The 55362-nt window shown below is 65.6% G+C and carries 53 protein-coding genes and 1 tRNA gene (2 of these 54 cut by a window edge); 28 read left to right on the top strand and 26 right to left on the bottom strand.

Features of this window, described 5'->3' with window-relative positions:
• Together HZR81_RS09075 and HZR81_RS09070 are read right to left on the bottom strand one after the other, a co-directional pair.
• On the bottom strand, positions 1-103 hold the 5' portion of the coding sequence (locus HZR81_RS09075) for a DUF1127 domain-containing protein (protein WP_200596662.1). Its footprint begins 98 nt before the window's first position; only the first 103 of its 201 coding nucleotides appear in the window; its start codon is at positions 101-103; the stop codon falls past the left edge of the window.
• A 164-nt stretch (positions 104-267) separates the two neighbouring features.
• Positions 268-1068 carry an AraC family transcriptional regulator gene (locus tag HZR81_RS09070; RefSeq protein WP_458991932.1) on the bottom strand — a complete coding sequence of 267 codons (801 nt, stop codon included), beginning with the start codon at positions 1066-1068 and terminating at the stop codon, positions 268-270.
• Between the two features lie 87 nt (positions 1069-1155).
• On the opposite strand from HZR81_RS09070, the gene HZR81_RS09065 reads away from it, so the two are divergent.
• Positions 1156-2145, top strand: a complete 990-nt coding sequence (locus HZR81_RS09065; protein WP_399774196.1) for a bile acid:sodium symporter family protein — start codon at positions 1156-1158, stop codon at positions 2143-2145.
• Between the two features lie 120 nt (positions 2146-2265).
• On the top strand, positions 2266-2856 hold the full coding sequence (gene mdaB, locus HZR81_RS09060; RefSeq protein ID WP_500127894.1) for an NADPH:quinone oxidoreductase MdaB: 591 nt from the start codon (positions 2266-2268) through the stop codon (positions 2854-2856).
• Positions 2857-2926: 70 nt separating this feature from the next.
• On the opposite strand, the gene HZR81_RS09055 is transcribed toward mdaB, so the two are convergent.
• Genes HZR81_RS09055 through HZR81_RS09045 form a run of 3 tightly spaced genes read right to left on the bottom strand, consistent with a single transcriptional unit; the run spans position 2927 to position 5819 of the window.
• Positions 2927-4363, bottom strand: a complete 1437-nt coding sequence (locus HZR81_RS09055; protein WP_500127892.1) for an NAD(P)(+) transhydrogenase (Re/Si-specific) subunit beta — start codon at positions 4361-4363, stop codon at positions 2927-2929.
• 3 nt (positions 4364-4366) lie between these two features.
• On the bottom strand, positions 4367-4684 hold the full coding sequence (locus tag HZR81_RS09050; RefSeq protein ID WP_003284152.1) for an NAD(P) transhydrogenase subunit alpha part 2: 318 nt from the start codon (positions 4682-4684) through the stop codon (positions 4367-4369).
• 13 nt (positions 4685-4697) lie between these two features.
• Complete coding sequence (locus tag HZR81_RS09045; RefSeq protein WP_500127891.1) at positions 4698-5819, bottom strand: Re/Si-specific NAD(P)(+) transhydrogenase subunit alpha; 1122 nt, start codon at positions 5817-5819, stop codon at positions 4698-4700.
• A 521-nt stretch (positions 5820-6340) separates the two neighbouring features.
• On the opposite strand from HZR81_RS09045, the gene gspE reads away from it, so the two are divergent.
• From gspE to HZR81_RS09000, 9 genes are all read left to right on the top strand, one after another.
• Positions 6341-7855, top strand: coding sequence for a type II secretion system ATPase GspE (gene gspE / locus HZR81_RS09040; protein WP_500127890.1), 1515 nt, complete (start codon positions 6341-6343; stop codon positions 7853-7855).
• A gap of 150 nt (positions 7856-8005) precedes the next feature.
• Positions 8006-9220: a GspF family T2SS innner membrane protein variant XcpS gene (xcpS, locus tag HZR81_RS09035; RefSeq protein WP_125860848.1), complete on the top strand. Its 1215-nt coding sequence runs from the start codon at positions 8006-8008 to the stop codon at positions 9218-9220.
• A 5-nt stretch (positions 9221-9225) separates the two neighbouring features.
• The gene (gene gspG / locus HZR81_RS09030) at positions 9226-9660 is read left to right on the top strand and encodes a type II secretion system major pseudopilin GspG (RefSeq protein WP_482739210.1); all 435 of its coding nucleotides are present in this window, start codon (positions 9226-9228) and stop codon (positions 9658-9660) included.
• Positions 9661-9663: 3 nt separating this feature from the next.
• Positions 9664-10233 carry a type II secretion system minor pseudopilin GspH gene (gene gspH, locus HZR81_RS09025; protein WP_371104048.1) on the top strand — a complete coding sequence of 190 codons (570 nt, stop codon included), beginning with the start codon at positions 9664-9666 and terminating at the stop codon, positions 10231-10233.
• Positions 10230-10649, top strand: coding sequence for a type II secretion system minor pseudopilin GspI (gene gspI / locus HZR81_RS09020; RefSeq protein WP_102833377.1), 420 nt, complete (start codon positions 10230-10232; stop codon positions 10647-10649). Before gspH ends, gspI begins: the two co-directional genes overlap by 4 nt.
• Entirely contained in the window at positions 10646-11359 is a 714-nt protein-coding gene (gspJ, locus tag HZR81_RS09015; RefSeq protein WP_041015431.1) for a type II secretion system minor pseudopilin GspJ, read from the top strand. The genes gspI and gspJ overlap by 4 nt, the downstream gene beginning before the upstream one ends.
• Positions 11356-12345 carry a type II secretion system minor pseudopilin GspK gene (gspK, locus tag HZR81_RS09010; protein WP_500127889.1) on the top strand — a complete coding sequence of 330 codons (990 nt, stop codon included), beginning with the start codon at positions 11356-11358 and terminating at the stop codon, positions 12343-12345. The genes gspJ and gspK overlap by 4 nt, the downstream gene beginning before the upstream one ends.
• 3 nt (positions 12346-12348) lie before the next feature.
• Positions 12349-13482: a type II secretion system protein GspL gene (gene gspL, locus HZR81_RS09005; protein ID WP_234174151.1), complete on the top strand. Its 1134-nt coding sequence runs from the start codon at positions 12349-12351 to the stop codon at positions 13480-13482.
• Positions 13482-13997 carry a type II secretion system protein M gene (locus tag HZR81_RS09000; RefSeq protein WP_278414001.1) on the top strand — a complete coding sequence of 172 codons (516 nt, stop codon included), beginning with the start codon at positions 13482-13484 and terminating at the stop codon, positions 13995-13997. The genes gspL and HZR81_RS09000 overlap by 1 nt, the downstream gene beginning before the upstream one ends.
• Positions 13998-14054: 57 nt before the next feature.
• Here HZR81_RS09000 and HZR81_RS08995 read toward each other — a convergent pair whose 3' ends face one another.
• From HZR81_RS08995 to HZR81_RS08985, 3 genes are all read right to left on the bottom strand, one after another.
• Entirely contained in the window at positions 14055-15458 is a 1404-nt protein-coding gene (locus HZR81_RS08995; protein WP_500127888.1) for an aminoacyl-tRNA deacylase and HDOD domain-containing protein, read from the bottom strand.
• A 75-nt stretch (positions 15459-15533) separates the two neighbouring features.
• Positions 15534-17606, bottom strand: coding sequence for an ATP-dependent DNA helicase RecG (gene recG / locus HZR81_RS08990; protein ID WP_023445568.1), 2073 nt, complete (start codon positions 17604-17606; stop codon positions 15534-15536).
• A 4-nt stretch (positions 17607-17610) separates the two neighbouring features.
• Positions 17611-18531: a hydrogen peroxide-inducible genes activator gene (locus tag HZR81_RS08985; protein ID WP_014822082.1), complete on the bottom strand. Its 921-nt coding sequence runs from the start codon at positions 18529-18531 to the stop codon at positions 17611-17613.
• 136 nt (positions 18532-18667) lie between these two features.
• Here HZR81_RS08985 and HZR81_RS08980 point away from each other — a divergent pair, with 136 nt between their 5' ends.
• From HZR81_RS08980 to HZR81_RS08965, 4 genes are all read left to right on the top strand, one after another.
• Positions 18668-19528 (top strand): SDR family oxidoreductase, encoded by an 861-nt coding sequence (locus HZR81_RS08980; protein ID WP_014822081.1) that lies wholly within the window; start codon positions 18668-18670, stop codon positions 19526-19528.
• A gap of 148 nt (positions 19529-19676) precedes the next feature.
• Positions 19677-20849, top strand: a complete 1173-nt coding sequence (locus HZR81_RS08975; RefSeq protein WP_500127887.1) for a zinc-dependent alcohol dehydrogenase — start codon at positions 19677-19679, stop codon at positions 20847-20849.
• 66 nt (positions 20850-20915) lie between these two features.
• Positions 20916-21434, top strand: a complete 519-nt coding sequence (locus HZR81_RS08970) for a hypothetical protein (protein ID WP_014822079.1) — start codon at positions 20916-20918, stop codon at positions 21432-21434.
• A gap of 129 nt (positions 21435-21563) precedes the next feature.
• The gene (locus HZR81_RS08965; protein ID WP_500127886.1) at positions 21564-22496 is read left to right on the top strand and encodes an AEC family transporter; all 933 of its coding nucleotides are present in this window, start codon (positions 21564-21566) and stop codon (positions 22494-22496) included.
• A 70-nt stretch (positions 22497-22566) separates the two neighbouring features.
• Here HZR81_RS08965 and HZR81_RS08960 read toward each other — a convergent pair whose 3' ends face one another.
• Positions 22567-23514 carry a methyltransferase gene (locus HZR81_RS08960; RefSeq protein ID WP_500127885.1) on the bottom strand — a complete coding sequence of 316 codons (948 nt, stop codon included), beginning with the start codon at positions 23512-23514 and terminating at the stop codon, positions 22567-22569.
• Positions 23515-23537: 23 nt separating this feature from the next.
• Positions 23538-24959 (bottom strand): iron-containing redox enzyme family protein, encoded by a 1422-nt coding sequence (locus HZR81_RS08955; protein WP_500127884.1) that lies wholly within the window; start codon positions 24957-24959, stop codon positions 23538-23540.
• A 188-nt stretch (positions 24960-25147) separates the two neighbouring features.
• On the opposite strand from HZR81_RS08955, the gene HZR81_RS08950 reads away from it, so the two are divergent.
• Positions 25148-25363, top strand: a complete 216-nt coding sequence (locus tag HZR81_RS08950; RefSeq protein WP_084902900.1) for a hypothetical protein — start codon at positions 25148-25150, stop codon at positions 25361-25363.
• Between the two features lie 115 nt (positions 25364-25478).
• Here HZR81_RS08950 and HZR81_RS08945 read toward each other — a convergent pair whose 3' ends face one another.
• The gene (locus tag HZR81_RS08945) at positions 25479-26642 is read right to left on the bottom strand and encodes a lactonase family protein (protein WP_500127883.1); all 1164 of its coding nucleotides are present in this window, start codon (positions 26640-26642) and stop codon (positions 25479-25481) included.
• Positions 26643-26794: 152 nt separating this feature from the next.
• On the opposite strand from HZR81_RS08945, the gene HZR81_RS08940 reads away from it, so the two are divergent.
• Positions 26795-27952 carry an acyl-CoA dehydrogenase family protein gene (locus tag HZR81_RS08940; RefSeq protein ID WP_500127882.1) on the top strand — a complete coding sequence of 386 codons (1158 nt, stop codon included), beginning with the start codon at positions 26795-26797 and terminating at the stop codon, positions 27950-27952.
• A complete protein-coding gene (locus HZR81_RS08935; protein WP_500127881.1) occupies positions 27949-30738 on the top strand; it encodes a response regulator in 2790 nt (929 codons plus the stop codon). The genes HZR81_RS08940 and HZR81_RS08935 overlap by 4 nt, the downstream gene beginning before the upstream one ends.
• Here the strand turns inward: HZR81_RS08935 and HZR81_RS08930 are convergent.
• The 3 genes from HZR81_RS08930 to HZR81_RS08920 are packed head-to-tail and all read right to left on the bottom strand — an operon-like array spanning position 30701 to position 34256.
• On the bottom strand, positions 30701-30916 hold the full coding sequence (locus HZR81_RS08930; RefSeq protein WP_073865917.1) for a hypothetical protein: 216 nt from the start codon (positions 30914-30916) through the stop codon (positions 30701-30703). The two genes, HZR81_RS08935 and HZR81_RS08930, sit on opposite strands and share 38 nt — an antisense overlap.
• Positions 30913-32043 carry a PepSY-associated TM helix domain-containing protein gene (locus HZR81_RS08925; RefSeq protein WP_500127880.1) on the bottom strand — a complete coding sequence of 377 codons (1131 nt, stop codon included), beginning with the start codon at positions 32041-32043 and terminating at the stop codon, positions 30913-30915. Before HZR81_RS08925 ends, HZR81_RS08930 begins: the two co-directional genes overlap by 4 nt.
• Positions 32043-34256 carry a TonB-dependent receptor gene (locus HZR81_RS08920; protein ID WP_500127879.1) on the bottom strand — a complete coding sequence of 738 codons (2214 nt, stop codon included), beginning with the start codon at positions 34254-34256 and terminating at the stop codon, positions 32043-32045. Before HZR81_RS08920 ends, HZR81_RS08925 begins: the two co-directional genes overlap by 1 nt.
• 294 nt (positions 34257-34550) lie before the next feature.
• Between HZR81_RS08920 and HZR81_RS08915 the strand changes: the two genes are divergently transcribed.
• The 3 genes from HZR81_RS08915 (at position 34551) to HZR81_RS08905 (ending at position 36698) form a co-directional block, all read left to right on the top strand.
• Positions 34551-35012, top strand: coding sequence for a YybH family protein (locus HZR81_RS08915; protein WP_161612109.1), 462 nt, complete (start codon positions 34551-34553; stop codon positions 35010-35012).
• Positions 35013-35097: 85 nt separating this feature from the next.
• A complete protein-coding gene (locus tag HZR81_RS08910; protein ID WP_474769207.1) occupies positions 35098-35454 on the top strand; it encodes a YciI family protein in 357 nt (118 codons plus the stop codon).
• A gap of 2 nt (positions 35455-35456) precedes the next feature.
• On the top strand, positions 35457-36698 hold the full coding sequence (locus HZR81_RS08905) for an RNA polymerase sigma factor (protein ID WP_500127878.1): 1242 nt from the start codon (positions 35457-35459) through the stop codon (positions 36696-36698).
• Positions 36699-36926: 228 nt separating this feature from the next.
• On the opposite strand, the gene HZR81_RS08900 is transcribed toward HZR81_RS08905, so the two are convergent.
• Positions 36927-38270 carry a sigma-54-dependent transcriptional regulator gene (locus tag HZR81_RS08900; RefSeq protein WP_161612111.1) on the bottom strand — a complete coding sequence of 448 codons (1344 nt, stop codon included), beginning with the start codon at positions 38268-38270 and terminating at the stop codon, positions 36927-36929.
• A 31-nt stretch (positions 38271-38301) separates the two neighbouring features.
• Entirely contained in the window at positions 38302-40065 is a 1764-nt protein-coding gene (locus HZR81_RS08895; protein WP_500127877.1) for a sensor histidine kinase, read from the bottom strand.
• A 203-nt stretch (positions 40066-40268) separates the two neighbouring features.
• Here HZR81_RS08895 and HZR81_RS08890 point away from each other — a divergent pair, with 203 nt between their 5' ends.
• The 3 genes from HZR81_RS08890 (at position 40269) to HZR81_RS08880 (ending at position 44140) form a co-directional block, all read left to right on the top strand.
• Positions 40269-41492, top strand: coding sequence for a cyclic di-GMP phosphodiesterase (locus HZR81_RS08890; protein WP_500127876.1), 1224 nt, complete (start codon positions 40269-40271; stop codon positions 41490-41492).
• 294 nt (positions 41493-41786) lie between these two features.
• Complete coding sequence (locus tag HZR81_RS08885) at positions 41787-43274, top strand: SulP family inorganic anion transporter (RefSeq protein ID WP_500127875.1); 1488 nt, start codon at positions 41787-41789, stop codon at positions 43272-43274.
• A gap of 14 nt (positions 43275-43288) precedes the next feature.
• Positions 43289-44140, top strand: a complete 852-nt coding sequence (locus HZR81_RS08880) for a universal stress protein (RefSeq protein WP_270054446.1) — start codon at positions 43289-43291, stop codon at positions 44138-44140.
• Between the two features lie 31 nt (positions 44141-44171).
• Here HZR81_RS08880 and cfaB read toward each other — a convergent pair whose 3' ends face one another.
• Positions 44172-45353 (bottom strand): C17 cyclopropane fatty acid synthase CfaB, encoded by a 1182-nt coding sequence (gene cfaB, locus HZR81_RS08875; RefSeq protein ID WP_011911402.1) that lies wholly within the window; start codon positions 45351-45353, stop codon positions 44172-44174.
• 154 nt (positions 45354-45507) lie between these two features.
• Between cfaB and HZR81_RS08870 the strand changes: the two genes are divergently transcribed.
• Both HZR81_RS08870 and HZR81_RS08865 read left to right on the top strand, forming a co-directional pair.
• Complete coding sequence (locus HZR81_RS08870) at positions 45508-45882, top strand: DsrE family protein (protein ID WP_500127874.1); 375 nt, start codon at positions 45508-45510, stop codon at positions 45880-45882.
• Positions 45879-46343, top strand: coding sequence for a glycine cleavage system protein H (locus tag HZR81_RS08865; protein ID WP_063540998.1), 465 nt, complete (start codon positions 45879-45881; stop codon positions 46341-46343). The genes HZR81_RS08870 and HZR81_RS08865 overlap by 4 nt, the downstream gene beginning before the upstream one ends.
• An 84-nt stretch (positions 46344-46427) precedes the next feature.
• On the opposite strand, the gene HZR81_RS08860 is transcribed toward HZR81_RS08865, so the two are convergent.
• Positions 46428-46745 carry a hypothetical protein gene (locus HZR81_RS08860; protein WP_063540999.1) on the bottom strand — a complete coding sequence of 106 codons (318 nt, stop codon included), beginning with the start codon at positions 46743-46745 and terminating at the stop codon, positions 46428-46430.
• Between the two features lie 311 nt (positions 46746-47056).
• On the opposite strand from HZR81_RS08860, the gene hdhA reads away from it, so the two are divergent.
• Positions 47057-47824: a 7-alpha-hydroxysteroid dehydrogenase gene (gene hdhA / locus HZR81_RS08855; RefSeq protein ID WP_063541000.1), complete on the top strand. Its 768-nt coding sequence runs from the start codon at positions 47057-47059 to the stop codon at positions 47822-47824.
• A 148-nt stretch (positions 47825-47972) separates the two neighbouring features.
• On the opposite strand, the gene HZR81_RS08850 is transcribed toward hdhA, so the two are convergent.
• A tRNA-Sec gene (locus HZR81_RS08850) sits at positions 47973-48068 on the bottom strand.
• 194 nt (positions 48069-48262) lie between these two features.
• Here HZR81_RS08850 and HZR81_RS08845 point away from each other — a divergent pair.
• Positions 48263-48814 carry a hypothetical protein gene (locus HZR81_RS08845; protein WP_063541001.1) on the top strand — a complete coding sequence of 184 codons (552 nt, stop codon included), beginning with the start codon at positions 48263-48265 and terminating at the stop codon, positions 48812-48814.
• Positions 48815-48837: 23 nt separating this feature from the next.
• Here HZR81_RS08845 and HZR81_RS08840 read toward each other — a convergent pair whose 3' ends face one another.
• The 7 genes from HZR81_RS08840 to HZR81_RS08810 form a co-directional block, all read right to left on the bottom strand.
• Positions 48838-49464 carry a hypothetical protein gene (locus HZR81_RS08840; protein WP_063541002.1) on the bottom strand — a complete coding sequence of 209 codons (627 nt, stop codon included), beginning with the start codon at positions 49462-49464 and terminating at the stop codon, positions 48838-48840.
• A gap of 3 nt (positions 49465-49467) precedes the next feature.
• Positions 49468-50448 carry a GmrSD restriction endonuclease domain-containing protein gene (locus tag HZR81_RS08835; RefSeq protein ID WP_500127873.1) on the bottom strand — a complete coding sequence of 327 codons (981 nt, stop codon included), beginning with the start codon at positions 50446-50448 and terminating at the stop codon, positions 49468-49470.
• On the bottom strand, positions 50388-50597 hold the full coding sequence (locus HZR81_RS08830; RefSeq protein ID WP_063541243.1) for a hypothetical protein: 210 nt from the start codon (positions 50595-50597) through the stop codon (positions 50388-50390). The genes HZR81_RS08835 and HZR81_RS08830 overlap by 61 nt, the downstream gene beginning before the upstream one ends.
• Positions 50598-50893: 296 nt before the next feature.
• The gene (gene selB / locus HZR81_RS08825; RefSeq protein WP_500127872.1) at positions 50894-52810 is read right to left on the bottom strand and encodes a selenocysteine-specific translation elongation factor; all 1917 of its coding nucleotides are present in this window, start codon (positions 52808-52810) and stop codon (positions 50894-50896) included.
• Positions 52807-54216, bottom strand: coding sequence for an L-seryl-tRNA(Sec) selenium transferase (selA, locus tag HZR81_RS08820; protein ID WP_500127871.1), 1410 nt, complete (start codon positions 54214-54216; stop codon positions 52807-52809). Before selA ends, selB begins: the two co-directional genes overlap by 4 nt.
• Positions 54213-55130 carry a formate dehydrogenase accessory protein FdhE gene (gene fdhE, locus HZR81_RS08815; RefSeq protein WP_500127870.1) on the bottom strand — a complete coding sequence of 306 codons (918 nt, stop codon included), beginning with the start codon at positions 55128-55130 and terminating at the stop codon, positions 54213-54215. Before fdhE ends, selA begins: the two co-directional genes overlap by 4 nt.
• Positions 55131-55257: 127 nt before the next feature.
• A protein-coding gene (locus tag HZR81_RS08810; RefSeq protein WP_102839300.1) for a formate dehydrogenase subunit gamma crosses the window boundary here: on the bottom strand, positions 55258-55362 show its 3' end. It continues 519 nt past the right edge of the window; only the last 105 of its 624 coding nucleotides appear in the window; its start codon lies beyond the right edge, outside the window; its stop codon occupies positions 55258-55260.

Genomic DNA, 55362 nt, shown 5'->3' with positions numbered 1-55362 from the left:
GGGTACGGTAGTTGCGTTGCCAACGCTGCAATACTTGCAGCAGCTGTAGCCAGTTGCGCCGGGCGCGGGTGGCGACATAAGGACGAGATAGCGTGCGGTCCATGCTGCGCTCCTTCCCGGTGTGACCGGGTGCGGGTTATGGGAGAACAGGATCGCGCGCGTCAGGCAAGTGCAACAGCCACAGGGATTCTCGATTGTGCCGGTGCAGTTCGAGAATGGCTGCAACTGTATTGGTCGCGAATGCGCCAACTGTTCTCGCTGCGCTGCTTATCGGTCCGGTGCGCGTGCCAACGCACCCGGCGTAGTGCCGAACTGTTGACCGAACGCGGCGATGAACGCCGAGGTGGATTCGTAGCCGCACGCCAGGGCGACGTCAGTAACCGGCTGGCCCTGCTCCAGCAGAGGGAGCGCGCTGAGCAGGCGCAGACGCTGGCGCCAGGCGCGGAAGTTGAGGCCGGTGTCGCGCTGGAATTGGCGGGTCAGAGTTTTCTCCGAGACCTTGAGGCGCTCGCTCCATTGTTTCAGGCTGAGTGAAAGGTCGGGCTGCTCGTAGAGCGCTTCGCACAGCCGACGCAGCCGGGCATCCCCGGGCCAGGGCAGCGAATAGCCGATTGCCGGCGCCGCCCGCAGCTGGTCCAGCAGCACCGCTGCCAGGCGGCCTTCTGCACCTTGCTCGTCGTACTCCGCCGGCAGTGCGCCAAAGGCGCGGATCAGCTCGCGCAGCAGCGGGCTGACCGCGAGCACCTGGCAATGCTCGGGCGCCCAAGCCAAGGCGTGCTGGTCGATGTACAGGCTGCGCATCTCGGTCTGCGGCGAACTGATTACCTCATGCAGCAGGCCCGGCGGAATCAGGATGGCGCGCTGCGGCGGAGCGAGAAAGCGCCCGCGCTCGGTATGCACGCGCAGCACGCCGCTGATGGCGTAGGACAGCTGTGCCCACGGATGGCTGTGGCGCGGCGTGGTGGTCCGTTCGGCCAGGGATTCGCTGCGGGCGAACAGCGGGCGCGGCAGTGCATCCATGGCTGGGATGCTGCGTTGCACGAGGCCGCTTTGTCCTTTTCTCGACATTTGTCTGGCTTATGGCGTTAGTCGGATATCCAGGGCGACAGTAGACTCGCTGGCAACCTGCCGCAAGCCACACAATCAGGAGCGCCGATGGCCAGACCTCGCTTGTTACCGGACAACTTCACTCTGGCCCTGCTCGGTGCGGTGGCCATCGCCACGCTGCTGCCAGCGCGCGGGCAAGGCGTGGCGGTGTTCGAGTGGATCACCAACCTGGCCATCGGCCTGCTGTTCTTCATGCACGGCGCCAAGCTATCGGGCAGTGCGATCCTCGCCGGCATGGGCCATTGGCGCCTGCATCTGCTGGTGTTCAGCTGCACCTTCGTGCTGTTCCCGCTGCTCGGCCTGGCGCTGCGTCCGCTGCTGACGCCGATGATCGGCGCCGAGCTGTACCTGGGCATGCTCTACCTATGTGCCTTGCCGGCCACGGTGCAGTCGGCGATCGCCTTCACCTCGCTGGCGCGCGGCAATATCCCGGCGGCGGTGTGCAGCGCGGCGGCTTCGAGCCTGATCGGCATCTTCCTCACGCCGCTGCTGGTGCTGCTGCTGATGGGCGCCCAGGGCGAAGGCGGCTCGACGCTGGATGCCATCGGCAAGATCGTCGTGCAGCTCCTGTTGCCGTTCATTGCCGGGCAGATCGCGCGGCGTTGGATCGGCGACTGGGTGGCGCGCAACAAGGGCTGGCTGAAGAACGTTGACCAGAGCTCGATCCTGCTGGTGGTCTACACCGCGTTCAGCCATGCGGTGGTCGAGGGCATCTGGCAGCAGGTGCCGCTGCCGCAGCTGCTGGGCCTGGTGCTGGCCTGCTGTCTGCTGCTGGCGCTGGCGTTGCTAATCACTTGGCTGGTGGCGCGCTGGTTGGGCTTCGATCTGGAGGACCGCATCACCATTCTCTTCGCCGGCTCGAAGAAGAGCCTGGCCACCGGCATTCCCATGGCGCAGGTGCTGTTCGCCGGCGGTGCGCTGGGCACGCTGATCCTGCCGTTGATGCTGTTCCACCAGATTCAGCTGATGGTCTGCGCGGTACTGGCGCAGCGCTATGCGTCGCGACCAGAAACAGCAGCGGTCGCAAAAGCGGGCTGACTCGAAGCCAATCAGCGGCGGATTCGTGACTGCAGCGCAAAGATCATTTGCCCGCTACGGTCTGGGAGCGGTGCGCAGGGGTGGCTAAGCTGCGCGCCATTCTGTTGCTGAGGCAGTCCCATGAAGAAGATTCTGCTACTCAACGGCGGCAAGGCCTTCGCCCACTCGGCCGGCCAGTACAACGCCACGCTGCATCAGGCAGCCATCGAAACCCTGACCGCGGCCGGCTTCGAGGTCCGCACCACCGAGATCGACGCCGGCTACGACGTGCAGCAGGAAGTCGAGAAGATTCTCTGGGCGGATGCGCTGATCTATCAGATGCCCGGCTGGTGGATGGGCGCACCTTGGACGATGAAGAAATACCTGGACGAGGTGTTCACCGCCGGCCACGGCAGCCTCTACGCCAACGACGGCCGCACCCGCTCGGACGCGTCGCAGAAGTACGGTAGCGGCGGTCTGCTGCAGGGCAAACGCTACATGATTTCCGCCACCTGGAACGCGCCGCAGCAGGCCTTCGACGACCCCAGCGATTTCTTTGCCGGCAAGGGTGTGGATGCCGTCTATCTGCCGTTTCACAAGGCCAACGAGTTTCTTGGCCTGCAGGGCTTGCCGACCTTCCTCAGCGTCGATGTGATGAAGCGGCCGCAGATCGAGGCGGATGTCGAGCGCTATCGGCGGCACCTGGGCGAGGTGTTCGGCTTCAGCGTCTGACCTTCGACAGGCAAAGAAAAACCCCTCGCGGCAAGGGCCGGGAGGGGTTTTTCGTTTCAGCGCGAGGCGATCACTCCACGGCCTTGACCATATCCTCGACCACCTTCTTGGCGTCGCCGAAGACCATCATGGTCTTGTCCATGTAGAACAGTTCGTTGTCCAGACCGGCATAGCCGCTGGCCATGGAGCGCTTGTTGACGATGACTGTCTTGGCCTTGTACGCCTCGAGGATCGGCATGCCGGCGATGGGCGACTTTGGATCGTTCTTCGCCGCCGGGTTGACCACGTCGTTGGCGCCGAGCACCAGCACCACGTCGGCCTGGCCGAACTCGGAGTTGATGTCCTCCATCTCGAAGACCTGCTCGTAGGGCACCTCGGCTTCGGCCAGCAGCACGTTCATGTGTCCCGGCATGCGGCCGGCGACCGGGTGGATCGCGTACTTCACGGTCACGCCCATGTGCGTCAGCTTCTCAGCCAGCTCCATCAGCGCGTGCTGCGCGCGGGCCACCGCCAGGCCGTAGCCGGGCACGATGATCACGGTGTCGGCGTTGGTCAGCAGGAAGGCGGCATCGTCGGCCGAACCGGACTTCACGTTGCGCTCCGGCTGCGCGCCCGCCGGGCCGCCGGCATCGGCGTCGGCGCCAAAGCCGCCGAGGATCACGTTGAAGAACGAGCGGTTCATCGCCTTGCACATGATGTACGAGAGGATCGCGCCGCTCGAGCCTACCAGCGAGCCGGCGATGATCAGCATCGAGTTGTTCAGCGAGAAGCCAATACCGGCGGCCGCCCAGCCCGAATACGAGTTGAGCATCGACACCACCACCGGCATGTCGGCACCGCCGATGGGGATGATGATCAGCACGCCGATGACGAAGGCCAGCGCCACCAGGATGGCGAAGGCGGTCAGGTTGCCGGTGAAGGTGTAGACCAGGCCCAGGCCGATGATCGCCAGGCCCACGGCCAGGTTGACCATGTGCTGGCCCTTGAACACCACCGGGGCGCCCTGGAACAGGCGGAACTTGTACTTGCCGGACAGCTTGCCGAAGGCGATCACCGAACCGGAGAAGGTGATGGCGCCGATGGCCGCACCGAGGAACAGTTCCAGGCGGTTACCCACCGGAATCGCGTAGCCGATCTGCTCGACGATGCCCAGCGACTGCGGTTCGACCACCGCGGCAATCGCGATGAACACCGCGGCCAGGCCGATCATGCTGTGCATGAATGCGACCAGCTCGGGCATCTTGGTCATCTCGACGCGCTTGGCCATGACGGTGCCGACGCTGCCGCCGATCAGCAGGCCGACGATCACGTAGCCGATGCCGGCGGTGGCCAGCTCGCTGCCGAGCTTGAAGATCAGGCCCACGGTGGTGAGCACCGCGATACCCATGCCGATCATGCCGAACAGGTTGCCGCGGCGTGACGTGGTGGGGTGGGACAGACCCTTCAGTGCCTGGATGAAGCACACCGAGGCGACCAGATAGAGCAGGGTGATCAGGTTCATGCTCATGGCTTACTTGCCCTCCGCCTTGGCCGCGCTGCGGTCCTTCTTCTTGAACATTTCCAGCATGCGACGGGTGACCAGGAAGCCCCCGAACACGTTGACCGCGGCCAGCGCCACGGCGAGCGTGCCCATGGCCTTGCCCAGCGGGGTAACGGTGAGCGCGGCGGCCAGCATGGCGCCGACGATGACGATTGCCGAGATCGCGTTGGTGACCGCCATCAGCGGCGTGTGCAGGGCCGGGGTGACGTTCCAGACCACGTGGTAGCCGACGTAGATCGCCAGCACGAAGATGATCAGGTTGTAGATGCCGTCCGAAATCAGATCCATGTTCGCGTCTCCCTTAACCGTTGGTCCGCACGACTTGGCCGTCGCGGCACATTAGGCACGCGGCGACGATGTCGTCTTCGAGGTTGAGCTGGAACTGGCCGTCCTTGTCGATGACCAGCTTGAGGAAATCCAGCAGGTTGCGGGCGTACAGCGCCGAGGCGTCGGCCGGCACCAGCGTCGCCAGGTTGGCGTGGCCGACGATGGTCACGCCGTGGCGCACCACCACCTGATCGATCTCTGTCAGCGGGCAGTTGCCGCCGTGCCCGGCCGCCAGGTCGACGATCACCGAGCCGGGCTTCATCTGCTCGACGGTGGCTTCTTGCAGCAGCGTCGGCGCCTTGCGGCCCGGGATCAGCGCGGTGGTGATGACGATGTCCGACTGCAGCGCGCGCTCGTGCACCGCCTGCGCCTGACGCGCCATCCACGAGGCCGGCATCGGCCGCGCATAGCCACCGACGCCTTCGGCGCATTCGCGCTCCTCGTCGGTCTCCAGCGGCACGTCGACGAACTTGGCGCCGAGCGATTCGATCTGCTCCTTCACCGCCGGGCGCACGTCCGAAGCCTCGACCACCGCGCCCAGGCGCTTGGCCGTGGCGATGGCCTGCAGCCCGGCGACGCCGGCGCCGAGGATCAGCACGCGCGCGGCCTTCACCGTACCGGCGGCGGTCATCAGCATCGGCATGAAGCGCGGGTAGTGATGGGCACCGACCAGCACCGCCTTGTAGCCGGCGATGTTGGCCTGCGACGAGAGCACGTCCAGGCTCTGTGCACGGGACGTACGCGGCGCGGCCTCCAGGGCGAAGGCGGTGATGCCGCGGGCAGCCATGCGCGCGATGCAGTCATTGTCGAACGGGTTGAGCATGCCCAGCAGCACGCTGCCGGTCTGCATCTGCGCCAGTTCGGCCTCGTCAGGCGCATTGACCTTCAGCACCAGCTCGGCGGCAAAGGCCGCGGCCGCATCGCCGATGGTTGCGCCGACCGCTTCATAGGCGCTGTCCGGCACGCTGGAAAGCAACCCGGCGCCGCTTTGCAGCGTCACCCGGTGCCCTTGGCCGATCAGTTTCTTGACGGTTTCCGGGGTCGCGGCGACGCGCGTCTCCCCGGAGTGGGTTTCGAGAGGAACACCGATGTGCATTGTTGTTGTTCTCCTGCGTGATCATGACCGGTACTGCGGCGAACCGCGCACCGACGTGCTTTTCACCCGCTCGCTGCTCTGGCGAACGGGGTGTGGAACAGGTGAAGCCAGCCGGGCGATGCGCAAAAACGGATCGCCCGGCGCGGCATTCTGCAAGCCTTGAAAAAATCAAACAACTGTTTCAATCAAACGATTGTATTTGACGCGCCGGTCGCAGGATGACTGCCTGTTTTCCGTGCTTCGCTGCAGATTGCGTCCTGTTTGGCTCCGCGTACGACCAATTCGTCCGCGCCAGGCACACGACACGGCCGCATCATGAATGACGCGCCATTGACGGGGTATTCGTCAGCGGTGCCAAGCATCTCCGACCTTGGTGTCGGGTTAAGTCGATATGCGGGAAAAACGCGCGCACGTTGAAATGTCATTCAATCCTTGTAGTCCAACTAGGCTGGTTGGACCCGATTGGAGTGTTTCGAACGCAGTGACGTCGGGTCGCTGCGTGTCGCTGGTGGAGCTGGACGATGCCCGAACTCGATGTAAACGAAGTCACCACGCTGCTCGAACAGCCGGCCCAGCGCCGCCTGCCGTTCGCCTTTGCGCGTCGGCACGGTGTGATCCTGCTGGAGCGTGGCGGCGAGCTGCACCTCGGCCTGCGCGAGGGCGCCGCGTTGACTGCCGTACAGGAGGCGCAGCGGGTCGTTGGCATGCGTCTGCCGATGCAGTGGCTGGCCCAGGCGGATTTCGATCAGGCGCTCGGTGCCGCCTACCAGCACGATTCATCGGCGGCGATGCTGATGGTCGAGGGGCTGGGCAACGACCTCGACCTGGCCAGCCTGGCCGATCAGATCCAGGAAACCGAGGACCTGCTGGAGCAGGAGGACGACGCGCCGATCATCCGCCTGATCAACGCGATCCTCGGCGAGGCGATTGCCGAGAACGCTTCGGATATCCATATCGAAACCTTCGAGAAGCGCCTGGTGATCCGCTTTCGCGTCGACGGCATTCTCCGCGAAGTGGTGCAGCCCAAGCGCGAGCTGGCGGCGCTGCTGGTGTCGCGGATCAAGGTCATGGCCAAGCTGGACATCGCCGAGAAGCGCATCCCGCAGGATGGGCGTATCTCGCTGCGGGTCGGCGGTCGCGAGGTCGATATCCGCGTTTCCACGCTGCCCTCGGCCAATGGCGAGCGGGTGGTGTTGCGTCTGCTCGACAAGCAGGCCGGGCGCCTGACCCTGCGTCATCTCGGCATGAACGAGCAGGACCGCGACCACCTGGAGCAGGCGGTGAAGAAGCCCCACGGGATCATCCTGGTCACCGGCCCCACCGGTTCGGGCAAGACCACCACGCTGTATGCCGCGCTGACGACCCTCAACGACCGCACCCGCAACATCCTCACCGTCGAGGATCCCATCGAGTACCACCTCGAAGGCATCGGCCAGACCCAGGTCAACACCAAGGTCGACATGACCTTTGCCCGCGGGCTGCGTGCCATCCTGCGTCAGGACCCGGACGTGGTGATGGTCGGCGAGATCCGCGACCAGGAAACCGCCGACATGGCCGTGCAGGCCTCGCTGACCGGCCACCTGGTGCTCTCCACGCTACACACCAACAGCGCCATCGGCGCCGTCACGCGCCTGGTGGACATGGGCGTCGAGCCGTTCCTGATTTCCTCCTCGCTGCTCGGCGTGCTGGCCCAGCGCCTTGTGCGGGTGCTGTGTAATGACTGCAAACGCGCCTACATCGCCGATGCCGCCGAGTGCGCGCTGCTTGGCGTCAGTCCGGCCGAGGCGCCGACGCTGTATCACGCCGAAGGCTGCGAGCAGTGCCGCGGGCTCGGTTACCGCGGGCGTACCGGCATCTATGAGCTGGTGCTGTTCGACGACACCCTGCGCACCATGGTGCACACCCGCGCCAGCGAGCAGGACATGCTGCGCCATGCCCGCGAGCTGGGCTCGAGCATCCGCGACGACGGCCTGCGCAAGGTGCGCGAGGGCGTGACCACCATCGAGGAAGTGCTGCGGGTGACGCGTGAGGAGTGAGGGGATGAGGTTGATTCCGACGCGCCTGCAGAGGCATCCGCAGCCTGACCGACACCGTATGGTGGCGCCATTCGCGGCTGCTCCCTCGGCTGTGCGGTATCTGTGTAGAGGCGCTCTCGACCGCGGATCGCCGCTGTTGGAGACCGCCTGATGGCTGCCTTCGAATACCTCGCCCTCGACCCCCGTGGCCGTGAGCAGAAGGGCCTGATCGAGGCCGACAGCCCGCGTCAGGCGCGGCAGCTGCTGCGCGAGAAGCAGTGGGCACCGCTGGAGGTGAAGCAGGCCAAGTCCAAGGAAGACGTCAGCCGTGGCGGCCTGAGTTTCGGCCGTGGCCTGTCGGCGCGCGATCTGGCATTGGTCACCCGGCAGCTGGCGACGCTGGTGCAGGCCGCGCTGCCGATCGAGGAAGCCCTGCGCGCGGCCGCCGCGCAATCCACCTCGGCGAAGATCAAGTCGATGCTGCTGGCCGTGCGCGCGCGGGTGATGGAGGGCCACAGCCTGGCCGCGGCACTGCGCGAATATCCGTCGGCCTTTCCCGAGCTTTATCGCGCCACCGTGGCGGCCGGGGAGCACGCGGGCCATCTCGGGCTGGTGCTCGATCAACTGGCCGACTACACCGACCAGCGTCAGCAGTCGCGGCAGAAGATCCAGCTGGCGCTGCTCTATCCGGTGATCCTGATGGTCGCCTCGCTGGCCATCGTCGTGCTGCTGCTCGGCTACGTGGTGCCGGACGTGGTCAAGGTGTTCGTCAACACCGGCCAGGAATTGCCGGCGTTGACCCGCGGCTTGATCGCTACCAGCGACGTGGTGAAGAACTGGGGCTGGCTGATCTTGCTCGGAATTATCAGCGCCTTTCTGGCCATGCGCGCGGCTTTGCGCGACCCGGCGCTGCGCCTGCGCTGGCATGCGTTCATTCTGCGGATACCGCTGATCGGCCGCCTGAGCCGGGCGACCAATACCGCGCGCTTCGCCTCGACCCTGGCGATCCTCACCAAGAGCGGCGTGCCGCTGGTGGAGGCGCTGTCCATCGCCGCCGCGGTGATCGCCAATCTGCGCATCCGCGAGCGGGTGGTCGAGGCGGCGCAGAAAGTGCGCGAGGGCAGCAGCCTCACCCGCGCACTCGACGCCACCGGCGAATTTCCGCCGATGATGCTGCACATGATCGCCAGCGGCGAGAAATCCGGTGAACTGGATCAGATGCTGGCGCGAACCGCGCGTAATCAGGAGAACGACCTCGCCGCTCAGGTGTCTCTGCTGGTCGGCCTGTTCGAACCGTTCATGCTGGTGTTCATGGGGGCTGTGGTGCTGGTCATCGTGCTGGCGATCCTGATGCCGATCCTCTCTCTCAACCAACTGGTGGGGTAACGACAATGAAGTTGCAACGACGCACGCAAGGGGGCTTCACCCTCATCGAAATCATGGTGGTGGTGGTCATCCTCGGCATCCTCGCTGCGCTGGTGGTGCCGCAGGTGATGAGCCGCCCGGACCAGGCCAAGGTCACCGTGGCCAAGGGCGATATCAAGGCCATCGCCGCGGCGCTGGACATGTACAAGCTGGACAATTTCGCCTATCCGAGCACCCAGCAGGGCCTGGATGCGCTGGTGAAGAAGCCTTCCGGCAATCCGCAACCGAAGAACTGGAACCGCGACGGTTACCTCAAGCGTCTGCCCAAGGACCCATGGGGCAACGACTACCAGTACCTCTCGCCAGGCACCCAGGGCCAGTTCGACCTCTATTCCTTCGGCGCCGACGGCAAACCCGGCGGCAGCGAACTGAACGCCGACATCGGTAACTGGGACCTGTAATCGATGCGGCAACGCGCCCGCGCCTTCACGCTGATCGAACTGCTGGTGGTGATCGTCCTGCTGGGCATTCTGGTCAGCGTGGCGGTGCTCAGCGTCGGAGGCTCGAGCACCTCGCGCGAGCTGCGTGACGAGGCGCGGCGACTGGCTGCGCTGATCGGCGTGCTCAGCGACGAGGCGGTACTCGACAGTCGCGAATACGGTCTGCTGGTCAACAGCGAGGGTTACCGGGTGCTGCGCTACGACGAGGCGGCCACGCGCTGGCTGGAAGTCGAACGGCGCAAGGTGCACAAGGTCCCGGACTGGATGCGCCTGGATCTGGAACTGGACGGCACGCCGCTGGAACTGGTTGCGCCGACGCAGCGCGAGGACGACCGCGCCGGGCTGTCGCGCGAAGGCGAGCGAACCGAACGTCGTGCGCCGCGGCTGGAGCCGCAGTTGCTGATCCTGTCCAGCGGCGAGCTGTCGCCGTTCAGCCTGCGCCTGTCCGAACGCAAGCCGCGCGGCGGTGGCTGGCTGGTCACCAGCGACGGCTTCCGTCTGCCTGAGGCGCAAGTCATCGAGGACAGGCGATGAGCGGGCGCTCGGCCAGGGCCGGCCGCGGTTTCACCCTGCTGGAAGTGCTGGTGGCACTGGCGATCTTCGCCAGCGTGTCGGCCGTGGTGCTCACTGCGGCTGGGCGTAGCCTGAGCAACGCCGGGCGGCTGGAGGAACTGACCCTGGCCGGCTGGATCGCCGACAACCGCATCAGCGAACTGCAGTTGCAGCAGACCCCGCCTGCCATCGGCCGCGAAACCCAGGCGCTGGAATACGGCGGCCGCCAGTGGCAGACCCTCAGCGAAATCGAGGCCAGCGCCGATCCGGGCCTGCTGCGGGTGACCGTCTGGGTTGCGCTGCAGACATCGCGTGGCCGCAGCGATCCGGTACCCGAGCGCGCGGTCACCAGCCTCACCGGATTCATCGGTGTCGGCCCGGGAGCCGCGCGCCAATGAACGCTCACGCGCGCACCAGCGCCGGTTTCACCCTGCTCGAACTGTTGATTGCCATCGCCCTGTTCGCGCTGCTTGGCCTCGGCACCTATCGCATGCTCGAAGCGGTGCTGCAAAGCGATGAGGCGGTGCGTGCCCAGGAGCTGCAGCTGCGCGAGCTGAGCCGCGCGGTGTGGGCCTTCGAACGTGACCTTCAGCAGGTGATCGGGCGGCCGATCCGTGATGAGTTCGGCGACGAGCGCAATGCCTTCATCGGTCAGCTCGATGGCGAAGACGGCGCGCCGGTGCTGGAGCTGACCCGTGCCGGCTGGCGCAATCCCACTGGGCTGCGTCGCGCTAATCTACAGCGGGTGCGCTGGCGCCTGGCTGGCGACAACCTCGAGCGCGTCTACTGGGTGGTGCTGGACCGTGACCTCGACAGCGAGCCGCGCGTGCAGCGGGTACTGGAAGACGTGCAGGGCCTGCAGTTGCGCTACCTGGACGAGGAGGCGGTATGGCACGAGGAGTGGCCGCCGTTCGATTTCGGTCGCGGCAGCCCGGAGAACGCCGCCGAGCGCCTGCCGATCGCCCTGGAGCTGAATATCGAGCACGCCCGCTACGGCCGTATCACCCGTCTGCTGCGCCTGCCCGACGCCGTCGAGCAGGCGACGCAGCAGGCGCTGCCCGGCGCCGAGGGCGTGCCGGAGCCGTTCGAAGGGGAGCTGCCGCAATGAAGCACCAGCGCGGCGTGGCGCTGATCACCGTGCTGCTGGTGGTGGCCATCGTCACCGTGGTCAGCGCGGCAATGGTGGCGCGTCAGCAGCTCAGCATTCGTGCCAGCAGCAACCAGTTGCAGGCACGCCAGGCCTGGCACTACGCGCTGGGCGGCGAAGCGCTGGCCCAGACCATGCTCGCTCGCGATCTGCAGGCTGGTGCGACGGGCGAGACAGGCGCCAATGGTGAGGCCGCGGCCGTCGATCATCTGCTCGAGCCCTGGGCGCAGCCGCTGCCGGCGTTCGAGATCGATCAGGGCGAGATCCTCGTGCGCATCGAGGATCTCGCCGGACGCTTCAACCTCAACGACCTGCTGCGCGACCAGCAGCCCAACCCCGCCGCGGTCGAGCAGTTCCGCCGGCTGCTGCTGCGTCTGCAGATCAGCGCGCCCTATGCCGAGCGCCTGCTCGACTGGATCGATCCCGACCAGCAGCCGAGCGGTGAGCTGGGTGCCGAAGACAACGTCTATCTCGGCCTCGATACGCCCTATCGCAGCGCCGGTCGCCGGCTCCACGACCTGTCCGAACTACGCTTGCTGCTGGACATGCGCGAGGAGGATTTCCAGCGCCTGGCGCCCTACGTCGTCGCGCTGCCGCCGAACGTGCCGTTGAACGTCAACACGGCCAGCGCGATGGTGCTATCCAGCCTGAGCGACAACGTCAGCCTCGGCGCGGCCGAGTCGCTGGTCGAGCTGCGCCGTGCCGCGCCGTTTCGCAACAGCGCGGCATTCCTCGCGCAGCCGGCGCTGGCCGGGACTACGCTGCAGGGCACTGCGCTGGCGGTTGGCAGTCAATTCTTCCAGGCCACCAGTGAAGTGCGCCTGGGCGACCGCCGGCTGGCGCTGGTCAGCCTGTTGCAACGTGAGCAGGACGGCAGCGTCCGCGTGCTCGCGCGAAATCTCGGTCAGCCTGCCCGGCAGACCCTCCCATCCGACGGAGAACGCTAGACCATGGATTGCCTGTTTCTGCCCGCCGACAGTCCGGCCCGGCTCGATGCCGAGACCCGCGTCTACTGGCTGCCAAAGGACGAACCCGGCCGCTGGCAGCCACTGGGCGAATGCGCCGCAGGCAATGGCGCGATCAGCCTGATCCTGCCGGCGGAAGTCTGCAGCTTTTTCGCCGTCACCCTGCCGACGCGCAAGGCGCGCTGGATGCAGCAGGCGCTGGCCTACGCCGCCGAGGAACTGCTGGCGGAAAACGTCGACGATCTGCATCTGGCCCTCGGCGAAGCACTGCCGGACGGCCGCCTGCGGGTCGTAGCGATCCGCCGCCAGCTTCTGGATGACTGGCTTGGCCAGTTGCGCGAGCTGGGCCTGCTGATCGTGGCGATTCATGTCGACGCCGATCTGCTGCCGCGGGACGGCACGCAGCTGTTGTTCATCGGTGAGCGTGGCCTGCTCGGCGGCGTCGGCGAAACGCGCTTGGCATTCGCCACCGAGGATTGGCCGCAGCTGTCCGGCCTCTGCCCGGCGCCATGGCATGCCCAGGGCAGCGAAAGCGAGCCGCCGCTGGCGCTCGACGACTACCGGCAGGTGGACGATCCCTATGCGCTTCTCGGTTCGCAGCGCGCGGCAGCGATCAACCTTGCCCAGGGTGACTTCGCCGTGGAGGTTGGCAATACCGGCCTCGGTTACTGGAAACCGCTATTCGCCGTGGCCGGCCTGATCCTGCTGGTGCAGCTGGGCTTCAACCTGAGTCAGGCCTGGTATTTCCAGCGCCAGGGCGATGCCTACGCCGAGGCCAGTCTGGCGCTGTATCGCGAGCTGTTTCCCGAAGACATCCGCATCGTCAACATGCGCGCGCAGTTCGATGATCATCTGGCCCGCGGCAGCGGTGGCCAGACGGGCTTTCTGCGCCTGCTCGACCACGCCGCCGCGGCACTGGAGGACGGCATTCCGGTGACCATCGGCCAGCTCGACTACAACCAGGATCGCGGCGATCTGGCGCTGCAGGTGCAGGCCATGGACTTTCCCACGCTGGAAACATTGCGCCAACGTCTGGGTGACACCGGTCAGAGCGTGCAGCTGGGCTCGGCCAGTCGAGAAGGCGATGGCGTCAGCGCGCGCGTGGTGATCGGAGGCTGATGATGAATCTCAAGCAACAACTGGCCGTGCGCCTCGCCGATTCGCCGCTGTGGCAGCGCTGGCAGCGCCTGGCGCCCCGTGAGCGCACCTCGCTGAGCCTGCTCGGCGCCTTTCTGCTCGCCGTGCTGTTCTATCTCTGGCTGTGGCTGCCGGCGCAACGCCAGGCCGCCGACGCTCGCGAGTATTACCAGGCGCAGCGCGAACTGCATGCCTACATGGAGCAGAACACCGATCTGGCGCGCCAGATGGAGCGCAGCAACCAGGTCGAGCTGGCGCCGGAGCAGCTGCAGGGGGTGATCACCGAAAGCGCGCAGCAGGGCAACCTGCGAATCGAGAGCTTCGACAATGGCAGCGACGGCAGCCTGCAGGTGAGCCTGCCGGGGGCATCGTACGCATTGCTGTTGCGCTGGTTCGACACCCTGCAGGGGCAGGGTGTGAGCATTGCTGACGTCAGCCTGGAGCGCGCCGGTGAAGGGCTGGTGAATGCGCGGGTGAGCTTTCGCGCGGGGAGTTGATGGCGCCCTGACCCATCGCCGGGCCTGCGCGAGGCACAGACCCGGCGGCGCGGGCTTTCAGTGTGGCGAGTTGAACTGCATCGCCAGGGCGCGCAAGGCGGCTTCAGCGGCGAGTACCTTGGCAATCGCGTCGTTGGTCTTCTCGCGGGTGATACCCAGGCGATCGAACAGCTGCTGCGGCACCTCGGTATCCGGCCCGCTGCCGATGCCACGGTTGCGCAGCATGCGTACCGCCAGGCAGACCAGGTTCGGATAGGCCGCATCTTCGCCGTCATAGCCGGGGTCGTTCTGGAAGCGCAAGGCGGCCGCCAGTTCCTCGGGCATGCCCCACAGACGCATCAGCCAGGCACCGATCTGCTCGCGGGTGATACCCAGCAGATGCTGCTCGACGTGACTGTGCGACAGGTGCGGGTTGGCTTCCAGGTGCCGGCAGATCAGCGAAAAATGCGGTGGAAAGACGTGCGCCAGTACCAGATAGCCGAAGTTGTGCAGCAGTCCGGCGAGGTAGCTCAGGCCGGGTTCCGGGCGCTGTTCGCGGGGAATCGCACGGGTCAGCCCCTCGATGACCGCGGCTGTATAGATCGCCTGTTGCCAGTAGGGCGTGGCGTCCTGCGGCTTGTCGTCCGGCAGGCTGATGGTCTTGCCCAGCGCTAGACCGAGGGCCAGGTTGATCACCAGGTCGAAGCCGAGCACGCGAACGATGGCGTCTTCCACCGAGCGGATGCGCCCGGGAGCGGCGTAGTAGGGCGAGGCCGCCCAGCTGATGACCTGCGCCGCCAATGCCGGGTCGGTTTCCACCACGCCGGTGATGTCGTCGACCGTGGCGTCGGGGTTGACCCGCAGCTTGATGATTTTCTGCGCCGTATGCGGCAGCGGCGGAATCTCGATGGTTTCTTCCAGACGCTTCTGGATGCGTCGCGCGGTGAGACTCTGCACCGCCTGACTGATCTCGGCGCGGTCGTCGTCCGGGCGGTCCAGGTTCGGTCGGATGCTGCTCAGCGGTACGGCGAAGCTACCGGCCGTGGCCTTGCTCAGCAGACGCTTGAAGTCGCCACTGCTGACCTCCACCAGCAGGCCAGGCTGGCCGGATTCAACCAGTAGCCGTGGCTGCTGCATCAGGCACTCTTCGTACAGGCAGGGTGAGCTGGTCAGTGGCGGCAGGCCGGGCAGGCGGCTCAACTCGTGCTTGGCGAGCATGCGCGCCAGCCGCTCCGGCTTGACCGCGGCCAGCTCGCGGCCGGTGAGTTCGGCCAGGCGTGCAAGGTCGAGCAGATGATCCTGCGGGAAGAGCACCAGCATCGCGCCGATGCTGTCGTCCAGCAGCACCGCCTGCACCCGCTGCGCAGCGGGAATGTTGGGGCGATCGCGCTGGATCTGGTAACTCACACCGAGGTCTTTCAACAGCTTGGTGATCAGGAGGGGCAGTTCGGAGCAGCTTTCGGTGTCGACAGCAGAATTCATGAGCGGACCCGTTGTAGTGACCTGCCGGAGTATAGCGAAGCCGTCAGCCACGGATGATGTGGCGACGGATGGTTGTCATACCTGGCCGTATTCCTGGCCATGACGCAGCCAACGCTCGAGCAGCGGGCTGACGTGCTGCGGCCAGCGCGCCAGCAATTCCTGGGCGGCATCGCGCACCGCCGGGAGCAGCTCGGCATCGCGCATCAGATCGGCGACCTTGAACTGCAGGAGGCCGGTCTGGCGGGTGCCGAGCATCTCGCCGGGGCCGCGCAGTTCCAGATCCTTTTCGGCAATCAGGAAGCCGTCGCAGGTTTCGCGCATGATCGCCAGCCGTTCGCGGCCGAGCTGCGACAGCGGTGGATGGTACAGCAGCACGCAATGACTTGCCGCACTGCCACGGCCGACCCGCCCGCGCAGCTGGTGCAGCTGGGCCAGGCCCAGGCGCTCCGGGTTTTCGATGATCATCAGGCTGGCGTTGGGCACGTCGACGCCCACTTCGATGACGGTGGTGGCGACCAGGAGTTGCAGCTCGCCACGCTTGAACTGCTCCATCACCGCGGCCTTCTCGGCCGGTTTCATGCGCCCGTGGATCAGCCCGACGCGCAGCCCGACCAGCGCCGCCGAGAGGTCTTCGAAGGTGGTTTCCGCGGCTTGGCAGGTGAGCTCTTCGGATTCCTCGATCAGGGTGCACACCCAGTACGCCTGGCGCCCCTCGTTGCAGGCGATGCGCACCCGCTCGATCACCTCCAGGCGCCGGCTATCGGCGATTACCAGGGTGTTCACCGGCGTACGCCCTGGCGGCAGTTCGTCGAGGATCGAGGTATCGAGATCGGCGTAGGCACTCATCGCCAGGGTGCGAGGGATTGGCGTGGCGGTCATGATCAGCTGGTGCGGGCAGAGTCGACCGTCGATGCCTTTCTGGCGCAGGGCCAGGCGCTGCTGCACGCCGAAGCGGTGCTGCTCGTCGATGATCACCAGCGCCAGGCGCCTGAAGACCACCTCGTCCTGAAACAGCGCGTGAGTGCCGACCACCATCGGGCAGCCGCCGGCGATCTGCTCCAGCGCGGCGGCGCGGGCCTTGCCCTTGAGCTTGCCGGCCAGCCAGGCGACCTCGATGCCGAGCGGTTCGAGCCACTTGCTGAAGTTGAGAAAGTGCTGCTCGGCGAGGATCTCGGTCGGCGCCATCAGCGCCACCTGGTAGCCGGCTTCCAGCGCCTGCAGGGCGGCGAGGGCGGCGACCACCGTCTTGCCGGCGCCAACATCACCCTGCACCAGACGCAGCATGGGCTCGTCCTGGGCCAGGTCATAGGCGATCTCGGCACCGACACGCTGCTGCGCGCCGGTGGGCGCGAAACCGAGGTTGGCGAGAAAGCGCTGCGGCAGCTTCTGCGCCGGCGGCAGCGCCGGCGCCTGCTGCGCGCGCACCCGCTCGCGCAGGCGCTGCAGCGACAGCTGATGGGTCAGCAGTTCCTCGAAGGCCAGGCGGTGCTGGGCCCAGTGGCGGCCTTCGGCGAGTTCTTCCAGATTGGCGTCGGCCGGCGGACGGTGCAGGTAGCGCAGGGCCTGATCCAGCGGGCCGAGCCGATAATCACGGGCCAGCTCGGCGGGCAGCCAGTCCGGCAGGCTGTGCGGGCCGAGGCGGCTTAGAGCCTGCTCGCTGAGGTTGCGCAGGCGCTGCTGGGTCAGGCCTTCGGTGGTTGGGTAGATCGGGGTCAGAGTCTGCTCGACAGGCGCCGGCTCGCCGGTCAGTGCGCGGTATTCCGGATGGTAGATCTCCAGCCCCGAGGCCCCGGGCCGCGCTTCGCCGTAACAGCGCAGCTGGGTGCCGCGCTTCATGGCTTCCTTCTGCGCCTGGCTGAAGTGATAGAAGCGCAGACTCAGGGTGCCGCTGCCGTCCTGCAGGCGTACCAGCAGGCTGCGGCGGCGGCCCATGACGATATCAGCGCCGGACACCACGCCTTCGATCACCGCGTCCTGCCCCGGGCGCAGGGCACCGATGGGCACCACGCGGGTGCGGTCCTGGTAACGCAGCGGCAGGTGGAAGAGCACGTCCTGCAGGGTTTCCAGGCCGACCCTGGCGAGCTTCTCGGCCAGTGCGGCGCCGACGCCCTTGAGTGCGGTGACCGGAACGGTCGCCAGTTCGCTCATGGCCTCAGGCTTTCGCCGATGGCGGCTTGCCTACCGAACACAGGCGGATCGAGTCAGCGAGGATCTCGATGGCCTTGGGCCGCGGAAAGCTGGCGCGCCAGGCGATCGCCACGGTGCGGAACGGCACCGGCGGCGTCAGCGGGCGGGTCTCCAGCACACCGGGGGAGTAGTGGTGGCTCTCCACCGCCGACAGCGGCAGGATCGACACGCCCAGGCCCGAGGCGACCATGTGGCGGATGGTTTCCAGCGAGCTGGATTCCACCGTGGTGTGGCTCGGTGCCTCGCCCTTGCGGGTGGTCGGACAGGCTTCGAGCACCTGATCGCGGAAGCAGTGGCCTTCACCGAGCAGCAGCAGGCTCTTGTCGTTGAGCATCTCGGCGTCGATGGTTTCCTTTGCCGTCCACGGATGGTCGGCCGGCATCAGTACGTAGAACGGCTCGTCGTAGAGCGGCTTGGTCAGCACGTCGGCTTCCTGGAACGGCAGCGCAACGATGATCGCGTCCAGCTCGCCGGTGCGCAGCTTGTCGCGCAGGATGTGGGTGAAGTTCTCTTCGATGTACAGCGGCATGTCCGGCGCCACACGATGCAGCTGCGGAATCAGGTGCGGGAACATGTAAGGGCCGACGGTGTAGATGGCGCCGACCTTCAGCGGTGCGGCCAGCTGATTCTTGCCGACCTGGGCCAGCTCGCGAATGCTCTGTGCCTGCTCCAGCACCTTCTGCGCCTGGGTGACGATACCTTCGCCGACCGGCGTGAGGCGCACCGCGCTCTTGGTCCGCTCGAAGATCAGCACACCGAGCTCGTCCTCGAGCTTCTTCACACCGACCGAAAGGGTCGGCTGACTGACGTGGCAGCGTTCAGCGGCGCGGCCGAAGTGCTGTTCCTGGGCAAGGGTCACGATGTAGCGCAATTCGGTCAGAGTCATAGTCAGCATCCATCAATGTGCCGGCAAGCATAGCCTTTTGCGCAGCGCAGAACCAACCGGTCGGCCAGGCTTCGAAAGTCGGTACACTGCGGTTTCGTGCGGCCCGCGCGGCGGGTTACAACTGAGGGAGCAGAACATGGGCAAGCGCCTTAGCGTATTGATCGCAGGCTGTGGCGACCTTGGCAGTCGTCTCGGTCTGCAACTGAGTCGGGACGGCTGGACGGTGTATGGCCTGCGGCGCAACGCCGCCCAGCTGGCAGTGCCGATCCTGCCGGTCAACGGCGACCTTTCCGAACCGACCTGTCCGCGCTGCTGGCCCAACGGCTCGCTGGACTATCTGGTCTATGCCGCATCCGCCACCGAACATGACGAAGCCGGCTATCGCCAGGCCTATGTCGAAGGCCTGCGCAATGTGCTCGGTTGGTTACAGCAGCGCGGCCAGCGCCCTCGGCGGCTGCTGTTCGTTTCCAGCACCGGCGTGTATGCCCAGCGCGACGGCGAGTGGATCGACGAGGACTCGGCCACCGAGCCCGGCGGGTTCACCGGTCGGGTGATGCTCGAGGCCGAACAACTGGCGCTCGACAGCGCCCTGTCGGTAACGCGGGTGCGTCTGGGTGGGCTGTACGACCCGAAGCGCCCCTGGCTGCAGAATCAGGTGCGCGCCGGTTTGCGTGTCGAGCGCGATCCGCCGCAGTACAGCAACCGCATCCATCGTGACGACGCCGCCGGGCTGCTGGCGTTTCTGCTGCAGAGCGACGCCAGTGGTGCTGCGCTGGAGGATTGCTATCTCGGCGTCGACGATGACCCGGCACCGTTGCACGAGGTGGTCGACTGGCTGCGCGAACGCCTGGGCGTCACCCACTGGGCCGAGCAGAGCATGACCCGCCGCGCCGGCAGCAAGCGCTGCAGCAATGCCCGCGCCCGTGCGCTGGGCTGGAAACCCAGGTACCCCAGCTATCGCGACGGTTACGCTTCGCTGGATCGCAATCGGCATTAGTGCAGCCCGTCGGTAATCGGGCAACTCTGGTGCGGCGCTGCTTACTAAAACCCTGACAGCACGCCGCACCGTGACAGAGGAGCAACAGCGAGGCAGCAAAGGAGAATCACCGAGACGGCGTTTCCGAAACCCGACCAGGAGATTGTCCATGAGAGCCCTCCGCTGGCACGGCAAGCACGACATCCGCTGCGACAACCACGTCCCCGATCCCACCATCGAAGACCCTCGCGACGCCATCATCAAGGTGTCGTCCTGCGCCATCTGCGGCTCCGACCTGCACCTGTACGACGGCTTCATGCCCGGCATGCAGCACGGCGACATCATGGGCCACGAGTTCATGGGCGAGGTGATGGAGGTCGGCTCGGCGAACAAGAAGCTCAAGGTTGGCGACCGCGTGGTGGTGCCCTTCACCATTGTCTGCGGCGAGTGCGACCAGTGCCGGCGCGGCAATTTCTCGGTGTGCGAGCGAACCAACCGCAACAAGGACGTGGCTGACAAAGTCTTCGGCCACACCACCGCCGGCCTCTATGGCTACACCCACCTCACCGGCGGTTATGCCGGTGGTCAGGCTGAATACGTCCGCGTGCCCTACGCCGATGTCGGTCCCGTGGTGATCCCCAATGGTCTGACTGACGAGCAGGTATTGTTCCTCGGCGACATCCTGCCCACCGGCTGGCAGGCCGCGGCGCAATGCGACATCCAGCCCACCGACACCGTGGCAGTCTGGGGGGCCGGGCCGGTCGGCCAGTTCGCCGTCCGCAGCGCGGTGATGATGGGCGCCGAGCAGGTCATCTGTATCGACAACGTGCCCGAGCGCCTGTCCATGGCCCGCGCCGGCGGCGCCATCACCATCAACTTCGATGAGGAAAGCGTGCTCGAACGCCTCAAGGAGCTGACCCGCGGCAAAGGCCCGGAGAAGTGCATCGACTCGGTGGGCATGGAGGCGCACGCGGCGCGTTCGATCGATTCGATGTACGACCGCGCCAAGCAGGCGCTGATGCTCGAGAGCGACCGCCCGCACGTGCTGCGCGAGATGATCTACGTCTGCCGCCCGGCCGGCATCATTTCGATTCCTGGCGTCTACGGCGAGCTGATCGACAAGATCCCGTTCGGCGCGGCGATGAACAAGGGCCTGACCTTCCGCATGGGCCAGACCCACGTCAATCGCTGGACCGACGACCTGCTGCGGCGCATTCAGGAAGGCGAGATCGATCCGAGCTTCGTCATTACCCACAGCGTCAGCCTCGAGCAGGGTCCGGAGATGTACAAGACCTTCCGCGACAAGCATGACGGCTGCATCAAGGTCGTTCTGAAACCCTGAAGCCTGCAGATCGCCGATCCCTAAAGTAGGGATCAGCCGAGCCACGTTATCGAGCGAGGAGTCTTCATGAGCATTCCACGTCAAGTCACCCGGCCCAACCATTCCGCGCGCACGCTGGCGCGGGGGCTGGGCTGGTTCAGTATCGGTCTGGGCGTCGTCCAGTTGGTGGCGCCGCGGCAGGTCGCTCGCTTTATCGGCATGTCCGGCAGCGAAGGGGTGGTCCGTGCCTGCGGGCTGCGCGAGATCGCCACGGGTGTCGGCATCCTGCTGGCGGATGATCCGAAACCCTGGATCTACGGCCGTATCGGCGGCGATGCGCTGGATCTGGCCGGTCTCGGCTGGAGCATCGAGCACGGCAACGAGCCGGCCAATGCAGCCATCGCCGCCGGCGCGGTGGCCGGTATCACCGCGCTGGACCTGAGCTGCGCCAAGGGTCTGGATGCCGAGCAGGTGCCGGTGGTCGAATGGGACTACAGCGACCGCAGCGGTTTCCCCGGTGGCACTGCGCAAATGCGTGGCAGCGTCGAAGCGGAGTTCGCCGCCGCGCGGGCCGAGCCCAACGGTTATTCGCCCTCGCTTCATTGAGCTGAAACCCAGGGTCGGCTGGGTAGTGCCTGGTCGACTCTGAGCGCGACGATCCGCCGCATTTGCTATGGTGGCCGGCCGTTTCGGTCGTGGCCCTGCGCCGCGCCGCCAGCTTGCAGATGAGAGTCCATGTCTTCGGTCGTCAATGTCGTCCTGCCCGTCTTTGCGCTGATCCTGCTCGGTTACCTGTGCCGCCGTAGCGGTAGGATGGGGCCAACCGGCGCTTCCGAACTCAATCGGTTCGTGGTCTGGCTGGGCCTGCCGGCGCTGCTGTTCAGCGTGGTTGCCACCTCGACCTGGGATCAGCTCTGGCAACCCGGCTTTATCGCCGCCTTCGCCATCGGCTGCCTCGGCGTGTTCGCCTTCACTCTTGCGTATCGCATGTTGCAGAAGCAGCCGCTGGTCGACGCCAGCCTGGATGCGCTGGGCGCGTCCTATGCCAATACCGGCTATGTCGGGATTCCGCTGTGCATGCTGGTGCTCGGCGACGAGGCACTGCAGCCGGCGATGGTCGCTTCGATCATTGTCGTGTGCGTGCTGTTCGCCATCGCCCTGGCCTGCGTGGAGACCGGGCTGCACGCCGGCCAGGGGCTGCTGCGCACGCTGGGCAAGGTGAGCTGGGCGCTGGTGCGCAACCCCCTGGTGATCGCGCCCATGCTCGGCGCGCTATGGGCTGCCGGCGGTCTACAGCTGCCGGTGCCGCTGGCCACCCTGCTCAAGTTGTTGGGCGCAGCGGCGGCGCCCTGCGCGCTGGTCTCGCTGGGCCTGTTCCTCGCCCAGCCGCAGCCGGCCGGTCGGGTGCAGGGCGTCTGGCCGCTGGTGGGGTTGAAGCTGGTGGTACAGCCGCTGATCATCTGGTACCTGGCGTTTCAGGTGTTCGAACTACCGACCCTGTGGGCCTACTCGGCGCTGCTGCTGAGTGCGCTACCGACCGGCACCGGGCCGTACATGCTTGCCGAGTTCTATGGCCGCGAGGGCTCGCGGGTATCGCGGGTGGTGCTGTACTCGACGCTCGGTTCGCTGCTGACCCTGTCGCTGATCCTGCTGCTGTTGCCGGTCTGAACTGCGTGCGCTTGCTTGTTGCGTGGATAAGCCTGGCGGGGTTATCCACGGGCCACCCTTCGCCCTGTTGTCAGCTCGCTGGTCGCGTCCCTTCCAGCACCACGGCGGCGATGCGGTCGCATTTGATGTAGGCGCCGCCGAGCAGCTCCTCGCCGAACACGTCCGGGTCCACTTCGCGATAGGTCCAGCTGAAGGCGCCGCCCTGCAGGCGCCGGCGCACCTCGGCGAGGAAGGGGTCCTGGTTGTCCAGCATCGCCACGCCGGTATACAGCAGCAGCGTGCCGCCCGGCGCCAGGCGCTGCAGCGCGGCATCGAGGATTGCCAGCGACAGCCCGGCGCCCAATGGTCCGCCGCCGTGGCGATAGGCGCGCTGGTCGGCGTCGATCAGATAGGGCGGGTTGGCCAGGATCAGGTCGAACTCGCCGTCCACCGCGCTCAGCAGGTCGCTGTGCAGGGCGCGCAGGTTGTCGGCGCCGGCCAGCGCCGCGTTGATGCGGGTCAGGCGCAGCGCCTCGGGGTTGATGTCCACCGCCAGTACCTCGGCCTGCGGCCGTGCCAGCGCGGTGAGAATCGCCCCGGCGCCGGAGCCGCAGCCGATGTCCACCGCGCGGCGGATCATACCGGTGTGCTGGTTCAGATGGCAGCGGATGGCGTTGGCGAAACGGTAGGTATCCGGGCCGAAGAACACCGCGTCGCTGGCGCTGGTGGGAAATGCCGAGTGCAGGAACAGCTGACCGTCGAGGCTCGACAGCCGCACCTTCGAGCGCCAGCGCGAACCGCAGGCTTCCAGTACCTGCGCCTGGTCCATCAGACTGAACAACGCGCCCGGCAACAGCTCGTGCTGGAAGGGCCGGCTCCAGCCGAACACCCCGTGCAGGTCGTCGGCCAGCGCGTTCTCCGGGCGCTGGTTGACCCGTTCGTGGGTCAGCGGGGTGGGCGTGATGAAGTGATAGCCGCGATCACGCAGGGCCTGGCCCAGATGCAGCAATGCGCGGTCCTGCGCAGTGTCCATGGTCATGGTGCTTTCCTTGATCGATCCTTTCAGTTGAACAGGCCGTTGAACAGCCGCGTGGCCAGCAGACCGGCGGCGCTGTGATGGCGTTGCGGCGCCAGCAGCGGCAGCAGCAGGCGCATGCGGGCAGCGCGGTCGGGCAGGCGGGCGACCTGCTGTTCGAGCAGCTGCAGCTCCTCGTCGAAATCGTTGCCACTGACGTGTTCGGCGGGTTGCGGCGCCGCGGGCGCAGGCGCGGCGCGCCGTGCGTTGAACGCCGCCTGGCGCTGCAGCAGCGCACCGCGCGGGCTGCGCTTGCCCTCGGCCTGCCAGTCAGCGGCGATCCAGTCATGGATCATCTGCTGTTCGTAAGCGCTGAACACTCCGAACATGGGCGCCTGCTCGCCGACGATCAGTTGCCAGAAGCGACTTTCCTGCGGGTCGTGGCCGCGCTTGATCCAGCCACGCTTGTCCAGCACGGTGAGGAACTGCTCGACATCTTCACCGAGCCACTGGTTGACCGTGCGCCCTTCGAAGCGGCAGTAGTCGGAGTGGACGAACTGACCGACCGCGGCCTTCTTCTCGAAGATGCGTTGCACCTCGCGATCGAGGTCGAAGTCGCCGATCACCGAGACGGTGCTGGCGCCCAGGTCGTTGAGCCGATAGCCATCGCGCACGCGGCGATAGAACTCGGCGCTGTCGCCCACCTGCGGCCAGGCATCCAGCAGGCCTTGTACAGCCTTCTTCGCGTGGCCGTTGTCGGCGTTGTCGACAGTGACGTGCAGGGTGAAGTAGTACGGGTCGATGCCCAGCTCGGTCAGCTCATAGGCCGTGATCAGCAGGTGCAGTGGCAGCTGCTCGTAACCGAGGTTGAAGCCGATGACTTCCGGCAGGAACTGCTCGGCGTGCTCGGCCAGCGCCAGCTGGATGGCGCCCTGGACGAAGTGCGCGTCGTCCAACTCCTGCCAGTCGTCGCAGCCCTGGCTGGCCAGCAGCTTGCGGTAGAGCACCACGTGGTTCTTCTCCGGCTGCCCTTCGCCGAGTTCCTCCAAGTAGGTCTGGATCAGCGCGGTAAAACGCGCATCGCCCCAGCGCTGCAGCAGGCCGTAGAGCCAGGCACCGTCGACCAGCTTGGTCGGCGCCACGCCGCGCAGGAAATGCAGCGCATGGGCCTTATTCGGGAAATAGCGGCGCGGCCCGCCGGCGCGGCGCTGCTCGAGATAGGCCTGGTACTGAAGGCCGACCGCTTCGGTGCGCTGCAGCACCCAGGCGTCCAGACCGGCGGGGTCGTCGGGCAGGTCGCAGGGCAGGGCGGCGGCCGCTTCAAGCTGGGTGCGCAGAAAATCGGCGGCATTCTCTCGCGCGTGCTCGTCGACCTCGCGGACGAGGGCGAAGTACAGCGCCCGTGACGGCTGTTCCGGCTCCGGGTTGATGGCAGGGGTGCTCGGCAGGCTGCGGGACGTCAGTTGCATGATTCTGTTCTATGGCAGTTCCAGTTGAGTTTTGGCTGCCGGGCTGCTGGTTTAGTTCAGCTGCCCCGCCGAGTGGCCATTGGTCCAGAAAGCCGGGCTAACGCTGCAACTTCCGAGCGCGCGGCTCTTTCTACACTTACCAGGCACCCCGGATCGGCCGGGGTTTCGACAGCGAACGAGGAGTGCGTATGAGCGAGAACGAACCGGGCCGCGAGAGTATCGAGTCCATCGACCAGAGCGGTGCTGCCCACGAACAGAACCCGGAAACCACCTCGACCCAGGGTGAGATTGCTGGCGGCGATGAGAGCGACGTCCCGGGCGGCGCCTACAACGTGCCGCCGGGACTGGCCGAGGAGGTGAGCGACGAAGAGGCACTGCCCGATGGCGAGCAGCCGGAGCGCTGAACGCGCGCGGGGTGATCGACGTCACGCTCGACGCGGTTGCCGGGCGTTGATGCCGCCATCGGCGTAATTCAGGGCGCGATCGGGTCGCCTGCTGGCTGTCCTGAAACGTCGCGCTTCAGTTCGGCGCGAGCAGCTTGATATCCGACGGCCGTCCGAGCGTCAGGGTCTGCAGCGTTTCGCCCAGCAGACCACTGTCCGGGTCGCGGCGCAGCAGCACCAGGCTGTCGCTCAGCTGATTGGCGATCAGCATGAAACGCCCGTCCGGCGTGATGGCGAATTCCCGTGGTTCGCGACCTTCGCTCGGGCGGCGCTGGATTTCGCGCAGCGTGCCGTCGGCTTCGATGGCGAAGGCGATGATGTGGTTGTAGCCGCCGCGGTCGCTGACATAGAGGAAGCGGCCATCGGCCGATGTGTGGATCGCGCCGGGTGAATGACGCACTTCGCTATCGGCCTCTTTGAGGTCCAGCAGTTGCCGGCGGGTCAGGGTGCCGTCGGTGTAGTCGAAGCCCGCCACTTGGGCGCTCAGCTCCAGGGCGAGATAGGCGTGTTTGCCATTGGGGTGGAACACCAGATGGCGCGGGCCACTGCCTGCAGGCAGCTCGATGCTGGCGGGTTCATCCGGCCGCAGCGGGCGTTCGGCATGGCTCGGGTCGTAGCGGTAGACGAACACCCGGTCGGCGCCCAGGTCACTGACCAACAGACGCGTGCCGTCCGGGCTGGGCACCGCCGAATGTACATGGGCCGAGCGCTGGCGTTCGGGATGCACACCGCTGGCCTGGTGCGCGGCGATCTGCGTGACCGGCAACGGCCGGCCATCCTCGGCCAGCGGCAGGACCGCCAGGCTACCGCCGGGGTTGGGGCGCGAACCGTAGTTGCTGACGAACAGGTAGCGACCGTCGTGACTGAGGCTGGCATGGGTGGGTTCGTCGCCGAGGGTGATGGCCTGGCCGATGGGCTGGTAGTCGCCCTTGGCGTCGCGCTGCCAGGCGCCGACGCGGCCGACCGGGTCGGCATGTGCCGGGCCGTTCTCGTGGGTGGCGTAGAGCCGTTCTCGACGCTCGTCCAGCACCAGCCAGGACGGGTTGTCGCCGGCCAGTGTCTGCCGGGGTTCGGGTTCGAGCCGCCCCTGCGCGGGATCGAAGCGCAGGCGCAGCACGCCGGGGCTGTCGCTGTCGTGCGTGTAGCTGCCGATCAGAATATGCATGTCGTCGTTCCCGGCCTGGGCGCCCTGGGTGAGTAGTGCGCCGGCCAGCAGAGCCAGTGCGAGTCGGAGACGCATGGGCCGTTTGCCTTTTGTCGATGAACTCATGCGACTATGACCGCCGTCGTGGCGTGATGCTCCCGCCGTGCGGTGGCGCGAACAATACCTGACCACCAGGGTCTGATATGCACCCGGGTGGATGCCGGCCTTTCCAGAATCCAGGACGTCTCATGGACCATTTGCTCCCCGTTCAGCTTGTCGAATTGCAGAGCATCGCCACCGATCTGGCCGAGAATCGCATCGCCCCGCTGGCGGCCGAGATCGATGCCGAATGCCGCTGGCCCGCCGACTCCATGCAGGCGCTCGCCGAAGCCGGCCTGCTCGGCCTGCAGGTGCCGGTCGAGCTGGGCGGCCGCGGGCAGGGGCTGCTGGGGCTTTGCGTGCTCACCGAAAGCATCGCGCGGGCCTGCCCATCGTCGGCGCTGTGCTACGGCATGCATTGCGTGGCCACTGCAGTGATCGCCGCCAAGGCCACCGAGCATCAGCGCGAGCACTATCTGCGGGAGATCGCTGCGGGGCGGCACATCACCACCCTGGCACTGTCCGAGCAGGGCACCGGCGCGCATTTCTACCTGCCGGAAACCCGTCTGGATGCCGACGGCGACGAGTTCGTCATCGACGGCACCAAGCAGTTCGTCACCAACGGCGGGCATGCCGATTCCTACGTGGTTTCCACCGTGGCGGCGGACGCCGAAGCCGGCGATTTCAGCTGCCTGATCGTCGACAAGGACGGCGCCGGCATGCACTGGCTCGACGCCTGGAACGGATTCGGCATGCGCGGCAACTCGTCCCGGCCGCTGCGCCTGGAACAGGTGCGGGTGCCGGCACGCAACCTGCTCGGCGAGCCGGGCGATCAGGTCTGGTACGTGTTCGAAGTGGTGGCGCCGTTCTTCCTCATGGCCATGGCCGGCACCTACCTGGGCATCGCCCAGGCTGCGCTGGACGAGGCGGGCCTGCACCTGCACTCGCGTCGCTACAGTCATTCCGGCGAGTCCCTGCGCGACGTGGAGACGCTGCAGGTGCGCTATGGCGAACTCTGGACCGATCTGGTGAAAACCCGCGCGCTGGTGCGTGAGGCCGCACGCCGTGGCGATGCCGCGCACCCCGAGGCGCTGCCGTACATTCTGGCGTGCAAGGCCGAAGCGGCAGAGACGGCGGTACGCCTGGCGAATGAGGCGATGACCATTTGCGGCGGGGCGGCCTACCGTGACAACAGCCGCGTCTCCCGATTGCTGCGCGACGCCCGCGCCGGCCACGTGATGACGCCTACCACCGGTCTGCTGAAGCTGTGGACCGGGCGCAGCCTGCTCGGGCTGCCATTGCTATGAGCGAGCTGCTGCTCGACCAGGTCATGCTGCTCGACGCCGGCGACGGTCGTTTGCGCGAGCGGATCGGCAACTGGGCAGCGAAGCAGGATCTGCAGCTGCACTGTCTCGACGGCAGCGCCCCACCGCTCGGGGAGGATCAGCCGGCGCTGGTGCTGCTGGCGCCCGGCTTGCCCCGCGTGATCGCCCTGGCCCGGCAGCTGCGCAGCCGCTGGCGGGCCGCGCAGCTGCTGTTTCTCAGCGAGGACGCACACGTCGAGCGGCTGCACCGCGAACTCGGTCCGGCGCCTCTGCTGGGGCCGTATTGGTCGATCGTCACCCTCGACAGTGACACGTTGTACCAGCGGCTCGATCAGGCGCTGGCGAGCGTGCGTCGTCGGGCGCGCCTGCGTACCACCCTGGCGCGGGCCAATGCCACGGTCAGCAGCAGCCAGTCGAGCAGGCGTCCGCAGCCGACGGCAGAACTCTATCTGCATCACTTCATCGATGCGGCGCGCGATGCCATCGTCGGGCTCGACCGGGCTGGCGCGGTGCTCTACTGGAGCGCCGGCGCGGCCGAGCTGTTCGACCTGAAGCAGACCGAGGTGCTCGGACAGGCGGTGAGCGGGCTGCCGTTCTGGAACGCCGACCTGGCGCAGGCACTGGCGCAGGCGCTGGATTGCGACTCGACCCAGACCTTGCAGTTCGAGGAATCGACCCAGGGGCGCGTGCTGGAGGTCGTCGTGGCCGCGGTCTGTGCGACCGATGGCGCGGTGGTGGGGGCGGCCCTGACGTTGCGTGACGTCTCGGCGCTGGTCGCCGAGCGGCGCGCCAGCGAGCTGTACGGGCGCCGACTCGTCGAGGAGCGCGCGCACCTGCAGCGGCTGTTCGACCAGGCGCCGGGCTTCATTGCCATCACTGAAGGGCCGCAGCACGAACTGAAGATCGCCAATCGCGCCTTCCATGAGCTGGTCGGCGCCCGTGAGCTGCTCGGCCTGCCTGCCTACAAGGCCTTTCCGCAGCTGGAGAGCCGTGCGCTGTCCGACCTGCTGCAGCAGGTCTATGTCACCGGGCGCCCCTACCTCGGCCGCCACCTCGCCGTGCGCGTGCGTCCGCAGCCCGGCGGCAAGGCCGAGCGGCGCTACGTGAATTTCATCTTCCAGCCAGTATTCAGCGAGGACGAGCAGATCAGCGGCATCTTCTGCCAGGGCCATGACGTCACCGCCCAGGTGCTGGCGCAGCAGGAGCTGCAGCGCACCAGCGAGCGCCTGCAGGAGCTGGTCGAGGAACGCACCCGCGAGCTGGAGCTGAGCCGGCAGGCGCTGTACCAGTCGCAGAAGCTCGAGGCCATCGGCAAGCTCACCGGCGGCGTGGCCCACGATTTCAACAATGTGCTGCAGGTCATCGCCGGCAATCTGCAGTTGCTGCAACCGCTGGCCGAGGACAACCGTGCCGCGGCCAAGCGCGTCGATGCCGCCAGTTCGGCCGTCGAGCGCGGCGCCAAGCTGGCCCGGCAGCTGCTGGCCTTCGCCCGCCGCCAGCCGTTGCGACCGCAGCCGACCAATCTTGGCCGGCTGCTGCGCGACCTCGACGAATTGCTGCGCCAGGCCATCGGCGAACACATCGAGATCGAAACCGTGGTCGCTGGCGGCCTGTGGACCACCATGGTCGATCCGCACCAGCTCGAGCAGGTGGTGCTCAACCTCGCGATCAACGCCCGCGACGCCATGCCCGAGGGCGGCAGGCTGACCCTGGAGCTGGGCAACGCCATGCTCGACGAGCATTACGCCGCAACCCAGGCCGACGTGGCACCGGGTCAGTACGTGCTGCTGGCGGTGTCCGACACCGGTGTCGGCATGCCGGCAGAGATCATCGAGCAGGCCTTCGAGCCCTTCTTCACCACCAAGCCCGAAGGCCACGGCACCGGCCTGGGGCTGAGCATGGCCTACGGCTTCGCCAAGCAGAGCAGCGGGCATATCCGCCTCTACAGCGAGCAGGGTAGCGGCACCACGGTCAAGCTCTACCTGCCGCGCACCGAGCAGCCCGAGGTGCAGGCGTTGCCGGACATCGTCGGCCCGGTGGTGGGCGGCAGCGAAACCATCCTGGTGGTGGAGGACGACCTGCCGGTGCAGGCCACCGTGATCGAGCTGCTCAGCGGGCTCGGCTATTCGGTGCTGCGCGCCAATGATGCGCAGAGCGCGCTGAGCATCCTGCAGAGCGGCATCGGCATCGATCTGCTGTTCACCGACGTGGTCATGCCCGGCCCGCTGCGCAGCACCGAGCTGGCGCGGCAGGCGCGCGTCCTGCAGCCGGACATCGCGGTGCTGTTCACCTCAGGCTACACGCGCAATGCCATCGTGCATGGCGGGCGCCTGGACCCCGGCGTGGAGCTGCTGAGCAAGCCGTATCGGCAGGAAGACCTGGCGCGCAAGGTGCGTCAGCTGCTGGGGGCGCAGCGCGGCGACGGCCTGGCCCCCGCGCAACGCTGGGTGATGGTGGTCGAGGACCAGCCACAGCTGCTGGCGCTGGCCTGCGAGATGGTCGAGGAGCTGGGTTACCGCGCGCGGGGTTACCCAAATGCCGAGCAGGCGGCGCAGGCATTGCACGAGCAGCGCTTCGACCAGCTGTTGCTGGACGTCAACCTGCCCGGGCGCTCAGGCCCCGACTTCGCGGCCGAGGCCCTGGAAATCCAGCCGTGGCTGAAGCTGGTGTTCGTCTCCGGCGAGGGCCGCATCGACAGCGCCTTGCCGTCCCGCTCTTTGCCCAAACCGTTCAGCTTCGACCAGCTTGCCGAGGTTCTGCAGATGTGAGCGGCCGCGACCGGGATCGGCCACGGTAGCGACACAGACCGTGCACGCCGATCACCACCGGTGCGGTGAGGGCCAGCCAGCTCAGCCAGTCGCCAGCGCCTTCGGAGACCAGGCCGGCGACCAGTCCGATGATGGACGCCACGGCGACTACCAGCGGCCAAAGCCAGATGCGCATCATGCCCGCACCTCCGCCGTCGCACCGCGCTTGAGCCACAGGTACAGCCCGCTGCCTAGTACGACGATGGTGAGGATATCCAGCAGCGCCCAGAGCACCTTCAGCGGCAGACCGCCGTAATCACCGAAATGCAGCGGTTCGGACAGTTGCAGCGCGGTGACGTACCAGGGCCGCGCACCGGCTTCCAGTACCTCGCCATTGGCCGGATCGACCAGCAGCGCCTGGGTCAGGCGCGAGGTCAGTGGCGTGTCGCCGCGCAGGATCACCGCGACATGCTCCGGCGTGGCGCGCAGCGTGCCGGGGTAGGCAATCATCGACACCGCCATGCCGGGTGCCGCGGCCAGCACGCGGTCGACGGCGGTCTGCAGTGAGCCGTCGGCAGCGGGCGCCTCGCTGGCGTCGGCCGCGAGCAGCACACGGGTCTCACCGGCTTGCAGTGCGGCGACCTGTTCGGCCTGCCAGGCCTGGAAGATCAGGTCTGCCCAGGTATTGATCACCCCGGTGAAGCCCACCGCGAGGGCCCACACCAGGGTGACGATGCCCAGCAGGTTGTGCAGGTCCAGCCAGCGGGTGCGCGCGGTGCGCTCCTGGCGCACCTCGCCGAAGCGCAGCTTGCGCATGAAGGGCGCGTAGAGCACCACCCCGGAGACGATCGCCACCATCAGCAGCAGGCCCATGAAACCGAGAAACAGCTTGCCGGCGAGCCCTGCGTAAAGGTCGACGTGCAGGCGGTACATGACGCTCATGAAGCCTTCGTCGAAGTTCGGCGCGCCGAGCACCTCGGCCGTGCGGGCGTCGGAAAGGATCAGGGTCGACTCGCTCTCGTCGGTGTCGACGCGGGTATCGAGCTTGACGTACCAGACGTCCGGCGCGTCTTCCTCGGCGAAGAAGTACAGCGGTACCAAACCGGGGTAGGCCTTCACCGCTTCGTCGGCGACACGATCGACCGCAGCACGCGGCGAGCCCTCGGGCATTGCCGGCGCCTCGATCTCGTTGCCGGTGAGGTGATCGATCTCGTGGGAGAAGATCAGCGGCAAGCCGGTCAGGCACAGCAACAGGATGAACAGCGTAGAGACGAGGCTGGACCACTTGTGGACCCAGCCCCACCGCCGCAGGGTGACTGCCTGCATCAGAAGTCGACCGTAGCGCTGACCGAAAGCGTGCGCGGGGCGCCGAGGACGAGGTAGCCCCGATCGGTGTAGCCACCGGCTGAAGCCCAGTAGTCGCGGCCGGTGACGTTATCCAGTCGCGCGCGCAGGGTCACGTCGCGATCTTCGATGACCATGCGATAGCGGGCGCCAAGATCGAAGCGAGTCCAGGACGGGACTTCCAGGTCGTTAGCCGCATCGGCGTACTGGCGACCGGTATAGATCACCCGGCTGGTCAGGGTCAGCCCGTCGAGGCCCGGTACATCCCATTCGCCGCCCACGTTGGCTTGGGTGCGTGGAACACCGATCGCACGATTACCTTCGTTGACGCCATCCTGGGTGCTGGTCAGCTCGGCATCGAGCAGCGTCAGACCGCCAAGCAACCGCACGCCGTAGGTCGGCTCGCCGAACACCGACAGCTCGATGCCGCGGTTGCGCTGTTCGCCGCCGTCGGTAAACACCGAGTTCTCGACGGTACTGAATGGCCGCTCGGTGCTGAACAACGCCAGGCTGCCGCCGAGGTTGCCACCGTCGTACTTGATGCCGACCTCTGTCTGTTCCGATACGTACGGTTCCAGAGCGTCGCCAGGATTGCTGATCGCCACGCCGCCGCTGATAGCCGGTGCAATATCGCCCTTGACCAGCCCTTCGATGTAGTTGGCGTATACAGACACCTCATCGGTCAGCTGATACACCACGCCCGCGACCGGGCTGTTCTTGTAACGGTTGTAAGAAGACAGGCGATTGCCGCTGTTGTAGTCGTAGGTTTTGGCTTCGATGCCCTGGCGGCGCGCGCCGAGGGTGACCCGCAGGCGGTCATCCATGAAGCCCAGCGTGTCGGCGAACGCGAGGCTCTGCGTATGGGTGCGCTCGGTCACATGAGGATCGGACATCGAGCCACCGACGAAGAAATCGGCCGCGGGCATGGCTGTATCGTAGGGATTGTGAAGATCGCCTGCGAAACCTGAGAAGCTGGAAAATGCATAGGCATTGCGGGCCTCGATATCGAACATTGCCGCCGACATCACCAGTTCATGCGAAACCGGGCCGGTAAAGGTGCGCGCCCGAACACCCACTTCGCTGGTGAATACCTCTTCTTCGCGGATGTTGTCGAAGCGATAGGCAGAGGTCGCGCCCGACGCATCAGCGGTCGGATTAGCCAACCGGTTCTGCTCCTCGCCTTCACGCACGCCGGCCGCCAGCCAGCCGGTCACGGCGTCCGAGAAGTCGTATTCGGCACGGAAGGTGCCGAAGGTCTGTTTTTCCTTCGAGTAGGTCCAGGATTGGGCGAAATTGTCATCGGCATCCGGTGCACTGGGCACTCCGCCGCTGGGGGTAACGTTCGGCCGTGGCTGGTCGATAAAGTGGTACTGGTGACCGATGTCCCCGGACAGGCGGAAGTTGTCGCCCTGGTAATCGAGGCCAAGGGCGAACATGTCGAGGGTGCGATCCTCGTCTTCGACGGTAGTCTCGCCGGCACGCTTGGCCGCGTTCAGGCGCACACCAAAGCGCTCCTCTTCGCCGAAGCGACGGGCGATATCGGCGTGGGTCATGGCATGGCCACCGTTTTCGGCACCGACGGTCAGGCGCGTCAGCGGCTCGTTCGGGGCGCGCTTGGGCAGGATGTTGATCGCGCCGCCAATGCCGCTGCCACCTGGAGCTGCGCCGTTGAGGAAGGTATTGGCGCCGCGGAACACTTCCACGCGCTCGATGAACTCGGCGGCCACGTACTGGCGCGGCAGCAGGCCATAGAGGCCGTTGTAGGAGATATCGTCGGAGTACACCGGGAAGCCGCGTACCACATACACCTCTTGGAAGTTGCCGAAGCCGCGGGCGACGCGCACCGAGGGATCGTTCTGCAGCACGTCGGACACGCTGCGCGCCTGCTGATCCTGGATCAGCTGCGAGGTGTAGGACGTCGAGGTGAACGGCGTTTCCATGTAGTCGCGGTTGCCGAGAATACCCACGCGCCCGCCTCGGGCGACCTGTTCGCCAGCGTAGGGTTGGGTCAGACCGTCGGCCGAGGCGTCGGCGCTGGCGGTGATCTCCACCGATTGCAGTTCGACCGGCTCGGTGGCAGTGCCCTGAGCCTGCTCTTCGAGTGGTTCCTGGGCCATGAGCGGTGAGCCAGCGAAGCTGGCGGCAAGGCAAACGGGCAGCAGTGCTGTTTTACGCGGGAAGCGAAGCGTGGGCATGGCGGACCTGACCGGACATTGAACTGTGAGAGGGGTGAAGGGGCCGGCTCGGCGGACAATGAGAGCCTGTGCCATCTGAGAGCCACTATCGTAAATAAAATATAACAATTCGCAACTGTATTCCGCTTAGCGGTGTCGCGACGGGGTGGCGTGTTGGCGGTACCAAGCGCTCTGGCCCGAGGCCTGTCGCGTTCCGCGCTTCTGCAAAAAAAGTTTCGCCCTGCCTGTCGATTCATGAACACGCCGGACGACTACTGGCTGAACCCCCGTTCAACCAGAAAACAGGAGACGGACATGAACGACACAACCCGCCAGGACGAAACCGCCATTCGCCAGCTGCATGACGCCTTCGAGCAGGCCATCGGGGCCAAGGATCTCGACCGGATCATGGCGCAGTACGCGCCGGACGTGGTCGCCTTCGATGCAGTGGGCGCGCTGCAGTTCAAGGGCGTGGCCGAGTACCGCGCGCACTGGCAGCGCTGCTTCGAGTTCTGCCAGGGCGAAGGCTTCTTCGAGACTCACGAGCTGCACGTGGACGTCGGCGGCGAGCTGGCCTGTAGCCGCATGCTCACCCATTGCGGCGGGCCGAACGCCGAAGGCGAGATGCAGACGGCGTGGATGCGCGGCACGCGGGTCTGGGCGCGGCGCGACGGCGAGTGGAAAGTGATTCACGAGCACTTCTCGATGCCCTTCGACATGGAAACCGGCCAGGTGTGCATGTCGTCGACACCTTCGGCGACGCAGCAGGTCGGTTGAGCGCCACGGAGCTTCGTCGTTCGTTCAGGCAGGCTTCGCTCCCGGCTGCTAGCTTTTCTGCGTCCCTGGCAGCCGGAGCTTGTGCATGAAATACCTGTGCCTGATCTATTACGACGAGCAGCGTGTGGATGCGCTGACCGATGAACAGTGGCAGGCGCTGGTCGCGCGCTGCCTGAGCTGCGGCGAGGAGCTGCGCGCCAGCGGCCATATGCTCGCCGGCGAACCGCTGCAGTCGGTGCGTACCGCGCGCACGGTGCGCGTGCGTGATGGCATCACCTCGGTGGTCGATGGCCCCTTCGCCGAAACCCGCGAGCAGCTCGCCGGCTTCTACCTGATCGAGGCGGCGGACCAGCAGAAGGCCGAGGCCATCGCGGCGAAGATTCCGCCGGCCAGCCTCGGTTGTGTCGAGGTTCGGCCCTTGCGCCAGCTGCCGCAGCGCTGAGCATGCCGCTCACCGGAGCCTTCGCGGCGGCGCAGGTCGAGGCGGTCTATCGCCGCGAATCGCGTCGGGTCCTGGCCACGTTGATTCGTCTGCTGGGCGATTTCGATCGTGCCGAGGAAGCCCTGCAAGACGCCTTCGCCGCCGCCCTGCAGCAGTGGCCGCACGACGGCGTTCCGGATAACCCGCGCGCCTGGCTGGTATCCACCGGTCGTTTCAAGGCCATCGATGCCCTGCGCCGGCGGGCGCGCTTCGATGCCTCGCTGCGGCTGCTGGCCGAGCAGCTGGAAGATGCAACCGAGGCAGCGGAGGTGGACGAAATGGAAGACGATCGTCTGCGGCTGATCTTCACCTGCTGCCACCCGGCCCTGCCGGCCGATGGTCGCGTGGCGCTGACCCTGCGCGAGGTCTGTGATCTGACCACCGAGGAAATCGCTCGGGCCTTTCTGGCGCCGCCGGCCACCATCGCCCAGCGCATCGTGCGGGCCAAGGCGAAGATCCGCGATGCCCAGCTGCCCTATCGGGTGCCCGAGCGCGCCGAACTGCCGATGCGCCTGGAGAGTGTGCTGCGGGTGATCTACCTGGTGTTCAACGAAGGGTATTCGGCATCTGCCGGGGTGGCGCTGACCCGCGCCGATCTTTGTGTCGAGGCCATTCGCCTGGGCCGCCTGCTCTACGAGCTGCTGCCCGATGTGGAGGTCGCCGGGCTGCTGGCGCTGATGCTGCTGCATGATGCCCGGCGCGCCGCACGCACCGATGCCTCCGGCGAGCTGGTGCGGCTGGATGAGCAGGATCGCAGCTTGTGGGATCGGCAGCAGATCGCCGAAGGTGCGCTGCTGGTGCAGCGTGCCCTGAGCACGCGCGCCTTTGGCCCCTACGCATTGCAGGCGGCCATCGTTGCCGTGCATGCCGAGGCGCCGAGTGCCGCGCAGACCGACTGGGCGCAGATCGTGCGGCTCTATGACGTGTTGCTGCAGCTCAGCCCGTCACCTGTAGTGAGGCTGAACCGCGCGGTGGCTGTGGCCATGCGCGACGGTGCCGAGGCGGGCTTATTGCTGGTGGACGAGCTGCTGGCGCAGGGGGAACTGCAGGACTATCACCTCAGCCATGCCGCCCGCGCCGATCTGCTGCGCCAGCTGGCGCGCCCCGACGAGGCCCGCGAAGCGTACCGCAGCGCCTTGCGACTGGTGCAGCTGGAGCCGGAGCGACGTTTTCTGCAGAGGCAGCTGGATGGGCTGGACAGCTGACTCGACGGGTTCGACGCTTGCGGATGCAAGCGTTCAACGCCCAGCGAGGCTGCCATCCGCAGCTGACATTCTGGCGTAGGGTGGGCTTCAGCCCACCGCTTGCGCCAGCGCGATGCTTACCGTGTCGCGCCATGCTACGTCGTAGCGCGATGGTGGGCTAAAGCCCACCCTACGGAGCGGCGTCGCGCTGCGGCGGTTTGCGGTGAGGCGACGAGAGCGGCGCCATGATCAGTTGTCGCAACTACCAGCCGGCAAATAGTCGCTGCGGCTCAGCCCGTGGCGCTGCATCTTCTCGTTGAGGGTGCGTCTTGGCAGCTGCAGCTGGGTCATGACCTCGGCGATGTTGCCTTTGCACTGCTGCAGGGCGTTGTGCAGGCACTGCGCCTCGAAGGCTTCCATCTGTTCGGCCAGTGACTGCCCGCCACTGCTCGCCGGGGCCGGTGCGCTGAGGCCGAGGGCGTGGCGTTCGGCGGCGTTGATCAGTTCGCGCACGTTGCCTGGCCAGTCGTGGGCGAGCAGCTGCGTCAGCTCGCCGGGCGTCATCGGCGGGGCGGCGCGACCGTGGCGCTGGGCGGCCTGGCTGGCGAAGTGTTCGAACAGCAGCGGAATGTCCTCACGGCGCTCGCGCAGTGGCGGGATGTGCAGCTCGGCGACGTTCAGCCGGTACAGCAGGTCCTCGCGGAAGCGTCCGCCGCGCACCTCTTCCAGCAGGTCCGGCTTGGCCGCGCTGATCACCCGCAGGTCGACCTCGATGCTGCGGTTCGAGCCGAGCCGTTCCAGGGTCTTTTCCTGCAGCACGCGCAGCAGCTTGACCTGCTGCGCCAGCGGCATGCTTTCAATCTCGTCGAGGAACAGCGTGCCGCCGGCGGCATGCTCGATGCGGCCGATGCGCTTGCCCTGGGCACCGGTGAAGGCGCCGCTCTCGTGGCCGAACAGCTCGCTTTCGAAGATGGTTTCCGGGATCGCCGCGCAGTTCAGCGCCACGAACGGCCCGCCGGCGCGCGGGCTGAAGTCATGCAGGCAGCGGGCGACCTGTTCCTTGCCGCTGCCGGTCTCGCCACGGATCAGCACGTTGACGTCGGTACCGGCCAGCTCCAGCACCTGCCGGCGCAGATTGACCATCGCCCGTGATACGCCAAGCAGCTGCGATTCGATACGTCCCTTGCGGGCGAACTGCTCGCGCAGCTGGCGGTTCTCGCAGACCAGCCGGCGCTTGTCCATGGCGCGGCGTACGCTGTCGAGCAGGCGTTCCGGGGTGAAGGGTTTTTCGATGAAGTCGTAGGCGCCCTGGCGCAGCGCCTGCACGGCCATGGGCACATCGCCGTGGCCGGTCACCATGATCACTGGCAGGTCGGCGTCCAGCGCGACCAGCTGGTCGAGCAGGCCGAGGCCGTCGAGATCGGGCATGCGCACGTCGCTGATCAGCACGCCGGGAAAGTCGCGATCCAGCGCCGTCAGCGCCTCGCGGGCGCGGGAGAAGGTACGTACCTGAAAGCCGGACAGCTCCAGCCACTGCTGCACGGCCTGACGGATCGCCGCCTCGTCGTCGATGAAGATTACCTGCCCGCTCATTGCCTGCTCCTCGCGGTCGCGTCGCGGCAGTTTACTCGGCGGCGTGCGCTTCGGCAGCCGGCAGCGTCAGAGTGAACACCGCGCCGTGCTCGTCGTTGCTGACTTCCAGCGTGCCTCCCATCTCACGGACGATGCCGTAGGACACCGCCAGCCCGAGGCCGAGGCCCTGGCCGACCGGTTTGGTGGTGAAGAAGGGCTCGAACACCTGATCCAGATGTTCGCTGGCAATACCGCCGCCGTTGTCGCCTACGCTGAGCTGCCAGCGGTCACCGTTGAGCTGACAGAGGATGCGCAGGCGTCGCTGCGGGCGCTCGGCCATGGCATCCAGTGCGTTGTGCAGCAGGTTGATCAGCACTTGCTCGAGGCGGATCGCATCGCCATTCACCCTGGCCTCGGCCGGCACCTGGCGGAACACCTCGACCTGCTCGCTGCGGATGCGCGGCGAGAGCAGTTGCAGCGCCTGCTCCAGCACATCCGCCAGCGCCAGGTGCTGCTGCAACCCGGCCGGGCTTTTGCGGGCGAAGGTCTTCAGGTGGCTGGTCAGCGCGGCCATGCGCTCCAGCAGGCCTTCGACATGCCCGAGCCCCTCGCGCACCTCTCCCTCGCGGCCACTGTCGAGCAGCAGGCGCAGGCTAGCCAGCTGCATGCGCAGCGCGGTCAGCGGCTGGTTGATCTCGTGGGCCAGCGCTGCGGACATCTGCCCCAACGCGGCCATGCGCGCGGCATGCACCAGCTCGTCCTGGGCAGTGTGCAGCTCGCGGGTGCGCTCCTGTACCAGGCGCTCCAGTTCGCTGCGGCTGCGCAGCTCGACACGATGGGTCTTGCGCCGCTGTGCCAGGTAGAGCAGCAGGAACGCCAGGGTCATCCACACGCCGGCCGCAGCCAGGCGGTAGCTGCGCACGCTGGCGCTGACCGACTGCGGGTCATGCAGCAGGTGCAGGGTCCAGTCTTCCTCGGGCAATGCCAGACGCTGCCAGAGGTACTCGCGGCGGCCATCCGGGCCGTCCACCAGGCGTCGCTCGCTGCCTTCGCCGAGCTGCTGCACCTGGCTGCTCGGCAAGGGTTGCAGGGTCTGCTCGGCATAGCGGCGGACATCTACCAGCCGGCTGCGCACCTCGTCGCTCAATGGGCTCAGGTAGCGAAAGCGCCAGGCCGGGCGGTTGGTGAGGATGACGATGTCCAGCGAGTCGGCGATCAATAGAATGCCCGGCTGGCCGACCCAGTCGCGCTGCATATCCTCCAGTTCGAGCTTGACCACTAGCACACCGAGCAACTCGCCGGCGGCGTTCTTCACCGAACTGGAGAGGAAGTAGCCGGGAATGCCGGTGGTGACGCCGACCGCGAAGTAGCGCCCGCTGCCATTGGCCACGGCATCGCGGAAGTAAGGGCGAAAGGCATAGTTGTTGCCAACGAAGCTGCTCCAGTCGCGCCAATTGCTGGCGGCGATGGTCTCGCCGTTGCGGTCCAGCAGGTAGAGCACCGAAGAGCCGGCGGCATGGTTCTGCTGCTCCAGGCGCTGGTTGAGCTGCCTGCGCAACTGGCGATTGCCCGGGTCGGCGAGCAGCGCCTGGATGTCGCTGTCCAGCGCCAGCAGCGCGGGCACTGAGCGGAAGCGCTCGACCTGGGTATGGATCGCCTGGGCATACAGTTCCAGCTGCCCCTGCGATTCCTGTCCGCGCTCGGCCCAGGCGCGCTGCTCGGCCAACCGCCCGGCCCAATACATGCTGAGCAGCAGGCCGACGAGGATCAGCGCCACGATCAGGCTGACACGGAAGCGGTTGGCAAGGGCAGGCATGGCTTGGCTCGCGAAGGGACGCGTCGATGGTAAGCGAAAGCCGTGGTCGGTGTAGATCCGACCGGCGAGGCAATCGCCACCAAAGTCTTGACCCAAACCGGTAGAGGCAAAGTGCCATCATTCATATACTTGGCGAGTCCGCTGGGTCGCGAGCGGGGGACGATTGCGCGGCCATCAGCGTCGCTCAATCGGTCGAGGTCGCCTTGCTCAGGAAAATTCTTGTCAGCCAGCTGCGTTGCGGAATGTACGTGCATGCGCTGGAAGGCAGCTGGTTCGATCACCCGTTCTGGCGCAGCAAATTCCTGCTGAGCGACCCGGCCGATCTGCAAGCGTTGCGTAGCAGCGGCATCCAGGCGGTGTGGATCGACCTGGACAAGGGCGTCGATGTCGAAGCGGCGACGCCACCTGCCGCCGAGGCGCAACCTCTGGCGGCACCGCCGGATCCAGCCCTGCCGCAGCCGGACGTGGAAAGCGTCGCGCCGACACAACCCTGCAGCGTGCAGGACGAACTGCAGCGGGCGAGTCGACTGCTCAAGCGCTCCAAGGAACAGGTGACCTCGCTGTTCACCGAGGCGCGACTGGGTAAGGCCGTCGACCCGCAGCAGTGCCTACCGCTGGTGGAGCAGATATCCGCATCGCTGGCGCGCAACGGCTCGGCGTTGCTCGGCCTGGCGCGGCTGAAGACCAAGGACGAATACACCTACATGCACTCGGTGGCGGTGTGCGCACTGATGGTCGCGCTCGCCCGCCAGCTCGGCCTGCCCGAGGACCAGGTGCAGGAAGCCGGCATGGCCGGGCTGCTGCACGACATCGGCAAGATGGCCATGCCGCTGGATGTGCTCAACAAGCCGGGCAAGCTGAGCGAAGACGAGTACGCCATCATGCGCAGCCACCCCGAGCGCGGCCACGCCATGCTGCTCGCCGCGCTGACCTCGGTATCCGATGCGGTGCTGGACGTCTGCCTGCATCACCATGAAAAGGTCGACGGCACCGGCTACCCGCACCGGCTGGCGGGCGAAAAGATCAGCCTGTTGGCGCGCATGGGCGCGATCTGCGACGTGTACGACGCAATCACCTCGAATCGCCCGTACAAAGCGGCCTGGGACGCCTCGGGTTCGTTGGCGCGCATGGCCCAGTGGCAGGGACATTTCGATACGCGCCTGCTGCATGCCTTCGTACGTGCCGTAGGCATCTACCCGCTGGGCTCGCTGGTACGGTTGCAGTCGGGGCGGCTCGGCGTGGTCATCGAACACAACGCACAGCAGCTGACGGCGCCGCGCCTGAAACTGTTCTATTCCACCCGCGCCCGCGCGGCGATCGTGCCGGTAGAACTGGACCTCTCCAGCCCGCAATGCAGCGACCGCATCGTCGGTCGGGAAGACCCTGCCGACTGGGGCTTCAGCGACCTGGACGAGCTCTGGCGCTAGATTGGCGGTCGTCAAGGCGGGCGCTTGTCGCTAGACTAGCGCCCCCGAACGCGACTCGCCCGGCGAATCGCTCAGCAACAGAGCCCGTATTGCCCATGACCTGGCTGCCTGGTCCGCCATAGCGCTTTGCCCCCCTCGCGTCATCCTGCGACTGCCTGTCATGGGGTAGTCGTACGCTGCTGTCCGCGCGTATTGCCCAGCGACAGCTGAACCATTCAAACCAAAAAATCTCGCCTTGTATCGCTGCCGACCGCCCATGGTCTGCATGGTGGTGCTTTTGCTCTGGATAGTCCGATGCTGCAAACGATCAACCAAAACTGGTTCTCCAATCTCCGTGGCGATCTGCTGTCCGGTCTCGTCGTCGCCCTGGCGCTGATTCCCGAAGCCATCGCCTTCTCCATCATCGCCGGGGTCGATCCGCGGGTCGGCCTGTATGCCTCGTTCTGCATCGCCGTGGTGATCGCCTTCGTCGGTGGGCGCCCTGGGATGATCTCCGCCGCCACCGGCGCCATGGCGCTGCTGATGGTGACCCTGGTGCGCGAGCACGGCCTGCAGTACTTGCTGGCAGCGACGCTGCTCTGCGGCCTGTTGCAGATCGGCGCCGGCTACCTGCGTCTCGGTTCGCTGATGCGCTTCGTCTCGCGCTCGGTGGTCACCGGTTTCGTCAATGCGCTGGCCATCCTGATCTTCATGGCCCAGCTGCCTGAGCTGACAGGCGTCACCTGGCACGTCTACGCCATGACCGCCGCGGGTCTGGGCATCATCTACCTGTTTCCCTATGTGCCGAAGCTCGGCAAGGTCATCCCGTCGCCGCTGGTGTGCATCCTCAGCATGACTGCCGTGGCGATGTACTTTGGCCTGGATATCCGAACCGTCGGCGACATGGGCGAGCTGCCCGATACCCTGCCGGTCTTCCTCTGGCCGGAAGTGCCGCTCAACCTCGAAACCCTGGCGATCATCTTCCCGTACTCGGCAGCGCTGGCCGTGGTCGGCCTGCTGGAATCGCTGATGACCGCGACCATCGTCGACGAGCTGACCGACACCGGCAGCGACAAGAACCGGGAGTGCAAAGGGCAGGGCGTGGCCAACATCGTTTCCGGTCTGTTCGGCGGCATGGCCGGCTGCGCGATGATCGGCCAGTCGGTGATCAACGTGAAATCAGGCGGCCGCACCCGCCTGTCGACGCTCGTCGCCGGCGTGGTGCTGTTGCTGATGGTGGTGTTCCTGAGCGATTGGGTCGGCCAGATTCCCATGGCCGCGCTGGTGGCGGTGATGATCATGGTTTCGATCGGCACCTTCAGCTGGGATTCCGTGCGCAACCTCAAGCACTACCCGCTCTCGACCAACATCGTCATGGTGGTCACCGTGGTGGTGGTGGTCTTCACCCACAACCTGGCCTACGGTGTACTGGCCGGCGTACTGCTCGCGGCGATGTTCTTCGCCAACAAGGTGGGACACTACCTGAGCATCGACTCGGCGCTGGATGCCGACGGCAGCGGCCGTCGCTATCAGGTGGTCGGCCAGGTGTTCTTCAGCTCGGCCGACAAGTTCACGGCTGCCTTCGACTTCAAGGAAGCGCTGAGCCGGGTGACCATCGACCTGTCGCGGGCACATTTCTGGGACATCACCGCGGTCTCGGCACTGGACAAGGTGGTGCTCAAGTTCCGCCGCGAGGGCACCGAGGTCGAGGTGCTGGGTCTCAATGAAGCCAGCGCGACCATCGTCGACCGCTTCGGCGTGCACGACAAACCCGACGCCATCGACAAGCTGATGAGCCACTGACCAGGAGAACGACAATGACCCACGTAATGGCCTGTATCGACGGCTCCCCGCAAGCAGCCGCGGTCTGCGATTGTGCCGCCTGGGCCAGTCAACGGCTGGGCGCGCCGCTGACATTGCTGCACGTGCTGGACCGCCGGCAGTTCCCGGTGTCGGGCGACCTGAGCGGCATCATCGGCCTCGGCAGCCGTGAATTCCTTCTGCAAGAACTGGCCACCCTGGACGAGAAACGCGCCAAGCTGGCGCTGGAGGAGGGCCGCATGATGCTCGATGCGGCGCGCCAGCGGGCGCTTTCCGCGGGTGTCGCCCAGCCCGAGTGCCGTCAGCGTCACGGCGATCTGGTCGAGACCCTGCGTGATCTGCAGAACGACACTCGGCTACTGGTGATCGGCCGCCAGGGTGAAGACAGCGGCGACGACATCCAGCACATCGGCAGTCAGCTGGAGAGCGTGATCCGCACCATGCACCGGCCGATTCTGGTCACCGTCGGTCAGTTCACGCCGCCGCGCAGCCTGATGCTTGCCTTCGACGGCAGCGCCACGACACTCAAGGGGGTCGAAATGCTGGCTGCCAGCCCGCTGTTCAAGGGCCTGCCGATCCATCTGGTGATGGTCGGCAGCGAAGACGACGCGGTGCTGACGCAGCTGAACGCTGCGCGGGACGCGTTGGCCGCTGGTGGTCTCGAGGTACACACCGCCATCCGCGCCGGCGAAGTCGAGCCGACCTTGCATGCCTATCAGGCCGAGCACGGCATCGACCTGCTGGTGATGGGCGCCTACGGCCACTCGCGTATTCGCCAGTTCTTCGTTGGCAGTACCACCACCAGCATGATCCGCACGACCCGCACGCCGCTGCTGTTGCTGCGCTGATCAAGCCCCTCGTGCCGCCGAACAACGGCGCTCAGCGGTAGAGGTCGGCACGGGTCCAGGGCAGTTCGTGGCCGCCATCGGGCAACGGTTTGGTGGCGAGAATCTGATGCAGGTCGATCCAGTCGCGGCGAAAGCCATAGGAACAACCTGCCAGGTACAGTCGCCAGATCCGCAGCGCCCGCTCCGGCACCAGCGCCTGGGCCTCCGCCAGCCGCGCTTCCAGCCGTTCGCTCCACAGCTGTAGCGTGCGCGCGTAATGCAGGCGCAGGCTTTCCACATCGACGATCTCCAGCCCCGCCTCGCTGATGCAGCTGCTGATGCCCACCAGGTGCGGCAGCTCGCCGTGGGGAAACACGTAGCGATCGATGAACTCGCCGGCGCCATGGGCCACCGGGCGGCCGTCCAGGTGGCGCGAGGTGATGCCATGGTTGAGCACGAGACCGCCAGGCCGGACCGCGCCGAACAGCCGCTGGCAGTACAGCGGCAGGTTGGCATGGCCGACGTGCTCGAACATGCCGACGCTCACCACCTTGTCGAAACGGCCGTCCTGCGGCAGGTCACGGTAGTCCATCAGCTCCAGCTGCACGCGGTCTTGCAGCCCCTCGGCTGCCACCCGCTCGCGGGCCAGCGCGAGTTGCTCGCGGCTGAGGGTGATGCCGAAAACCTCGGCACCGAACTCGCGCGCGGCGAAGCGTGCCAGCCCGCCCCAGCCGCAGCCCACGTCGAGCAGGCGATCGCCCGGCTTGAGCCGCAGCTTGCGGCAGATCAGCCGCAGCTTGGCCTGCTGCGCCTGATCGATATCCTCCTCACCGGTCTCGAAGTACGCGCAGGAATAGACCATGTCGCGGTCCAGCCAGAGTCGGTAGAAGTCGTTCGACAGGTCGTAGTGATAGGAAATGGCTTCGGCATCGGTAGCCTTGTCATGCGCCTCGCGCGTGGGCGTTGCGAAGTCATCCACGGACAGTGCGCGACTGATGACGTCGCCGATGTAGATGACCTCTTCCACCGGTCCGAGCAGGTCGATATGCCCCTCGACATAGGCTGCGCCGAGCACATCCAGGCTGGGGCGCGCCAGTTGTGTGACGAGGTTGGGGTCTTTTATGACCAGCGTGACAGAGGGGGCGGGGCCGATATCCATCTCTTTGCCATCCCACAACTGCAGCTTCAGCGGCAGGCCGAGGTCTTTCAGGGCCGGTAGCAATGTCGCCAGCATGCGTAGATCTCCTATCTGTGCATTGTTCAAAAATGCTAGACCATGAGTTCCAAACTGTAGGCTATGGTCATGATAGTTTCCTGCTATAGCCGGATATGAGCGCAAATGCGCCGCTTCGCGCGCAGTGGCGAGCGCGTCCGCAAGGAGATGCTTGATGAGCGAACCGAGTCCCCGGCGCGTACTGATACTGGTCGCCAGCGGCCCCAGCACTCCGGCGCGCTGCGCCGCACCGTTTCATATCGCCACGCTGCTCGCCTGCATGGATGCCGAGGTGACGCTCTACCTAACGGGCGAGGGCGTGCAGCTGGCGCGGCGCGAAGTGGCCGAAACGTTGTGCGCGGTGGATGGCGGCGAGCCGCTGCTGCATTTCATCCGTAACGCCAAGCAGGCTGGCGCGCGCTTGCTGATGTGTCGCCAGCCCGGCGTCCAGCTCGACTCCACAGCACTGATTGCCGAGCTGGATGAAATCTCCAGCGGCGGCGAGCTGGCGCAGATGATCCTCGAATACGAACGGGTGCTGACCCTATGAATCTGCACGGCCTGGAGTTCCCCGACTCGCTGCGCTACGCCCCGGAGCACAGCCTGTGGTTGCGCGAAGAGGCCGACGGCAGCGTCACCCTTGGCCTGACCGCTTACGGTTGCGCGCTCTATGGCGAGATTTTCGCCTTCACCCCCAAGCGCGTCGGCGCCCGCATCGAGCGTGAGCGCAGCTTCGGCGTGGTCGAGTTCGCCAAGGCTGCGTCCTCGGCGCGTAGCCCGTTGGCCGGCGAGCTGCTGGCAGTGAACGAAGCGCTACTCGAGCGACCGGCGCTGATCAATCAGGACTGCTACGGCGATGGCTGGATGGTCCGCCTGAAGCCGGAGGGCTGGGCCACCGTGCGCGAGGAGTTCCCGCTGGGCAAGGCAGCCGAAGCCGCCATCGACGAACGCATGCGCCTGGACAATTTCGACCCGGCCAACGCCCATGTGCAGGCGCTGCAGTGGAAGTAACGGTGCTGCAGGCTCGGTAGGCTGGCTTCGGCCCACATCCCAACAAGATGCCGAGGTGCGATCCGATTGCGCCGCGATAGGCGCTCAGGATTTGTCCGGCGTCGAACTGTCCAGCGCCTTGTCACAGCTTTGCTTGATCGCATGGTCCAGCTGTCGAATGCAGATATCGATCGCCAGATCGCGGGTGCGCTTGTTCGCCCACTCTAGCTCGGCCAGCGTCTCGATCAGATCCTGATGGCCGTTCTCGTTGAGCAGCATGCCGTGCTGAACGATCAGCGTCCTGCCCTGAAAATTCAGCTGCACCGGATCGCGCCCCACAAGGGATGCGCCAGCAGCCAGCAGACAATCGATATGGTCCCGTAGCGCATGCAATGCACGACGCTCATCGATCCGGTCACCCAAAGCGTCTCTCCTGTCCCTGGAAAGAAAAGCCGCGATTGTGACGCGCTTCGCACGATATTGCGATAGCGTTTTGATATCGCTCGCTAGGTCAGACTGTCGCATTCCGAACCGGGGCTGGCGGGGCAGGAGTACGGCAGGAGAGGCGGGGCAGTTGGCGGAAGGCTGTGAGAGCCAGGCGTCGGACATCGATTCAGCTGAACGACGCGCGCGGTATGCATCGGCGAAGCAGGGGGGGCGGACAAAGGACACGTAGCTTTTTAGGAAAGCCCTGCAGGTGAGCGCCCATACTCCCTCTACCCGAGGAGACTGCCATGTATCGCCCCGAAGATTTTCGTCTTGATGGTCAGGTTGCGGTCGTTACCGGTGCCGGTGCGGGGATCGGCCAGGCGATCGCGCAAACGTTTGCCGCCGCAGGTGCGGCAGTGCTGGTCAGCGATTTGTCGTTAGCAGCTGCCGAAGGGGTGCGTGACGAGATCGTCGCTGCCGGTGGTCAGGCCTCCGCCTGCGCCTGCGATGTCACCGACGAGACCCAGCTTGCGCAACTGGTCGAGCACTGTGTGGCCGACTTCGGCAAGCTCACCTTGCTCGTCAGCAACGCCGGTGGCGGCGGCCCGAAGGCCTTCGACATGCCGATGGCAGATTTCCGTCGAGCCTACGAGCTGAACGTGTTCTCGCTGTTCCGCCTGGCGCAGCTGGCGGCTCCGCATATGGAGCGGGCCGGCGGCGGCGCGATGCTGGCGATCACCTCGATGGCCGGCGAGAACCGCAACCAGCACATGGCCTCCTACGGCTCCTCCAAAGCCGCGGCCAATCACCTAATCCGCAACATCGCCTTCGACCTGGGACCGCGCGGAATCCGCGTTAACGGCATCGCCCCAGGCGCAACGCTCACCCATGCGCTTAAAGGCGTGCTCACCAAGGACATCGAACGCCAAATGCTGACGCATACGCCCCTTCAGCGTTTGGGTGACCCACAGGATATGGCCAATGCGGCGCTGTTCCTCTGTTCACCTGCGGCGGCCTGGATCAGCGGCCAGATCCTCACGGTTTCGGGCGGTGGGGTGCAGGAGCTGGGCTGAATACTCCCGGAGGCGGGCCGGCCATCATCAAGCCCAACCGGGGCCTTCAGGCCGAGCATTTTCATCGCAGTCGACAACGTCAGCGCCCGCCGAGCTCGCTTTGAGAAAAGGGGGGCAGATTTATCCGGTTAGGCCTTCTGGCGTGAATTGGCGGAAGGCAGTGAGAGTCGAACTCACCCGGGAGCGGCTGCCGCCCCCAACCGGGGTTGAAGCCCGGCCGCACCACCGGGTGCGATTGCCTTCCATCACGATTGCCAGGCAACGTGCTAATTCCCCATAGGCACTGGCGCCACCGTTACGCAGGCAGGACGAAAGCTAACACGTCTGCACCGATTAGTGGCAGCATCGGCAAGCTGTGAGGCCGGTCACACACAGGCCAACCGATCACCAAGGAAGTGACTAAGCGCTGGTACGCCCGAAGGACAGGGAGAGGGAGATATGAAGGCTGAATGGAACGACGCCCCGGACTACATCAGAAGGCGCCCGCGCAAGGGAGCTGTAGCATGGCTGATACCAGGGCTGATCGGCACCGCGATCATGCTGGCCGGGCTACAGATGGTGAGTTCGTCATTCCTCAAAGGCACCGCCCAGGGCATCGCCGATAAGCGCATCCAACCCAAGCCAGCCCCCGTCGCCGAAATCACGCGAGCAGAGCCAGTGGCGACCAAGGATTGGGACAGGGTAGTAGAGGAAGTGGCCGCTAGAGGCGCAACGCCTCAGCCGCAAACGCCCCAGCCTCAAGCCGCTACGGCAGAACCACCGCCTAAGCAAACCGTATTCAACGACAAAAACTACGTTCCCCAAGGCGCAACCAATATCGTTCCAGCTACACGGGTTATCCCGGAGGCGGCCGTAATGATCCCAACTCGCCAAAAAGAAATAGTGGTTGTAGGCAAGGAGTCGCGGATCAGTGATTTTTGCCCGGGCGGCGAAGGGAGCATCCAGCGCAGAAACTGCAAGGCAAGCGTAAACTTACATGATAGAAACTAACCGATTTGCTGCGCCCAGTCTTTTCAGGTCTGTTCTTCAGCGCTGACAATAGCCCGGAAATAGTTGCCTAGCTCAGTGACTAGGTTTTGCGCCGAGCTTAGTTCAGCGCTTGGCGCATTCATACTCCTCGCGCGAACTGCACTCTGATGCGCTACCTCTCCTCGGTCCTTGCCGTAACTATTTAAACTAGCAGACAAAGTGGAGTCCACTTGGTCAATGGACTTTCCGGCAAAAACAGAAAGAGCGTTAAAAGAGTTTTGTTTTATGCCATTATTTTCAGCAATGACTTTTCTTGCACAGTTTATCAACGCCGCGACTTCGCTTTTGAAAATCACTAAGTCAAATATGTCGCTGTTTCCGATAGGCCGTTGTAATGCTGCTGCAATCGAGAATAGCTCAGGAAACGCAATGAGGGACTTTTGCTCCGCCATAGTGGACGCGATTGCAGAAAGATTCTCTTTTGCCTTCCTCTCTAAAAAATCTTCAATCTCTGCATGCATAAGTAAACGGAACGCCGCGAGGCGATCAAAGTCAGGTTGAAAGCCTATTGGGTCAGCGTTCTCGTTAGCTATCTGATCGTCTAGAAACTTTTGAGATAGCTCAGCGAGGCGATCTTTAAGATGAGCATACAACGGACACACGTTGGACATCAGTCATACGATCCTGTGCTCATTAGAATCATATGCCATGCCCACACAAGCAGCTAGCTTCGAACCCCATTGATCTACACGCAGGAACGTAGCGGTTACGGTCTTAGGTGTCTTCTCTATTGCGTCCTTAAAACTTTGAGTTAAACAAAGCTCTTTGAATTCTTCCGCAACGGAGTTCCGATTTCCTAGCGCTGCATGAGCCACCGAAGGCTGGGAGAAAAAGCGCGCAATACAATCAAATATGGCGCGGTTTATTACGCGTTCATATTTGTCGCCTAGCCATTTTTTGAAGGTATCACTGCCAAATATTTCATGGCTTGTGTGCAGGGCTAGGTCAAGTCGATCGAATATGTCAGCTATCTCGGCTTGCTTTTGATCCCATCCATCTTCGAAATACTTAGTGGCTCCGTCTAGGAATTCTTTGAAATCGCCTCGATATTGTTTTAGCCCGCGATCATAAGCGATGAATCGTAAGACAAGTTCAGAGTCACGCATGCGCTTATCGAGAGAATCACCAAATATTTGCTTAAATGGTCCGCTTGATAGTAAGTATTCATCAATGGCGCTAATCAAATTTCCGCCGATTAGAGCTTTCCTCAGTTCCTGGGGAGACAGTGGAAGACTTCCGCTGTTTAGTCTGTAGAAAGTGGCGTATAGGAAATTTTCGTCTTTCCAATTTCGGATAACACTTGAGCGAATGGTCGCGTTTTCCAAGTGCTCCCGGTCTTCTACGGGAAGTTCGCCAAAGAGCTTTCCGTTTAGATCGGACCGCATGTCCAGGCCCCTAAGCCTGTAACAACCCTCAATATATTCGCTAATGGCAACCAATCGTTGCTTGCCGTCAATGACAATGAATTTGCCTCGAGCATCTTTGTTCTCTGCCAAGACGATATTTGGCACGGGAAGGCCAACAATTATGGATTCTAATAAACGGCTTTTTCGTTCATCATCCCAAGCGACTCGACGCTGGAAACCAGGCTGCAAGTCAATATTTCCTTTCTTGATTGCAGGTTTATAGTTTCAATTGTCCAGTCGGCATTCAAGACAACAGCGTCTTTGAAAGATATTACTGAGCTAATGTCATCTTCGTCTTCCTGCTGGTTGTCAGGAATCAATGAAAACTCATCTTGCATAAGCAATCCTTAATGAAGCTGTGAACACCACTGATTTGCTGGTGCTGGAAAAGGCCGTGCCACTAGGCGTCTGAAACCCACGCGCATGTGAAAGTGTCGAAAAAGTGTCGACAATAATGGCCAGCATACCCCGATAAACGCCTGTCAGTGGCTCATAAGTCCGTTTGCCGACCAACAAATGCCAACGTAAACCAAAAGCGGAATCGAACGGTAGTGGATTTGAAGCCCGGCCGCACCACCGGGTGCGATTGCCTTCCTAATTTGGTCGAGACGCCAAAGAGGAAGCGGCGACCAGCCTACCCCAGGCCTGACTGGATCGCCAAGGCGCTGTCCTGGCGGACTTTGCGTTCGTTGCCGAAGCGGCGGGTGAGGCCGATGCGGTCGAAGTGTTCGAGCAGCTGGATGCTGCGTTTGCGGCCGAGCTGGATGCGGTCGCGGAAGGCGGCGGCGCGGATCACGCCGCTTTGCGCTTCCAGTTGCAGTACATGCCCCGCGAGTTGGCGAATGGTGAACTCGGGGTAGAACAAATCTTTCACCACCTGTTGTAGCAGGCCGAGACGGGCGAGCTTGCGTAGCAGGTTGCGCATCTGCGTTTCGTCGACGCCGAGGTCGCGGGCCAGGTCGCGGACCCAGGGTGGGTCGAAATGGCCGGCTTCGAGCAGTGGCCACAGGCGCGCTTTCAAATCTTCTTCCGCATCGCTCAGGCGCACCCGGTGATCGGGGCGGTGCAGCCAGGGACCGCTGGTTTCGATGCGGCCGGCGGCCAGTGCCTGTTCCAGCAAGGCGATGAACACCGGCCGCTCCAGCTGCGGCAGGGCGTAGCGACGCAGGCGGTCGCGGTCGGGGCCGAGTTCGTCGGGTTGTTCTTCGTGAAAACGCTGGAGTGAGTCGAGCAGCGCGATTTCGAGTTCGCGCCAGCGGGCCTGGTCGAACAGCCGTGGGCCCAGCCGTGTGCTGATCTCCAATACGCCGTGGGGGAGCTGCCAGCCTTCGCGCGGGCGGTTGAACTGACGTTCCAGGCTTTGCGGGTCGATGCCATTGGTGGCGCTGGCGAGCAGTGGCGGCAATGCCTGCTCCAGGCTCGGCTGGTCGAGGGCGCGAAGTTGCTCCAGCCGCGCGGCGCGGCGGCGATTGCGCGGTGGCGCATACGGGTCGAGCACACGGCCACCGCCAAGGGTGCGCTGGGCGGACTGGTCGCGCAGGACGATGCGGTCGCCATGTACCGCGTGGCTCGGTGCGTTGAGCAGTAGCTGGGCGAATGCGTGTTCGCCCGGCGCCAGGCTCGTGCCTTCGAGCAGGGCGACGCGGGCGGTGACGTCCTGGGCGCCGAGGTGCACGTGCACGGGCGTCCAGTGCTTGAGTTCGTGGGCTTCGCCGGGCAGCAGCTGGAAGTCGACGTCGATGCGTTGGGTTGGTGCGTGCAGCAGTGGGTGCAGCAGCCAGTCGCCGCGATGGATCTGCTCCACTGCCAGCCGCTCGCCGGCGAGATTCAGGGCCACGCGCTGGCCGGCATGGGCTTCGTCCGCTTCGCGGTTCTGCGCGTGCAGGCCGCGGACGCGCACGCGTTTGCCGGCGGGGCCGAGAAGCAGTTCGTCGCCGACTCGCACGCGCCCGGCAAAGGCGGTGCCGGTGACCACCACGCCAGCGCCGGTGACGCTGAAGGCGCGGTCGATGGCCAGGCGGAAGTGGCCGCTGTCGCTGCGGGCGGCGGTGCGCGCGGCTTCGTCGATCAGCGCCGCGCGCAGGGCGTCGATGCCATCGCCGCGGATGCTGGAAACCGGAAAGATCGGCGCTCCGGCCAGTGCTCCGGCGGCCAGCAGGTTTTCGATCTGTTGCTCGACTTCGGTGATGCGCGCCGGCTCGACGCGATCGATCTTGGTCAGCGCCACCAGTGCCCGGCGGATGCCGAGCAACTCGACGATGGCCAGGTGTTCACGGGTCTGCGGCATCACGCCGTCGTCAGCGGCCACCACCAGCAGCACGCAGTCGATGCCGCTGGCGCCGGCCAGCATGTTGTGCACGAAGCGCTCGTGGCCCGGCACGTCGATAAAGCCGGTGAGGCTGCCTTTGCCGAGGTCGGCGTAGAGGTAGCCGAGGTCGATGGTGATGCCACGCTCGCGCTCCTCGCGGCGGCGGTCGCCTTGTTGCCCGGTGAGGGCGTGGAGCAGTGCGGTCTTGCCATGGTCGATATGGCCGGCGGTCCCGACGATCAACGGGCCAGCTCCTCTTGCAGATGTGGCAGCAGTTCGAGGAAGGCCGGTTCGTCGTCCAGTTGGCGCAGGTCGAGCCAGAGGGCGTCGTCGTCGATGCGCCCGAGGACCGGAATCGGCAGGCAGCGCAGCGCTTCTTCAAGCTGGCGCAGGCTGCGGCCGCGCAGGCGCTTGGGCTGCTGCGGACGGATGCACAGGGCGGCGCTGGGCAGACGGGCCACCGGCTGCGCGCCGCTGCCGATCATGCCCAGGGCATCGGTTACTGCGATTTGCCAGCTCTCGCCGAGCACGGCGGCCAGCGCCGGGGCGATGCGTTCGGCCTGGGTGCGGATCTCCGCCTTCGGGCGGCTGAGCAGGCGCAGGCTGGTGAGGCGTTCGGCCAGGCGGTCGGGGTCGCGATAGAGGTTGAGCACCGCTTCCAGCGCCGCAAGGGTCAGCTTGTCGACGCGCAGGGCGCGCTTGAGCGGGTTCTTCTTGATCTTCTGGATCAGCGCCTTGCTGCCGACGATCAGCCCGGCCTGCGGGCCGCCGAGCAGCTTGTCGCCGCTGAAGGTGACGATGTCGGCGCCGTCGCGCAGCGCTTCCTGCACCGTCGGCTCTTTGGGCAGGCCCCAGCGCGAGAGGTCGAGCAGGCTGCCGCTGCCCAGATCTTCCAGCAACGGCAGATCGTGGGCATGGGCGATGCGCGCCAGCTCGGCGGTGGCGACGCTGGCAGTGAAACCCTGCACGCTGTAGTTGCTGGTATGCACGCGCATCAACAGCCCTGAGCGAGGGTTGATCGCCGCCTCGTAATCATTGGCGTGGGTGCGGTTGGTGGTACCGACTTCATGCAGCTTCACGCCGGCGCGGGCCATGATGTCCGGGATGCGGAAGGCGCCGCCGATCTCGATCAGCTCGCCACGGGAAATGATGCCTTCCTTGCGTGCGCCGAGGCTGTTCAAGGCCAGTAGCACGGCGGCGGCGTTGTTGTTCACCACGGTGACCGCCTCGGCGCCGGTCAGCTCGCGGATCAGCCCTTCGATGAGGTCGTCGCGGTCGCCGCGCTTGCCGGTGGCGAGATCGAATTCCAGGTTGAGTGGATAGCGCGCCGCAAGGGTGATCGCCTCGATGGCCTCATCCGGCAACAGGGCGCGACCGAGGTTGGTGTGCAGCACCGTGCCGGTGAGGTTGAACACTCGCCGCACGCGGCTCTTGTGCTGGCTGGCCAGGCGTTCGCCAGCGCGCCCGGCGAGCACCGCTTCGGACAGTTCCAGCGCGGCCAGCTGGCCACGGCGAGCCGGTTCGCGCAGTTCGTCGAGCAGGTCGCGCAGCGTCGCCAGCAGCGCCTGACGGCCATAGCGCTGCTGCAGTGGCTGGCAGGCCGGATCGCGCAGCAGCTTGTCCACCGAGGGCAGATGGCTGCTGCTCATGCCTCGCTCCCCGGTGCCAGCAGCAGGTTGGGTGCCTGGCGGATGTAGCCCTGATCGGCCAGCAGCAGGTCGAGGTCCAGCGTCGCCAGGTCGGCGGACAGGCTTTCGCCGTCAGGCGTCAGCTCCAGATAGAGCTGCTTGAGGTAGCCGTTGCATTCGGGGCAGGCCTCGGCCTTGATGCCGTTGGGCGAGCCTTCGAAGTGCAGGTAGTCGAGCTTCTTGGTGCTGCGGCAGTGGCTGCATTTCAGGCGCACGTAGTGCCATTCGCAGGCGCACAGGGAGCAGACCAGGTAGCGCAGGCCGTTGAGCTGCCCGCGGTGGCGAATCACCCCGGCCATGGGCGGTGCGCCGCAGCAGGGGCAGAGGGTCTGGTCTTCGCGTTCGCGCAGGTCGGAGAGGTCGAGCTGGAGCAGCCAGTGGGTCCAGGCCAGTTGCAGCGCGGCGCCGAGAAAGGGTACCAGCGCCGGCGGCAGGCTGTCGTACTGGCCACTGACCAGCGCCACGGCCCAGGCCTTGCGCTGGCCGCTGTCGGCGCGGCGCAGCTGATCGATGGCCGCGATGACCGACAGGTTGTCCGGCACCGCGAAGGCATCCAGCCAGGCATCGAGCAGCGGCAGCCACGCCCCTTCGCGCACCAGGGTGTCGGCGGCCAGTGGCGGCATGGCGTGCTTGAAGCATTCGCGGGTGCGCGCAGGGTCGAGCGGTGCGCTGGCAGGTGGGTTGTCCAGCACCTGCTGCTGGGCCTGGCATACGCCGGCGAGCAGGCGCAGGTAGTCGGCCAGCGGATGATCTTCGGCGAGCTTGGTCAGACGCTCGCTGCGCAGGGCGAACAGATCGCGTGGCGGCAGGTTGGTGAAGGGTGGTTTGCTGGCAGCGGCTTCGATCTGCCCGGGTTCGAGAATGGTGCCTGACACGCAGGACTCCTTTTCTTGTGATATGCCGAACAGCATAGTCCGTCAGCGGTTATCGCTCGGCTTTCGATGGCATGCACGGACGAAGATTCCCGCGGTTGCGGGAGCCTTCGTCGCGCTGTGGCGAGGTTTACTTGCGCTGGCTGATCTCCCGGTACCAGGCCGGATGGTGCTTGCGCGCCCAGGCCCGGCTGACGGTGCCGTAGAGCATCGCGCCCATGGAGCCCTTGATCCA

The organism is Pseudomonas sp. LM13 (genome assembly GCF_041381355.1).
Classification (GTDB): Bacteria; Pseudomonadota; Gammaproteobacteria; order Pseudomonadales; family Pseudomonadaceae; genus Stutzerimonas; species Stutzerimonas frequens.
This window is presented reverse-complemented; position numbering and strand designations above follow the sequence as displayed.

Coding starts and splice junctions, on each gene's coding strand:
- HZR81_RS09070 (WP_458991932.1), bottom strand. CDS start 1,068: ATGTCGAGAAAAGGACAAAGCGGCCTCGTGCAACGCAGCATCCCAGCC.
- HZR81_RS09065 (WP_399774196.1), top strand. CDS start 1,156: ATGGCCAGACCTCGCTTGTTACCGGACAACTTCACTCTGGCCCTGCTC.
- mdaB (WP_500127894.1), top strand. CDS start 2,266: ATGAAGAAGATTCTGCTACTCAACGGCGGCAAGGCCTTCGCCCACTCG.
- HZR81_RS09055 (WP_500127892.1), bottom strand. CDS start 4,363: ATGAGCATGAACCTGATCACCCTGCTCTATCTGGTCGCCTCGGTGTGC.
- HZR81_RS09050 (WP_003284152.1), bottom strand. CDS start 4,684: ATGGATCTGATTTCGGACGGCATCTACAACCTGATCATCTTCGTGCTG.
- HZR81_RS09045 (WP_500127891.1), bottom strand. CDS start 5,819: ATGCACATCGGTGTTCCTCTCGAAACCCACTCCGGGGAGACGCGCGTC.
- gspE (WP_500127890.1), top strand. CDS start 6,341: ATGCCCGAACTCGATGTAAACGAAGTCACCACGCTGCTCGAACAGCCG.
- xcpS (WP_125860848.1), top strand. CDS start 8,006: ATGGCTGCCTTCGAATACCTCGCCCTCGACCCCCGTGGCCGTGAGCAG.
- gspG (WP_482739210.1), top strand. CDS start 9,226: ATGAAGTTGCAACGACGCACGCAAGGGGGCTTCACCCTCATCGAAATC.
- gspH (WP_371104048.1), top strand. CDS start 9,664: ATGCGGCAACGCGCCCGCGCCTTCACGCTGATCGAACTGCTGGTGGTG.
- gspI (WP_102833377.1), top strand. CDS start 10,230: ATGAGCGGGCGCTCGGCCAGGGCCGGCCGCGGTTTCACCCTGCTGGAA.
- gspJ (WP_041015431.1), top strand. CDS start 10,646: ATGAACGCTCACGCGCGCACCAGCGCCGGTTTCACCCTGCTCGAACTG.
- gspK (WP_500127889.1), top strand. CDS start 11,356: ATGAAGCACCAGCGCGGCGTGGCGCTGATCACCGTGCTGCTGGTGGTG.
- gspL (WP_234174151.1), top strand. CDS start 12,349: ATGGATTGCCTGTTTCTGCCCGCCGACAGTCCGGCCCGGCTCGATGCC.
- HZR81_RS09000 (WP_278414001.1), top strand. CDS start 13,482: ATGATGAATCTCAAGCAACAACTGGCCGTGCGCCTCGCCGATTCGCCG.
- HZR81_RS08995 (WP_500127888.1), bottom strand. CDS start 15,458: ATGAATTCTGCTGTCGACACCGAAAGCTGCTCCGAACTGCCCCTCCTG.
- recG (WP_023445568.1), bottom strand. CDS start 17,606: ATGAGCGAACTGGCGACCGTTCCGGTCACCGCACTCAAGGGCGTCGGC.
- HZR81_RS08985 (WP_014822082.1), bottom strand. CDS start 18,531: ATGACTCTGACCGAATTGCGCTACATCGTGACCCTTGCCCAGGAACAG.
- HZR81_RS08980 (WP_014822081.1), top strand. CDS start 18,668: ATGGGCAAGCGCCTTAGCGTATTGATCGCAGGCTGTGGCGACCTTGGC.
- HZR81_RS08975 (WP_500127887.1), top strand. CDS start 19,677: ATGAGAGCCCTCCGCTGGCACGGCAAGCACGACATCCGCTGCGACAAC.
- HZR81_RS08970 (WP_014822079.1), top strand. CDS start 20,916: ATGAGCATTCCACGTCAAGTCACCCGGCCCAACCATTCCGCGCGCACG.
- HZR81_RS08965 (WP_500127886.1), top strand. CDS start 21,564: ATGTCTTCGGTCGTCAATGTCGTCCTGCCCGTCTTTGCGCTGATCCTG.
- HZR81_RS08960 (WP_500127885.1), bottom strand. CDS start 23,514: ATGACCATGGACACTGCGCAGGACCGCGCATTGCTGCATCTGGGCCAG.
- HZR81_RS08955 (WP_500127884.1), bottom strand. CDS start 24,959: ATGCAACTGACGTCCCGCAGCCTGCCGAGCACCCCTGCCATCAACCCG.
- HZR81_RS08950 (WP_084902900.1), top strand. CDS start 25,148: ATGAGCGAGAACGAACCGGGCCGCGAGAGTATCGAGTCCATCGACCAG.
- HZR81_RS08945 (WP_500127883.1), bottom strand. CDS start 26,642: ATGCGTCTCCGACTCGCACTGGCTCTGCTGGCCGGCGCACTACTCACC.
- HZR81_RS08940 (WP_500127882.1), top strand. CDS start 26,795: ATGGACCATTTGCTCCCCGTTCAGCTTGTCGAATTGCAGAGCATCGCC.
- HZR81_RS08935 (WP_500127881.1), top strand. CDS start 27,949: ATGAGCGAGCTGCTGCTCGACCAGGTCATGCTGCTCGACGCCGGCGAC.
- HZR81_RS08930 (WP_073865917.1), bottom strand. CDS start 30,916: ATGATGCGCATCTGGCTTTGGCCGCTGGTAGTCGCCGTGGCGTCCATC.
- HZR81_RS08925 (WP_500127880.1), bottom strand. CDS start 32,043: ATGCAGGCAGTCACCCTGCGGCGGTGGGGCTGGGTCCACAAGTGGTCC.
- HZR81_RS08920 (WP_500127879.1), bottom strand. CDS start 34,256: ATGCCCACGCTTCGCTTCCCGCGTAAAACAGCACTGCTGCCCGTTTGC.
- HZR81_RS08915 (WP_161612109.1), top strand. CDS start 34,551: ATGAACGACACAACCCGCCAGGACGAAACCGCCATTCGCCAGCTGCAT.
- HZR81_RS08910 (WP_474769207.1), top strand. CDS start 35,098: ATGAAATACCTGTGCCTGATCTATTACGACGAGCAGCGTGTGGATGCG.
- HZR81_RS08905 (WP_500127878.1), top strand. CDS start 35,457: ATGCCGCTCACCGGAGCCTTCGCGGCGGCGCAGGTCGAGGCGGTCTAT.
- HZR81_RS08900 (WP_161612111.1), bottom strand. CDS start 38,270: ATGAGCGGGCAGGTAATCTTCATCGACGACGAGGCGGCGATCCGTCAG.
- HZR81_RS08895 (WP_500127877.1), bottom strand. CDS start 40,065: ATGCCTGCCCTTGCCAACCGCTTCCGTGTCAGCCTGATCGTGGCGCTG.
- HZR81_RS08885 (WP_500127875.1), top strand. CDS start 41,787: ATGCTGCAAACGATCAACCAAAACTGGTTCTCCAATCTCCGTGGCGAT.
- HZR81_RS08880 (WP_270054446.1), top strand. CDS start 43,289: ATGACCCACGTAATGGCCTGTATCGACGGCTCCCCGCAAGCAGCCGCG.
- cfaB (WP_011911402.1), bottom strand. CDS start 45,353: ATGCTGGCGACATTGCTACCGGCCCTGAAAGACCTCGGCCTGCCGCTG.
- HZR81_RS08870 (WP_500127874.1), top strand. CDS start 45,508: ATGAGCGAACCGAGTCCCCGGCGCGTACTGATACTGGTCGCCAGCGGC.
- HZR81_RS08865 (WP_063540998.1), top strand. CDS start 45,879: ATGAATCTGCACGGCCTGGAGTTCCCCGACTCGCTGCGCTACGCCCCG.
- hdhA (WP_063541000.1), top strand. CDS start 47,057: ATGTATCGCCCCGAAGATTTTCGTCTTGATGGTCAGGTTGCGGTCGTT.
- HZR81_RS08845 (WP_063541001.1), top strand. CDS start 48,263: ATGAAGGCTGAATGGAACGACGCCCCGGACTACATCAGAAGGCGCCCG.
- HZR81_RS08840 (WP_063541002.1), bottom strand. CDS start 49,464: ATGTCCAACGTGTGTCCGTTGTATGCTCATCTTAAAGATCGCCTCGCT.
- HZR81_RS08830 (WP_063541243.1), bottom strand. CDS start 50,597: ATGCAAGATGAGTTTTCATTGATTCCTGACAACCAGCAGGAAGACGAA.
- selA (WP_500127871.1), bottom strand. CDS start 54,216: ATGAGCAGCAGCCATCTGCCCTCGGTGGACAAGCTGCTGCGCGATCCG.